Source organism: Vreelandella sp. V005 (assembly GCF_052645115.1).
In genome coordinates, this window is record NZ_JBQXYA010000010.1 from 57,672 (window position 1) to 115,342 (window position 57,671).

The window sequence follows — 57,671 nt, forward strand, 5'->3', positions numbered from 1 at the left end:
CCATTGGCCGTCTTCATGGGCCAGCTGACGCTAGGTCTTGTGAACGGCGCCTTTTACGCACTGCTTAGCCTGGGCCTGGCGGTCATCTTCGGCCTATTGAAGATCGTCAACTTCGCCCACGGGGCGCAATACATGCTGGGGGCCTTCGCCGCGCTGTTAGGCTTTCGATACCTGGGCATTAACTACTGGCTGGCGCTACTGCTGGTTCCCCTCGTGGTGGGTGCCTTCGGTGTGCTGCTTGAGCGCTTTCTGCTGCGCCGAATTGCCCATTTGGATCATCTCTATGGGCTGCTGCTGACCTTTGGTCTGGCGCTGATTTTTGAAGGCACGCTGATCAACTTCTTCGGGGTTTCCGGCGCGCGTTATGCAACGCCTGAGATATTGCAGGGCGGCTTGAACCTAGGCTTCATGTTCCTGCCCACTTACCGTGCCTGGGTATTGGTGGCGGCACTGGCGATGTGCCTGTTCACTTGGTTCATGATCGAACGCACGCGATTGGGGGCCTACCTGCGGGCAGGCACTGAAAACTCACAATTGATGCAGGCGTTTGGCGTCAATGTGCCGTTGCTGATAACGCTTACCTATGGCTTTGGTGTGGCCCTGGCCGCGTTTGCCGGAGTGCTTGCCGCGCCGCTGTATCCGGTTTCCCCCACCATGGGTTCCAGCCTCTTGATCGTGGTGTTTGCAGTGGTGGTGATTGGGGGCATGGGCTCAATCTTGGGCGCCATTATTACGGGCCTGGCGATGGGCATCATCGAAGGCCTGACCAAGGTGTACTACCCGGAGGCCTCTAATACGGTGATATTCTTCGTCATGATCGTCGTGCTCATGTTGCGCCCAGTCGGGCTGTTCGGTAAGGAGGCATAAGCATGATGACGGAATCTCAACCAATGGCGGCGCCTTCGGCGGTGATAGAGCGTCAGAAGCGCGCCAAGTTTCGCCGTAATATGTTTTACCTGGCGCTGATCGTAGTGGGGCTGGTGGCACCCTTTCTCGCCTACCCCGTATTCTTGATGAAAGTGCTCTGTTTTGCGCTATTCGCCTGCGCGTTTAACCTGTTGCTTGGCTATGCGGGGTTGTTGTCCTTCGGGCATGCGGCGTTCTTGGCCACAGGCGGCTACGTAACCGGCTATTTGCTGGCGAGCTACCCGGGGCTAACGCCAGAGTTGGGTATTATCGCCGGTACCTTAATGGCGACCCTGCTGGGTGTGCTGTTCGGAGTGCTCTCCATTCGTCGCCAGGGCATCTATTTTGCCATGGTGACCCTGGCCATCGCCCAGCTGGTGTATTTCATGTTTGTGCAGGCGCCGTTTACCGGCGGTGAAGATGGGCTGCACGGCGTACCGCGTGGCGAACTGTTTGGCTTTATCAGCCTGAGCAGCAACCTGGCGATGTACTACTTCGTGTTTGCGATCTTCATCTTCGGCTTCGCGCTGATTCAGCGCACGGTGCACTCGCCGTTTGGTCAGGTGTTAAAAGCGATTCGTGAAAACGAGCCCCGCGCAGTATCGCTGGGCTACAACGCTGATGCCTACAAGCTGGTAGCGTTCGTTATTTCGGCTGGTTTAGCGGGGCTGGCCGGTTCGACCAAAACCGTGGTGTTTCAGTTGGCCTCGCTTACCGATGCCCACTGGCATATGTCTGGCGAGGTCATTCTGATGACCCTGCTGGGTGGGGTAGGAACGCTGCTGGGCCCCTTAATGGGCGCGGGCATTGTGGTTAGCCTTCAGCATATCCTGGCGCAATCCCCGTTGGGGAATTGGGTGAGCGTGATCCTCGGTATTATCTTTGTGTTCTGCGTGCTTAGCTTCCGCAGCGGTATCGTCGGCGAGCTGGACAAAATGTACCGAAAAAACTTCAAGTAGCCCTTAGAGGCGGTACTGTCTCGTGCTTATTGTTTCTTCCCATTGGGCGCCGTTTGGCGCCCTTTTTTCTACTCCATTCCCTATACGACGCTCAAGTCTCTACACCTAAGGTCGCAAGCGCTTGCAGGTTGCTTGTGGTCAGGTAAATGGATAAGTTAACGTTAACGTCAATTACAACGACAACAGCAGTGTGCACGCGCATTTGCGGAGATACGCCATGAATTTTGAACTCAATGAAGACCAGGTCGCCTTTGCCGATATGGCGCGGGCGTTTGCCCAAAACGAACTTGAGCCCCATGCGGCCGAGTGGGATCAAACCTCTTTCTTTCCAGTGGATGTAATTCGTAAAGCGGGCGAGCTGGGCTTTTGCTCGCTGTATGCCCCAGAAAGCGTAGGCGGGTTAGGGCTTTCGCGGCTGGATGCAAGCATCATTTTCGAGCAGCTCGCCATGGGCTGCACCTCGACCACGGCGTATTTGACTATTCATAACATGGTGACCTGGATGCTGGCCGATTTCGGCACACCAGATGCAGTCGAGCAGTGGGGCGCAAGGCTGGCTACGGGCGAGCTGCTGGGTTCCTACTGCCTGACCGAACCTAACTCAGGCTCCGATGCCGCCTCCCTAAAAACCACTGCCAAGCGCGATGGTGATCACTACGTGCTGACCGGCAGCAAGATGTTTATTTCCGGCGCGGGTAGTACCGATTTCCTGGTGGTGATGGCGCGCACCGGTGGTGAGGGGGCTAGCGGCGTCTCAGCGTTTGCGGTGGATGCCAAGAGCGAAGGCATTAGCTACGGGCGCAAGGAAGAGAAGATGGGCTGGAACAGCCAGCCCACTCGCATGATTACCTTTGAAGAAGTGCGGGTGCCCGCCAATCACCTATTGGGCAATGAAGGTGACGGTTTCAAAATCGCCATGAAAGGCCTTGATGGGGGGCGGATCAACATTGCTACCTGCTCGATCGGCACTGCCCAGCAGGCGATCAATAAAGCGCGGGAATACATGCTCGAGCGCAAGCAGTTCGGTAAACGGCTCGCCGAGTTTCAGGCGCTTCAGTTCCGCCTGGCCGATATGGTCACCGAGCTGGTCGCTGCACGCCAACTGGTGCGTATGGCCGCCACCAAGCTGGACGCCGGCCACGCCGATGCACCGACTTACTGTGCCATGGCTAAACGCTTTGCCACCGATGTGGGCTTCAAGGTGTGCGACGAAGCGCTGCAAATGTACGGCGGCAACGGCTATATCAAGGAGTACCCCATGGAGCGCTACGTGCGCGATACCCGGGTGCACCGGATTCTCGAAGGCACCAACGAAATCATGCGCCTGATCATCTCCCGCCGGGTACTGGCAGACGGCGCCACCGAGCTGTAAAAGGATAAGGAATGCCCATGAGCAGTGTACTGTTTACCGAACACCCCGCCCAAGACGGCCACGTCATCGCCGAAATAAAGCTGGATGCCGAGCGCTCGCTGAACGCGTTAACGCTCGAAATGTGCGAAGCGATGTTGCCGCGCCTGCGCGAATGGGCCACCGACGAGCGTGTGGTGGCGATACTGCTGGATAGCGCCGGCGAAAAGGCGTTTTGTGCCGGTGGTGATGTCGTCAATCTGTACAAAACGATTATGGGCGAGGGCGACCCCAGTTTCCCCGAGCGCTTTTTCGAAACCGAATACCGGCTCGACTACCTGCTGCACACCTACCCCAAACCGGTGATCTGCTGGGGGAGCGGTATTGTGATGGGCGGCGGCATGGGGCTATTGAGTGCCAGCAGCCACCGCGTGGTGACCGAAACCTCCCGCCTGGCCATGCCGGAAGTCACTATCGGCCTTTACCCGGATGTTGGCGCCAGCTGGTTTTTGAATCGTCTGCCCAACGGCACAGGCCGCTTTTTAGCCATGACCGGCTGTCAGGTCAGTGCGCCGGATGCCGTTCACCTTGGCCTGGCCGACCGCTGTATTGCCAGCCACCACCGGGATGCATTGCTGCAGCAACTGATTGATGCACGTTGGGGGAAAGGCGCCGACACTGACGCACATGGCGTGGTCAACCGCATTATGCGCGAGCTAGAGCAAACCTCGCAGCCGGTCTTTGCCGAGCTGGAAGCTCCCGTTTATCAGCACGCCACGCTGATTCGCGAATTGATGGATCACGACAGCGTTGAGCAGATGGTTGCCGCCATTGCCGCGGTAAAAAGCGACAACAAGTGGTTCAACAAAGCGCAGAAAACGCTGGCCCACGGCAGCCCGGTGTCTATCAAACTGATCGATGAACAGCTGAAGCGCGCCAAACACATGTCACTGGCGGAAGTGTTTCAGTTTGAAATGGCGCTTTCCGTTCAGTGCTGCCGCCACCGCGAATTTCCCGAGGGTGTGCGTGCGCTGCTGGTCGATAAAGATGGCCAGCCCGCGTGGACTTACCCGGACGTCGCTTCGGTCGAGCAGGGCTTTATTGATGAGCTGTTAGCCTCGCCATGGGAGACCAACCCGCTCGTCGAACTAAAATAGTTAGCAGCCTTAACGTCACTACTCATCAACGAATAATAAGGACAATACGCATGACTACCGTCGCGTTTATCGGTTTAGGCAATATGGGTGGCCCGATGGCCGCTAACCTCTCAAAGGCGGGGTTTGACGTTCGCGCTTTTGATCTTTCTGAAGCAACACTGGAGACCGCCAAAGCCAACGGCTGCGAAGTCGCGTTTTCAGCCCAAGAAGCTGCCACCGGTGCAGATTTCGTCATTTCCATGCTGCCCGCAGGTAAGCACGTGCGCGACCTCTATGTAGAGGGCGATGCGCCGCTGTTCGAGGTGATCAAGCAGAGCGCGCTGGTGATCGACTGTTCCACCATCGATGCCGACACCGCCCGCAGCGTGGCCGCCGAAGGCGAAAAACTGGGCATTGGTTTTGTCGACGCGCCTGTGTCCGGCGGGGTAGGCGGCGCGCAAGCGGGCACGCTGACCTTTATCGTGGGTGGCTCGGAGGCTCAGTTTGAACAGGCCAAACGGGTGCTGGACGTGATGGGCAAAAACATCTTCCACGCCGGGGACCATGGTGCAGGGCAGGTGGCCAAAGTATGCAACAACATGCTGCTCTCCATCCTAATGGCGGGCACCTGTGAAGCGATCAATATGGGCGTCAAAAACGGCCTCGACCCAGCGGTGCTTTCAGAAATCATGAAGCAGAGTTCCGGCGGCAATTGGGCGCTCAACGTTTACAACCCCTACCCAGGCGTCATGGATAACGCCCCCGCCTCCAAAGATTATCAGGGCGGCTTCCAAGTCGACCTGATGATCAAGGATCTGGGCCTCGCCATGGATGTCAGCCAGCAAAGCGCCTCCGCGGTACCCATGGGCTCCGCCGCCCGCTCACTATTCACGCTCCATAAAGCCAAAGGCAACGGCAAACTCGACTTCTCAAGTCTAATGCAGTTTTATCAAGATAAATCCTAAAGTGTGAGGCGAGAGGAGTAATAGGTGAGGGAGTGTAGCGCGGGGTAACAAGTGTCGAGTGTAGCGAGAAACGAGGCACCCGCGAAGGGCGGCAATGCCGCCCCTGCATTCCCTCCAAACCCAACCAACTTGCCACCCACCGCCGCGCGCGGCAAACTCAGATCCTTTCTCACCAACAATAAAGGACGACCATGGTCACACTTTGGGGCCGCAACAACTCCACCAACGTCAAAAAAGTGCTGTGGGTGCTAGAAGAACTGGTACTGCCTTTCGAGCAAATCCAAGCCGGTCTTCATCACGGTGTCAACAACACCCCAGAATACCTAGCCATGAACCCCTCCGGGCTTGTGCCGCTACTCAAGGACGACGCCACCAATAGCGTGCTGTGGGAATCCAACGCCATTATTCGCTATCTGGCTGCCCAGTACGGCCAGAACAAGCTTTGGATAGAAGCGCCCGCCGAGCGCGCCCAAATGGAAAAGTGGATGGAGTGGGCCAACAGCACGTTGACGCCAGCTCACCGCAAGATCCTGATGGGATATGTAAGAACACCACCCGAAAAACGCGATAACGCCGCCATTGAAGCAGCGATGAAAGAGTGCGAAGCGCTATTTGCCATCATGGATAACGCACTGGCAAATCAGTCCTGGTTTTCCGGCGACGCTTTTGGCTTGGGCGATATCGCCATCGCGCCCTTTGTTTACAACATGCTCAACAGCGGCCTTACCTGGAAGACGCAACCCCACATTGAGCGTTGGTATCAACAGCTCACTGAGCTGCCCAGCTTCCAAAAAGTCGTGATGATTCCGGTGACGTAATGCTTGAGCTTGATGGTTCCGCCTATTTGTCATCCGCCATAGCAACTCATCATCCGCTCGATTTGGTTGTGATCATGCTTGGCACGAATGATGTTAAGGCAATGTTTGAGCGCTCACCTTTTCGAATTGCAATCGGTATGGGAAAGCTGATCGACATAGTGGAACAGACAGGCGGTGGGGTTGGAACCTCTTATCCAGCGCCAAAGGTGTTGGTGCTCTCTCCGCCTCCACTCGGAAATGTGGCTCCTGAGGGGCGCGCCGAAAGATTTGCTGGCGGCGTAGAGAAAACGGAAGCACTTCCACCCTTGTACGAGGCAATTGCTGAGGCGGCTGGCGCGGAGTTTTATGATGTCGGCACGCTGGCAACCACGGATGGAGTAAACGGCGTTCATTTCTCTCCAGAAACGCATAATGCGATTGGCGTCGGCGTCGCTGAAAAGGTCATGTCAATTCTGGAGTAGTTGGGTTCGGTAGTGCCTAACATGCCTCCTTAATGGTGAAGCGTTCATCAATAAATCGCTTCTAACAGCCCTATATCATCATTGAGCGCCTGTAGTTTATGACACGCCAATCCATGCCGCTCGGCGCTCTCAATCAACGGCCCTAAAATCGCCCCCCGCTCGGTGGGGCGCTTGGCCTCGATATCCTGCAGCATCGAGGCTTTATTGTTCGCGGTGCTCTCAACCACCTGCCACACCAACGCTAACCACGCTGCCTCTCCTTGACCGTTATTGGGAGGCGCAATACCCTCGGCCAGCATAATTGCCGCGACTTCCTTAACCACCGCCACCACACGGTCTGAATAAGCTTCACCGCGTAACTCTCCATTACGCACACCGTTCAATGCCACCAACGGATTAATCGCCGCGTTCACCGCCAGCTTCTGCCACAAACGCTGGCGAATATCAGTCACCGCCGTGGCAGTAAGCCCCGCCTGGGTCAATAATTCCGCCAATGTTTTCGCCAACTCACCGTGCTGATTGTTTAAGTCCCCCACAAAAGTATGCCCGCGCCCCGCATGCACCACGCCATCATCACCGGTTAAATAAGCCCCTTCAGTAGTGGTCGCACAAAGCACCGGTCCCGGCCACGCCTGGGTAATACGCGGCTGAGACAAAAATCCGTTTTGCCACAGTACCAGCGGGGTAGAGGGGGGAATTAAACTGGCAAGGCTTTCAAGTGCCGCTTCAGCGCTCATGGCTTTGGTAGTGATATGCACAAACGCAGGCGGCTCAGGTGCATCAACCGCAAAATGCACAACGGTAAACGAGGTTAAGTGCTGCACACGCACTTCGCCTTCCGGCGTCGTCAGCCTCTGCTGCGCGGGCAAGTCACGGCGGCCGATTAGCGCTACCTCTGCAAAGGGGGCCAGCGAGTGAGCCAATAATCGGCCAATCGCGCCAGGGCCAAGAATCCAGTGGGTCGTCATTATCTAAATATCATCAGCAGTGGAAATGCTGCCAAGCTTACCGCGTTCAGTGGAGGGAGGCGAAGGTAGGGAAAAGCATTAGTCACGGGACTATTTGATAGTGACGCCGGTAAGCATAGTCTGCTAGCGTAAAGCTAAGAAGATTTTGAGGATGGGGTGTTGGTTGGGTAGTCGAGCTAGGTGTGTTTCTTTTAAAAAAGCGTTGAGGACTGACCGCTATCGACCCAAAGCGGACGTTCACTGAACCGTAATTTGCGGAAGCATTTGCCAACACTGCGCGTATTTCTGGTGACGGTTGCATTATGAGTGCGCATATTTCTGGAAAAGCATGCTGTAAGTTTAGGTAAAACAATGGTTTATAAGAATACGTTGTATGCTTATGCGCCATCTTGAAAAAATGGTCATAAAGTTAACGCGCATGCGCATTTTTCTAATGAGCCTTACGAGAAAAAAGCATGTACCTCTTTTCTATCAGTAAATTAGGCACCTGTTGGCAAGGTGGGGCTTCCCAGAAAAACGCGCATGCGCATGGATAAAACTATTATGTGTCCCAGGCCTCCAGCCTAGTAGATACCTTCAAAGCATGGACTAAACTATGGGAAAAGAAGAACAACAGATCGGTTATGTCAAGTATTCTGGAAAACTTGTTCAGGATGGTTACATGGATGCCCGAAAATCTGCGCAAGCACTACTGGGAGTTGATGAAGCTGTTAGGTTCTTCGTTCTCCAACAAGCGCCGGAGCTCAGAGAGATCGATTTCGAATTTCCCGTAAAAGTAAAGAAGGGATCTTGGGAGATAGTTATTGGCGGAATTTTACTTGCCTATGGGGTCAAGGCAGCTCAAAAAATGGCTGAGAATGACTTTAAAGATATTGGCATCAAGGATGTTTTTAAAAAGGCTATCAGCGCTATTCAATGGGTGATCCGAATTGGCAAACACATGGGTGATCTGGAAATCAAAAAATTCGAAAACGTTAAGTTTAAAGACAACAATAATCTGATAGGACTTAGAAACTCCCAAGGTGAGTATCTCTATGTTCCAAAGGAATTCCTAGAGTTTTACGTATCGACTAAGCCTGCGCTGCTTAAGAAAGTATCTGAAGTGGTTGAGGAGGAGCGATCATTGATCGTAGGCTTGTATCAAGGTGAAGAATTGGTTGAAGAGGTGCTGACGCGGAGGCACCGCCAAATTTTTACCCATGAAAAAGAAGAGGTCGAAAACCTCCTCTTTCCTGAGTTGGAACACGGCCAAGAAGTCGTTCTTGAGGGAGAGCTGTCCCGGGGGAATGAAATGACCAATACCATGGGACTTGGCTACCAAGGTCATGTCCTAACAGCAGTTCCAGAAGTCGGAAGCATTGTGCGCTATAAACCCAGTCTATTTCTACGATGTAAAATGCATGGCCGAGTAAGTCGTGAAGACGAAAAAGGACGATTAGACGCGCGGCGCCCCAAGATAATATTTAACAGGATTGAACCACTTGAATCCGAAGATGAAAATCAGTCACTGTTCACCAAAAATATATAATCAGGCCAGTCGCTTCGCTCGGCCTCTGCTGGCAGCGTTATGCACCGATTGGTATCTATTCAATGGCATCAAATAAGAATCAGCATTACGTCCCTCAATGTTACTTAAAGCGATTTTCATCTGTTGAGTCTGGGGTTGCGATTAACCTTTTTAATTTGGATAGAAAGAAACTCATTGAGAATGCCCCTATAAAAAAGCAGTGCTCAAAAGGGTATTTTTACGGTAAGGATTTGGTTATTGAAAAGGCATTACAGCCAATTGAAGGTGGATACTCATCGGTTATAAACCAAATTATCGAACCAGGGTACAGGTTTTCAGAAGAACACAAGACATTCCTTAAGCGTTTCTGGCTCTTGCAAAACATGAGGACAGATGCAGCCTCAAGGCGTAGTGTTGAAATGTCTGATGAAATGGGTGTGGTTGCCGGTATTGATTCATCTGAGTATCGACAAGAACTAGACGAAGCCGTTGCTCTATCAATGAAAATATTTTATGAGCATATGGATATAGTTGACGATTTGAAAGTATGCCTTATTAAAAATAAAACTGATGCTGAATTCATAACATCGGATGACCCTGCCGTTCTGTCCAATAAATGGCATATTTTTAAAAAGTCATCTTCAGGATTGTCGTTTGGGCTTGGTTCGGCAGGTAATATTATTCTGTTACCTTTAACTCCGAATATATTGTGTTTAGGCTATGACGGTGACGTTTATAGTATTAAGCATAAGAACGGTTGGGTTGACGTGAAAGATAAACGTGACATTCGATCCATAAACCAACATCAGTTTCTCAATTGTCGCGCAAACATATATTCGCATAAATCTGATATAGAGGCTGAACTAATATCTGATTATGAGGAAATAGCGCTTCGCAAGCCTATTCTTCGTCATAGTATAACTTACTCGGTGCTTGACCGTGTTGAGAATGGCTTTAAACTTTATAGGACAATAGATAGAAAAGACGCTGGTGAGCACGAAGAAGCTTTAATGCATTGTCAAATGAAATATCCTAAGTCGAGTTTATGGCCGAAACTAGTAGGATGGAGAAATAATGGATTCGTTTTTTCTAATGATTCTGGATTTGGGTATATCCGGAAGAGCAGGATTAGCGAAATGAAAGGTGAAAAGTTCAAAAAAATACGAGCGTAAATGCCTAACAAAAAGCTACTCTCTGACACATATTACTGAGCTCGTATTTGTGTCAGTCGCCGCGCTCCATTTTATACAAATACGCTCTCCGCAGTATGTGCAGTATGTGCAGTTGAGCTTGGCGTTAATAATAAAAGTCTAAAAGTCCGCTCTTGGCCGATCTCGGCCATAAACGGCAGGGCGGCACCGGGCCTGTGCATCGCCGCGAGAGTGGGAGATTCGCGTCACTCATAGAGGAATCGCGCCCTCCATCCAGACCTGCTGGATGAAAGCAAACGCCGATGCGGCATGCGTGCGGATGCTTCCCTTCATCGCGTCCACGTCGGAAAAGCCTGCACGGGCGAGACCCTAACTATACTGCCCGTGCTCAGGAACGGCTGCACGTGTTCGTCAATGCGTGTCTTTAAGTACAGCCTGATCGGCCCATCGATTGCCAACATCCACGCCGACCTGCTCCTGTTAGTATTCCTTACAGAGGGCCCAGATATTGAGGTCGTATAAGCCAAGGATCGCCTAGCTGTCGCCCTGGTTGATTATCACCAGCGCCAAGGGCTACCAGTTATGGCGGAACATGCTAGAGTTCAGATCAGTCAAGGTCGCCTCGATAGTATGAGGTTAGAAATAGGACGTAGCCCTGCGGTTGCGAGTGTCGAGACTAGTCTCAGGGTCTACTCCAGTGCGCGGAACGCCGCTGTTACCGAAGTGCCACCGTGTTTCTATAATTAGAATTACGCCGTATCGTCTTCCGTCCAGTCGACTGCCCTTCGGCCTGCGGTTGCGAGTGAGGTAAGGATGTGATCGACCACGATTTTCTTTCCGAAATGCTGCGCAGTGTCCGTCTATCCGGCGCGGTGTTCTTCGAGGTGGACGCGGCAGCGCCCTGGGTGGCGGCAGCGCCACCCAAAGAAAAAATTGCGCAGACAGTGGTGTCTGGCGCACAGCACGTGATCGAATACCACGTCGTTGTCGAAGGTAGCTGCTGGACTAGGCTGACCAATCCCGACAGCCAGCCGATCAAGCTGGGGCCAGGAAGCGTGGTGGTATTCCCGCACGGCGACACGCATGTGCTTGCCAGTGATCCGGGCCTTGATGCGGAGCCGAACCTCGCTGCATTCGACGAGGTCGCGCGCGGGCGCTCGCTGCCGTTCCACATTGACTTCCGGGACGGCGAAGTGGGTACAAATCGGCTCCTTTGTGGCTTCCTCGGCTGCGACGTGGCTCCCTTCAATCCGCTGATCGCGGCGCTCCCTCGGGTCATCCATGTACCTGATGGCTACGGTAACGGCGACGGATTCCTTAGCCATCTGATCGGCGCCGCTGTGCGAGAGACGGGAGCGACCGACGCTGGCAGCGATGGGGTTCTGGTAAAGTTGAGTGAGCTCATCTTCATCGAGGCAATCCGCAGGCACGCGGCTTCCTTGCCTTCGAACGCGGATGGTTGGCTCGCCGGTCTGCGCGATCCAGCGGTAGGCCGAGCGCTGCACCTGTTACACCGCGATTGCGCCCACCACTGGACGGTTGCAGAACTTGCGCGTGAGGCGGGTATGTCGCGAACCATTCTTTCTGAGCGATTCACAGCGCTTTTGGGCCTACCGCCCATGACCTATCTCACGAGTTGGCGGATGCAGCGAGCGGCAAGTCTGCTGAGTGCAGGTACGGTAACGCTCGCCCGGATCGCGGACGAGATCGGCTATGAATCCGAGGCCTCGTTTAGCCGTGCCTTCAAGCGGATGACGGGCCTATCGCCAGGGCACTGGCGGCAAAACGCGCAGCATCGCTGACTGCTCCGGAAAATCGCGCCGCCGAGGCTATCCCCAGCGACGCATTAGGAGCTTCACCCGGCCAGCTGTACCTCAGAGCCGGGTAAGATGTTCTGATTGAGACGGAACCGGTTATCCGGGTCGTAGCAGGCCTTGACTGCTGTGAGTCGGGCATAGTTTGCACCGTAGGCTTCAGCCACGCGGGCGCTCTCTTCGGCCGGCATGAAGTTGACGTAGACGCCCGCGGAGTAAGGGGAGAGCGCTTCGAAAAGGCCACGCGCCCAGCCGCGAGCTGCGTCGTCCTTTGCCGGATCCTGCCAGCGAGTGTGAATATTGACCACGTAATGGGGACGGCGCTGAACGAAGGCAGTCTCATGCGGGGCGATGCGAGACAATGCGCCGCCCACATGAGCGACAAAAATCTCCGTTTCCGCGTCGGGCAAGCGGTTGACGGCCTCGATAAGCGCTTCGACGGCGGTGTCGGGTAGTTCGAGTAAGTCGTGGGACTTCCAATAGTTGCGTGCACCGGGGATCAGGAGAGGATCGAAGATCTGCTGGAACTCGGCAAAAGGCTGAATGCCAGCCAGAAGCGCGAGCGGGTTGTTGATCGCACGAAGCGGGGCGATAACGGCCTCACCATCTTCGGGTTCGCCGGCGTAACAAAACGCCATCAAAGCGATACCGGTGCCGTGCGATTCCTCGGGCAGGAAAGGCATCGGTGGCGCATTGCGCACCACCATCCACGTCGTCAGCTCTTCCGAACCACCTTCCATCAGTTCCCGCTGAAGCGCGAAGAGCTCCCGCGCCCGTTCGAGCGGCAGGAAGAGTAGACCGCACAGCAGGTTGGGACGGACAACCCTTGCCTGGAACTCGAAACGAGTGATGACGCCGAAATTACCACCTCCACCGCGGAGCGCCCAGAAGAGGTCGGGATTCTCGTCCGCTGTAGCACACAGTCGCGCGCCATCAGCGGTGACAACATCGGCCGCAATCAGGCTATCGATCGTGAGGCCGTGCGCTCGCGTCAGCCAACCAAAGCCGCCGCCGAGAGTGAGGCCTGCAATACCGGTCGTCGAGTTTATGCCGACGGGTACCGCAAGTCCGTAGGGCGCGGTTGCGGCATCTAGCTCGGCCAGCGTGGCGCCGGGGCCCACCTGGACGCGGCGTGTCGTAGGGTTCACGTCGACATTGTTCATCACGGAGAGATCAATCATCAGGCCGCCCTCCGTAACCGCATTTCCCGCGATATTGTGCCCGCCGCCTTTGATGGAGATGAGCGCATCGGTCTGGCGTGCGAAGTTAACTACTGCGGCGACATCGTTGGCGTCGGCACAACACGCGATCAGTGCGGGCCGCTTGTCAATCATCGCATTCCATACGCTGCGGGCCGAGTCGTAGCCCTCATCGTCAGGCAGCAGCAGTAGGCCAGTCATATCGGCGCGCAGCGTCGAAATCATTTTGTCAGGAAGGCTTCGTGTCCCGCCTCCGAGCGTATTCAAAATAAAATCGGTCATGGTTTTGATCCTTTTGGGAGGACTGCCCCGGACGCCAAGCACCCGCCTTAAGAGCGAGCATATAGATCACGGCAGCCAGGAGAGTGGTCGTATAACGTTGCATGGACGTTCTCTTGTTGCGGTAAAGTGATGGGACAGCGCTCATTGCTCTTCTGCGCGAGGAGCTGTCATGACGGGGAACCGTCGTAAATCCCTTTTTGAGGGCACGCCACAAGCATACGAGTTAGCAGCATTACTAGGAATTGCCGTGCGTCCGAGTTAAATTGCCGTTCGTTCGGAATAGCAGGAATTGAGGGTCAACATAAGCAGGTTAGTCACTGTCAGAATGGCGCCGGAATGGTTGATCGCGCGCAGGTAGACGACCCAGCAGCTATGCAATCTTCAGTGTCGAGTTGCGCAGCACTTGCAATGGCAAAGTAGTCGCAGCCGAAGGGAAAGTGCTAGATCTTGATGTCACCAACGAGGAATCCGTCAACCAACTAGGTAACCTTGTCACCCTGCGCTGCGGCGCGTTGGAGATCGTTCTGCCTCAATGCGAAGGGGTAGTGTGGTAGTTATGGTGGGAGTTCAGGTATCTGTGGTCGACCGTATTGGCGAGGTCGGCAATCCGTCGCTTCGACCGAGCTTGACCTGCACATCCATGCGCAGAATTCGTATCCGAAGTCGAATCACCTATCTCGGGTGAAACGATGGCGATACGGATCAATACATCAGAATCATATGATCGTCTGCTCTTGGCCGATTCTTGCCTCCGATAGAGAAGTTTACAGACTGATGTAGCCATTCCTTTCAGAGCAGAATAAAGGTCAATTTTTCTAAAGGAAACCTCCTTCTACTTCACCTTGATCGGTAAAGCAGAGAGAAGGTCTGTGTTGCTTCTTTTACCTCTTCATGCGATCTAAGAAACTGTAATTGGAGGATAAGAGAGTCCGTTAAGCAGTGCTGATGGAAGTTCTCTTTAAGCTGCTTCAAGGGTGCCATTCTTGGAGCAGTTGCAATGTACTTACTGTTGTTCAATGTCAGAACAGATGGCTCGGGTCGCATCTTGCGTGGTCGCCGTACCTCCAAGATCCTTTGTTTGGAGGCCTGAGGCGGTCAATCGCTCTATGGCCGCCATAAGTCGTTCAGCTGCTGTCGTTTCCCCTAAGTGTTCCAGCATCATGGCAGCCGTCCAGAAGGCTCCCACGGGGTTGGCAATGCCTTGTCCAGCAATATCAAATGCTGATCCATGAATCGGCTCAAACATGGAGGGATAAGCCCTCTCAGGATTAAGGTTGGCGGTGGGCGCAATGCCTAAACTGCCTGACAGAGCGGCGGCCAAGTCTGACAAAATATCGGCATGCAGGTTAGTCGCGACAATGACATCCATTGTCTCGGGTTTAAGCACCATACGGGTAGTGGCTGCATCGACAAGCTCTCGATCAATCGTCACGTCAGGAAAGTCTTTTGCAACCTCGAAGAACACTTCATCCCATAGCACCATGCCGTATCGCTGAGCGTTGGATTTGGTGACCAATGTTAGTTTTTTACGGGGGCGGTCTTGGGCGAGTTTAAAAGCGAAACGGTGAATTCGCTCTATCCCTTTTCGAGTAAATATCGCCACCTCCGTGCCGACCTCCTCGGGATGCCCACGATGAGCACGGCCACCGTTGCCCGCATATTCACCTTCACTATTTTCTCTAACGATTACCCAATCAATTTTCTCGGCGCCTTTTAAACGGCTATTAACCCCAGGGAGCACACGGGCAGGGCGAACATTGGCGTATTGATCAAAGCCCTGACAGATAGCGAGCCGAAGCTCCCAAAGCGACACATGATCGGGAACCTCTTGGCTGCCCACTGCACCGAAGTAGATAGCATCAAATGTTGACAGCTTTTCTAGTCCACCTTCGGGGATGTATTCCCCCGTCTCAAGGTAGCGCTGAGAACTCCAATCAAAATCTTCGAATTCAAACTGAAAATCGTCACTTTTTTGCGACAACGTTTCCAGTACCTGCTTACCCGCCTCAATAACTTCAAGACCTATTCCATCACCTGGGATAACGGCTACACGATGATTGCGCATATCTTAAGCTCCAGCTTTGATAGACAATTTTGTTGTAAATTGTTGTGGCTGAGCGGCTAGGTAGTTCACCGCATGGCTCAGCGAAGATGTTTATCGAAGACTTTCATAAGTTCATGTTTGTCCTCAAAACCGATGCCGGGCATCGCCGGGATGGCAACATATCCTCTCTCAATGGGGGTCGAGTCGGCGAAGCCACCGAACGGCGCAAAGACCCTCGGGTAGGACTCGTTTCCTCCTAGCTTGAGGCCGGATGCAATGTTGAGAGCGAACTGATGACCACCATGCGGAATACATTGTCTCGGTGACCAGCCGTGTTGCTTCAACACCTTGAGCATGCGCAGGTATTCCACCAGGCCGTAGCTGAGCACTGGATCCATCTGCAAAATGTCGCGATCGGCTCGCATGCCACCGTAACGCAGCAGGTTGCGAGCATCCTGATGCGAAAATAAGTTTTCGCCGGTAGCCATGGGGGGTGCATAGTGTTCACCCAACTGCTGTTGCAAGGCGTAATCGAGCGGGTCACCAGCCTCCTCATACCAACGAACCCCATAGGGTGCCAGACCCTCGGCGAAGGCCAGCGCGGTCTTGAGCTCGAAGCGACCATTGGCATCGACGGCAAGGCACGAAGCGTTACCGACAACCTCGATCGCCGCCTCGACCCGTTCGAGGTCCTCGGCTAAGGGCACTCCGCCGATCTTCATCTTGGTGCAGGTGTAGCCAAGGTCGAGATAATCACGCATCTCGTCCTTGAGAGCACTGACCTGCTTACCTGGATAGTAGTAACCGCCTGCTGCATAAACCGATACTTTCGCATCGGCCGTTCCTTCACCATGACGCTCGGCCAGTAGCTGCGCCAGGGACTTGTTCTCCGCCTTGGCGACGATGTCCCACACAGCCATGTCGATGATGCCCACCGCCACCGAACGCTCACCGTGTCCACCGGGCTTTTCATTGGCCATCAACACGTCCCAGACCCGGAAAGGGTCGAGATTAGTACCGTTATCATCAAGCAGAGCTTGTGGGTCGGCTTCACGAAGGCGGGGCAGGAAGCGCTCGCGCAGTAGGCCGCTTTGCGCATAGCGGCCATTGGAATTAAAGCCGTAGCCCACTACCTGACGGCCATCGACCCAGACATCGGTATAGATCGCCAGTACCGATACATCCATCTTGGCGAAGGAGATGTAGGCGTTGGCAATGTCCGAGGCGATTGACACCCGTGCTTCACGAATATCAGTGATTTTCATGTATCACTCCTACTAAAAGAACATCCCCGACGGCAAGCGCACATTGAGCACCTCCGTGAAGGTCAGGTAAAAGACACCCACCAGTACCAGGATCATCGGAGTCCATTTCAACATGCGTTGCCAGGTAACCGCTGTCTCTACTCTGGCCAGATACCAGGTGAGCGCAAAGAAAGCGATCAGCGTCGTCAGCAGAAAGCCAAGGATCTCGACCACGGCCCACCAAACAAAAAAGCCGATCATGACGGTGGCTAGCCGCCGCGGACTGCCAGTGATCTCGATCTGGCGGCCGCTCGGATTGATGAATCCCTTGACGAGGAGGGCGATCGAGATCAACGCGAGGACCAACAGAATGGCGCGTGGAAAGATGATGCTCAGTCGCCCGATATCACCCCGTGGGAACCACAACACGGCGCCAAACACCAGGCCGAGAACACCCGAGGCGATATCGGTATTAAGACGCAGTATCATGACGAGCCTCCACTGTCAGTGGCATCAACCTTATCCAACAGCCCCTTGCGTGCCAGCCACATGGGCACCAGCGCAGTCGCCGCGCCTAGCACGACTAGACCAGCAAGGACCATCGAGAGCGGGTTGCTCACCAACCGTAGCCAGGGAATCGGATCGACGACTGCCGCCATCAGCGTTTGCACATAGCCCTGCTCAGCTATCCCACCGAGTATCAAGCCAAGTACGATGGGGGCGGCCTGAATACCGATCAGCCGTAGGAAATAGCCAGCCGTGCCTAGAAGCAGCATAATCCCGACGTCCAGCATGCTGTTACGTAACGCAAAGGTACCGAGAATAGTCACCATCGCGATGCTGGGTACTAGGAAATAATAAGGCGTGCGAATGACCACACGGTGAATCACGCGTCCGCCCAACAACCCGACCGGCAATAACATTAATGCCGCCAGGCCCATGGAAAGAATAAAGCCATTGGTCAGCACGCCCGACTGGGTGAAGAGATCGAGTCCTGGACGCAGGCCATGCATCAGCAACACCCCGAGGATGATGGCATCAGGCGGCGCGCCGGGTATGCCCAGCGTCAGCAGAGGCACCATGCTGCCGGCGACCATCACGTTGTTGCTCGATTCCGAGGCCACCACGCCATCGACGTTGCCCTTGCCAAAACTTTTGGGGTCCTTAGAGAAACGCCGCGCTTCGTTATAGGCCACCAGGCTGGTGACATTGCCCCCGGCGCCGGGGATGATAGCGATGACCTGACCGATCAAACAAGAGCGGATAAGATTGGCCGGTTTGCTGAAAATACGCCGCGCTATCTTGCCGATGGAGACTTCTTTTTTGCGCAGTTCGCCTCCGTCGGGCAAGGCCCCGCGTCCCTCTGCCGACATGGTCAGCAACTCGGGAATCACGAAGAGCCCGATCAGTGCCACGATCAGCTCGATGCCGCCTTGTAATGGCGGGTAGCCAAAAGTGAATCGACTCTCGCCGCCAACTGGCGACACCCCGATCGTACTCAGCAGAATGCCGATACAACCGCCCAGCAGGCCCTTAAGTAAGGAGTCGCTTGACAGGCTGGCGACTAATGTTAGCCCCAACATCGCCACCCAGAACATCTCCGATGGTCCGAAGGCGACCGCCAGACGCGCAAGCGGCGGCGCGAGGATCAACAGGAAAATGACCCCGACAATACCGCCCACTACCGAGGCGATGGTGGCCGCCGCTAGAGCCTCATAGGCGCGGCCCTGACGTGCCATGGGGTAGCCATCGAAAGTAGTGGCAATGGACGAGGGGGTCCCAGGGGTATTGATCAGTATGGCGGTGAACGCCCCGCCATAGATAGAGCCCATGTAGACTGCGCCTAAAGCGATCAACCCCTGCAAGGCCTCCATCGAGAACGTGAAGGGCAGCAACATGGCAAGTGCCATCGTCGCCGTGAGACCGGGCATGGCACCGATAAAAAGCCCCGCCGACACCCCGATCAGGACGGTCAACATGCTCTCGAAAGTCAGAAGGGAGGTCAGCGCCTCCAGTAACATATCCATGGGTCACCCTCCTTGTGGACACGCGTGCGCGGCCAGCATGGTGAAAAGAAAAATAGGGGCCCAATCAAGGACCCCGTGGAGGGAGGAGTGTTACTCGGCTTCTTCGAGGATAGGACCGTAGGCCTCACGTAGCATGGCCATTACTTCATCAACTTCGTCACCGGTGATGTACTCCATCACGAAGCCCAAGGGCTCCTGCTTCTCGGTGATCTGACGATTGGCTTCGGCAAAGGCTTCCTCTAGGGTAGCCACCACGTCATCGGGTGTGTCCTTGGGCACCGCGACACCGCGGTACGCACCACCGACGATGTCGTAGCCCTGTTCCTTGAAGGTGGGCGCATCAGGCAGTGCCTTGACGCGTTCCTCGGCGGCGACGGCCAGCACCTTAACGCTGTCGGCCATTTCAGTACCGAGCATGGTGTAATTAAAGATTCCGGCGACATGACCACCTTCCAGCGCACCTTTAAGGGGACCAGTGCCCGAGAAGGGGATGTAGGTTAGGTCTATATCAGCTTCTTTCTCGAAGCGAAGCATGTCCAGATGGTTGGCGCTGTAAGTACCACTACCCCCAAGAGTGATAGCTTCAGGGTTTTCTTTGGCGTCCTCAATCAAGTCTTCCAGGGTATCGTAGGGGCTGTCGTCAGAAACGATCAACGCATTGGGCGTTGAGTGGAAAAATGTCACGATTCGCCAATCGTCAGTCGTGTAACCAGCATCATTACGCTGTATTGGCTGGCCGATTATGTGCGGGATATTCACGCCGATGATCTCGTAGCCATCGGGCTCGGCGTTATTCTGAAACTCGCTCCACGCCACGGCGCCACCGCCACCCGGACGGTGGGTAACGTTGACCGAAACGCCAAGCACCTCTTCCAGGACCGGCTCCTGGAAGCGCGCTGTCACATCGGATTCGCCACCTGGGTCGAAGGGGATGATGTAGGTGATGTCGCCTTCCGGGTACTCGGCCTGGGCCAGACTAGCAATCCCCATGGCAGTGATAGCCGTTACGGACAACGCGAGCGTCTTGTAGGTAAATGTCATGGCATGCTCCGACTTAGTTGTATTATTTTATGTACGTTTCTTCGTCGTTAACGGTAGTTGCGCCAATGAGCGCCGTGGTTATTGTTTTTATTTTACTCGGCCTGCGTACTACCAGATCGTTACACACCACTGTTTTCCAGCGTGAACAACCTTACTGTTCAAGCTAGTCGAGTTGTAAAAGTTGTCAAATCTCTATCCTTCAAAGACGCGTCGACGCGAACTACTCAAGTGATGCTGCATACAAAAAGCGGCACGCTCGGCGTCTTCAGCGAGGATGGCATCGTGGATAGCACGGTGCTCGACTTGTACTTCGGGGACATGATGTTCAGGGCGTCGCAAGCCAAGACCACGTGCCATGTTCTGGCCATACGTGATGGCTGACTTAAGAGACAGAAGGGTATCGGAGAAAAATCGGTTATGTGTGGCGTGAGCGATAGATAGATGGAAGTTGAAATCGGCATCTACCCCCAGCGCATTGTCGCGGATACGCTGTTCAAGCAATGCCAGTGCTTGGGTCAGTGCCACGCGCTCTTCTTCTGTTGCCTTTATGGCCGCGAGTCGTGCGGCCTCGGTTTCCACGGCGATGCGGAACTCAAAGCAGCGTTGGATATCGGCTAGGCTTTCCAGCGGAGCGAACTCCAGCATGGCTCGATCAGGGCGCCGTTGTACGAAACTTCCTGCACCACGCTGCGAGCGAATCAGTGCATCATCACGCAGTCTAGCCAATGCTTCACGCACGATCGGACGAGACACGCCGTAATGAGATGCCAATTGCTCCTCTGATGGCAATCGCTCACCTTCACCGAATTCACGCTGAATAATTCGGTCGACGATATCGCCGTAAACACGATCACTAAGCTTCTGCCCCTTGCCATCCGGTCTCTCGTTGGAGGGTGTCACCTGCGAGACTTTTCCCATGGATAAAGGCATGCACGTTCCCCAAGACTGTTAGTCGTCACTGTTAATGCAACAACAGCATACGCCAGTAGAGTGTTATGCCTCCATCCCCAGCGCTACTCAATTGTTGTTTAATGTAGAAGAGTTCGTGCACCAGATTTTTTCTCAGTTGAATAGGTGTCTTTTGCTTAACCAACTTTCCTTTATTCCAAGGTATAAAGGAGAGGTCAGTCGAAATGTTTGGAACATGATCCCCTCGGGTTGAGATCAAAGTATGGCTCAACTCAAGCTCTTCATGAGCTAAGGTTAATTATTAGTTGATGTTCTACCCAAAGCGTTTATCAATGAAATTACATATTCACGGAGCCTTAGTCCACAATGCGCGTTTTTCTGGTAAGGCCTGTAATATGGATGCACATATTTCTGAGGAACATTGAAAATAAATAAAAAGTCCGCTTTTGGCCGATAGCGACGCTCCAGCCAGGGCAGGTGGTTTCCCTATCAAACTGCTGCCAGTTTTGTCATTTTAAAGCGACATCTAATTCTATCCCATGGTATCTGAGAGTGCTTTCCAGCTTCCATATCGTTCGTGACTCAGGCCATCGCACCGGAATGCGACGTGGTAGAGCGTAGTTTGTTCATTGACTCCGCTGCAGCAGGCGGAAACGTAATTCTGCTGGCAACGGCTGGGTAGACTTGCCAGCCCTTATGGGCCGGCTTCGTGGGGAAGGCTCCTAAGATTAGCGAGTGATGCGGGTACTGGCGTCGGTAAAGCCGATCAGCGAAATATCGACATCCATGCGCTCACCGCGAGGACTGATCATGCTCAGGGTTGCCGTATTGCCACTGCGGAGTTGCTGCAGCATCGCTGGTTCAATAGGGGCATCAGCACGGCAGCCTTGTTCCTGGCAGACCTGATAGGGGAACTGAATTGGCTCACCATTATCCACGACCAATTGCAAACCAGGGGCTAGGCGTACCCCCAGCGGTACGAAGAAGCTCATCACTGGGTCATCGATCTGGGGCGGATAGTCGAGCACTACCTGCATCAAGGGCTGGTTGCTGTCAGGTTGCGTGACCAATTGCGACATCGCACACGGAGTCGGGCCCTCGGCATTTCGCTGGCAGCGGACTTCCCAATCCTGGAACGACTCGGTGGTAACATCATTGCCGGCCGCCCCCGGTTGTTGGCTGAAGGCGCTGGTAGACAGCGCCAAGAGCGATAATAGCCCCATCTTGCATAGGTTTTTAGACAGGTTTTGAGTCAGATTGTGCGGCATTGGCGTACCCTCCTGTTGGTTCGCTGATGGTGAATAATCATACTCACCATGCCTGCTTGTTCGCTTGAGGTCGAGCCCTTTGGTTTATCAGATCGTGGTTAGGCGGTTTACCTCTCTTTCAATAAATTAAAATTAAATTCAAATAAATCATTAATTTATGAAAACATTCGGTCTTCATTTCTCGAATAACCTGCTGGCACGTTTATCCATTTATAAAATGGACAAGCTAATACCTGTTTATGTTTTGTAGTTCTAGCATGAAGCAGATTTTATGAAGGTGTAAAGCTCTGCGACCGTTTCCGGCGCCACGTTTTGGGTGATGAAGACAAATCGTGAAACACGGTCGTGAACGCTGTCCGCTGGCAGTGGCGCCGGTGGGTGACAAATATGCTGCACGCCATGTAGCGCCAGTGGCGTTTCTTGATTGGTAAGGTGGTAATAAGCGAGCTGCTGTATCAGCGACTAGGCCGGATCAATGCTCATCAAGAACCGTTTGCTACCATGTTCCAACGCAGGGCTTCTATGCACCAAGCCGCGCTCTTCGCAACCCTCCCAGCCGCTTCCTTTGAGTAACGCTATGTCACCCGGTGAAAGGCGTTTAATAGCGCTGGCATCGGTTGGGATGTCGGGTCGGTTGATATGTGGCGCGCCCAAACCTTCACGGTTTATCGCGTGCTCCGGCAACCATTCGCTGCCGGGACCGAAATAGGTGGTCACCATGCGCGCGGGAAGGTTGTCGCAATGAAAGCGCGGACACATGGCACTGTTTAGCAGGCGCACCCGGATGCCGACGGTCTGAGTATCGAATAAAAAAGCGATCGCTTCAGCGAGGGTCGCCATATCGTCGATTAGCGGGGCAGCAGCTTCCGGCGCAGGAAGCCGTCGTCGTAAGTCGGCAATGAACGTTTCATCGGGATGACCGAGCCAGCTATATTGCCAGGCGCGGTCTGTTTGGCATTGTGCCTGCGCGCTAAAGGCGATATCGGCGGGAAGAGGGCGCTGAAAGATCGCGATATTAATGACGTCTTCAAAGATACGCGGTAACACGCTGATGTCGTTATCGATGGCTGCATGCTCTGGCAGCACTAAGTGAGTAGCGGGTAGCGAAGACATAACTGGCTCCATAAGCGATGGTAAATACGAGATATCAGTGTTCAAGCGGTAAACCTACGCAGCTCGGTCAGCCACCGCGTTTGCATAAAAAACGCCAACTCTGGGTCGCGAGCATGGCAAGAATAAACAGCATTGCGGCCAGAGAGACGATGGTCGGGCCTGTCGGTGTGTCAAACATGTAAGCGGCGCGAAGCCCGCCAGTCGTGGCTGCCATCGCCATCATGGCGGCAATAAGCGCCATCTGTTCCGGCGTGCGGCTGAAAGGTCGCGCCGTGGCGGCAGGGATAATCAATAGCGCAGCAATCAAGAGTGCGCCGACCACCTTGAGGGCGACGGCCACCACAATGGCGAGCGCCACCGTCAATACCAGCTGTTCACGACGCGGGTTGATGTGGCTGGCATAGGCGAGCTCTTCGTTGAGTGTTGCGGTTAGAAGTGCCTGCCAACGCCATACCATCAGACTGATCACCAGAACGGCACCCGTCCAGATAATCGCAAGGTCAATTTTGCCCACGGCCAGAATGTCGCCAAACAGGTAAGCATGCAGATCAATACGCACGCCGGAAACAAATGAAACGGCCACCAGCCCAATGGCCAGGGCAGAATGCGCTACCACCCCTAGCAAGGTGTCCATGGCATAGCCTTTGCCGCTTAACGTCGACACACAAAATGCCATCAGCAGAGCAACCCCCATCACACCGGCGAAAATGGAGAGATTCCATAGCAGCGCCAAAGCCACCCCCAGAATAGCCGCATGGGCTGTGGCATCACCGAAATAGGCCATTCGCCGCCAAACAACGAAGCATCCCAGCGGCGCTGCTGCTATACCCACACCGAGCCCTGCCAATGCAGCACGCCACAAGAAGTCATCCAGCATGACGCAGTGTCTCCTTATCTTGCGGGTTCGCATGTCGGTGATGATAAAAAGCCAATGTGCTAGCCGCTTGGTCACCGAAAAGTGCATGGTATTGAGGCGATGCAGCGACTTTCTCGGGTTGGCCTTCACAGCAGACATGCCTGTTGAGGCAGATCACGTGATCTGCCGTGCGCATGACCACATGTAAGTCGTGGCTGACCATCAGCACCGCACATTGGGAGCGTTGGCGGATCTGTTCAATGCGCTGGTAGAACTCGGCAACGCCGCGGTGATCTAGCCCCTGTGTAGCTTCATCCAGCAACAACAAAGAGGGGCGTGATAGTAGCGCGCGAGCCAAGAGCACCCTTTGCAGCTGGCCTCCGGAAAGGTGATTCATGGCCACATTCAGCAGATGTTCGACTCCCGCCTGTTCTAGTGCTTCGGCAATGTCACGGCTGGCATGCCGTTTGGGGAGATTGATAAAGCGATGCACTGTCATTGGAAGAGTAGGATCGAGATATAGGCGTTGGGGCACATACCCGATCTTAAGGTCACGAGAGCGGTTAATGTGGCCAGCGGAAGGTTTAATAGCGCCTATTAGCGCCTTGACCAGCGTGGATTTACCAGAGCCATTGGGGCCAATGAGGGTGACAATCTGACTAGGTTTTAGCGACAGATTGATGTTTTCCAGCACCGGCTGCTGGCCAAATTTAACCGTCAACTGGTCGGTTCTCAGCAACGCATTGTCTGTCAACGAAGTGCAGGATTCTGGTATGCCTTTTGTTGATAGACGAGAAAACATAACAAGCTCCGAGTTGATTTATTGTTATGTTATAACATAAATTATGCAGGTGCCAGAGGTTAACGAATCAGCAAACGAAACAACTTAAAAGGAGCGCATGTAATGAAAAAACCACTTGCCCGTATGGCGTTACCGGTACTGCTGGGATTTCCATTAGCTGCCATGGCCGATGTGCCAAAAGTCGCAGTAGACATACCGCCGGTGCATTCGTTGGTCAGTAAGGTGATGGGGGAGTTAGGGAAGCCTACGCTGTTTATGCAGCAGGGTGCCTCGCCCCACGGGTACTCGCTGCGCCCTTCAGAAGCACAAACGCTGGATGACGCTAAGTTAGTGGTCTGGGTCAGCAATAACTTAACACCGTGGCTTGCCAGCCCACTGACGTCATTAGCGTCAGATGCCGAGCATATGCAACTGATGGCGTTAGATGAAACGCAGGTACTGAATTATCGCGATCGATCGATTGTTCTGATGGGCGTTCGTGACGATCATGATGGTCATGATCATCACGACCACGACCACGACCACGACCACGACCACGACCACCATCATGATGGGGAAGACCCGCACGGTTGGTTAGACCCGCAAAATGCTCGTCTCTGGTTAGATGCCATTGCCGGTCGTTTAAGCGCGATGGATCCTGAAAACGCCGAGACCTACCAGAGCAACGCCGCCCAGGCCAAAGCCGATGTGCTGGCGTTGCAAATGGCGTTGGAAAGTCAGTTTGCTGAGCAACCAGCACCGCGCTTTGTGGTTTTCCACGATGCCTATCAGTATTTTGAGCAGCGTTTTGACGTACGTTCGGAAGGCGCTATTTCGCTTGGTGATGCCTCTGATCCCAGCCCTGCGCGCATTGAAGCCTTGCAGCAGCATGTGCGGGAGCATGATATCCATTGCGTATTCAGTGAGCCTCAATTCAACGCTACGATGGTAGAAAACGTCTTTGGCGATACACCGGCTGTGATGGGCGTGATCGACCCGTTGGGCGTTGAATTGTCGCTCGGGTCAACGCTGTACGACCAGTTACTGCGTCAGTTGGCCGGTGCCCTTGAGAAATGCAGCGTGCACAAGGAGGCATAGCGATCGTTGCTATAAAGCAGTAAAACGTCATAGGGCGGCACTTAACGGTGCCGCCCTGTTGTTTTATGCTACCAGTGGTAAAGAGAGGGCATGTTAGTAACGGTGTTCGGCGTGGCCACCAAAAGCCGCATTGAAGTGTAGTATCCCCACCCAGCTATTTTCTTCGTCGAGATGACTTCTTAACCTCAAATGTACTCACGATACAGGGCATGATATGCCAAGAATTCCATTACTCATCATTTCCTTGTTTTTCTTTATTGGTGGACTTGCTCATTTTGCTTTTACTGATTTTTTTGTAATGGCAATGCCGGATTATCTGAGGTATCACAAAGAGTTGGTGCTGATTAGCGGTATTTTTGAACTAGCCGGAGCTATTGGTATTTTGGTACCCAAAACTCGTTTTTGGGCCGCATGTGGTTTAATCGCCTTAATTGTTGCTGTCTACCCTGCCAATATCAATATGGCGTTACATCCTGAGCAATATCCAGAGTTGCCCAAGCTATTATTACATACTCGCTTACCTTTACAGTTTTTCCTTGTTTGGTTTGTTTGGTGGTCAATTAAACCGGAAAGATTAGCGCGTAAGTTATCTGTTTAAATTATGAAAGCAGCAAGAGGACTGACAGACTGAACCTGGTTCCGCTGCAGGCTTATTCTTTGTTTCTAAAGCGTTAGGCTTATTTGTCAGCTTTGAAATACAGTTATGTTTTTTATCGGATAGACGAGCCGTGTCATTTTCTAAGCTAGCTTTTAAGTGGCTATTTGCCTTTTAGAACGTCCCAAAAGGGCGCCGATTTTGCGATTAGTGAACCTTCATTGCTGGTTAGGCTAGATGTCATTAGCTTCTGTTATTGGTTTAAAGCTGAATATTCATTCTCGCAGATGGCTGAACAACATCCACTGTGTTGCCCAGCTCTGCTTGAGCCAACTTATTCCATGCCCGACCCGCTAACTTCGGTCTCTACCTGCCCGCGCCGCTGCATCCAGCGCATCACGATCCAGCACAGCGCGGCCCAGCTTGCCCCGGCTGTCCAGCCGGCAAGCACATCGGTGGGCCAATGGACACCAAGGTAGACGCGGCTTATACCCACCAGGAGGGTTAGCAATATCGCCAGAATCAATAGGTAAGCCTTCAGCCTCAGCGCGGGCTGAACGCGGGTGAGTAGCGCTGCCAGGGTGAGATAGGTCACGGCAGACATCATTGAGTGCCCGCTGGGAAAGCTCGCCGTGTAAACCATCGCTTCATGAGGCACTAGATCCGGGCGAGGGCGATCAAAGCCCATCTTCATCACGGTGCTGAGGAGTATGCCGCCAGGCACTGCGATCGAGGCAAAGAGGGCCGCGCGGTAGCGTCCGGCAAGTAACAGGTAGCCCAGGGCGCCCAGCGTGATGAGTACCAGCACGCCGACACCCCCAAGCGCGGTAAAGTCACGGCCCATTTCCTCGACCCAGCCCGGCCCAATTGGGTCGCTAAGGTCGGCGGGGTTGCGAAGGGCGAGCAGCAGGCTCTCATCGACGGTCTGGGTGTCCCCCTCGGTGACTTCGTCGGCCAGCGCGACGAACCCCCAAACCCCGCCGGAAAGTACCGCGACGCATAACAACATGGCGAGTTCATAGCGGCCAAGCCGAGCCAGCAGGGACAAGCTATGGCGCCCAACGTGTCCAAGTCTTTCATAGTGTTTCATTTGCAACTCCTTTGCTTTGATCCTGAATTCAACTCATAAATGATACGCTACGTCGATTCAGGCGATCCTATCGTGCCTATGTTATCAATCGTGAGAAAAACTGCTTACTTATATAGCGGGATGACGTTCTTTTAAGGGCGTTTAGCAGGGTAGTTAGGCGTTGTCGCCAAAGGTTCTGCGCCAGTTACGAGGGCTGACCTGATGGCGCTGCCTAAAATGTTGCCGGAACGAGGTTGCCGTATGAAAGCCGCTCTTTGCTGCAATGGCTTCTACCGACAATGATGTGGTTTCTAATAGCTCGCGACCACGCCGTAAACGCTCGTTAACCAGCCACTCCACGACCGTCATACCGGTGGCCTTGTGGAAATGGCGCGTAAAGGTACGTCGGCTCATGGCCGTTCGGGCAGCGAGCTCATCAATGGTGTGCGATATCATCAGGTGTTCGCGCAGGTAGTCGAGCAGGCGATTGATATGGGCATCCTGGGTGGAGACGGCAACCGGTTGTTCAATAAACTGCGCCTGGCCACCCTCACGATGCGGTGGAACTACCATCATACGAGCAATCTTGTTGGCAATCTGTGCGCCGTAATACTCGCGCACCATGAATAAGCAGCAATCCAGGCCAGCAGCCGTGCCCGCCGACGTCACCAGCCGATCCTCCTCTACGTAAAGCGCATTCGTGTCCAGCTTGATCTTTGGGAAGCGGATACTGAAGTCTTGCTCGGCCATCCAGTGCGTCGATGCACGCCTGCCATCAAGCAGCCCGGCATAAGCCAGGGCATAGGTGCCGTAGCAGAGCCCCACCACATGGGCCCCCCGTGCATGACAGCGGACAAGCGCCTCAATCATCTCGGGGGGCGGGGGTTCGTTCAGGTCATGCCAGCCAGGCACAACCGCAATATCAATGCTATCCAGAAGTTCCAGGCCGCCGTCGGGTTTTACTGTCATCACCTGCTCGCTCCCCGACTCCTCCGGCATGGCTACGATATAGAGATCGAACAAAGGATGCTCGGTTAAGGCGATGCCGAATACCGTATAGGGCACCGAAAAATGGAAGGGGCTGATATGGGGGTGGAGGATCACTCCAACACGAGGCAGGGACAAGGCTAGGCTCCTAACGTTTTATTCAATCAATAATACGATGCTGGCCCAATATTGTCGATCAATGGCTGTCAGGCCAATTTTTAAGTTATTTGAAGCCCTCTACACTGCTTTCCATCAACCCAACACTCTAATGAAGGAAGTAGGTAGATGTTTTTTAAAACCTTAGCCAGTTCACTCACCCTTGCCACGGCACTGACTGCCGGTAGTGCATTTGCGGCCTCGGGCGCTCAAGAAGTCACGCATCAGGTGCAGCAGATTCGTAATGCTACGGTGAAGATCACCTATGGCGACACCACCTTTCTGATTGATCCTATGCTGGCCGAACAGGGGGCCTATCCGGGCTTCGAAGGTACCTACCGCAGTGAGTTACGTAATCCGCTGGTGGGGTTGCCAATGTCGGCAGAGGAGGTGATCGAAGGCACAGACGCCGTCATCGTCACCCACACTCACCTTGATCACTGGGACGATGCTGCTCAAGCGCTGCTGCCGAAGAACATCCCACTATTTGCTCAGAATGCCGCCGATGCCGAGCTGATTCGCTCACAGGGCTTTAGCGATGTGCGCGTTCTGGAGGGCAGCGCCGAGTTCGGCGGCGTGCAGCTTCACAAGACAGGCGGTCAGCACGGCTCCGATACCCTCTACGCTGTTCCTGAACTGGCGCAATCACTCGGTGAGGTGATGGGCGTTGTCTTTGAGGCGCCAGGAAAGAAGACCACCTATGTGGTAGGCGATAGCGTGTGGCGTGACGAGGTCGAGCGGGCACTGGCGCAATATAACCCGCAGGTGGTCGTGTTGAATACTGGCGCTGCCGAGGTAACCGGCTTTGAAGGTGACCCGATTATTATGGGGAAGGAAGACACGCTGCGAACCTATCGTGCCGTCCCTGATGCCACCATCATCGCGGTGCATATGGATGCTGTGAACCATATGACGCTAAGCCGTGATGAGCTTAACGACTATGTGCGCGAAGAGGGTATTGAGGATCACGTATTCGCACCCGCTGACGGCGAAGTCGTTTCCTTCTGATCCAAATGGCTGCCACCTTCTTTAGGGCGGCCGTTTCTGGCAGCCCACAAGTTTGGAAGGTCTTGTTCGTCTCCGCATTACTCTTAACTGGAGCCAGAGCACGCTGTTATGTGAGTCGAGCGGGACCAAGCTATCTATTAAACACTAACGAAAAAGGCTTAGCACATGAGTAAACGCGCAATCATTGTCGTCGATATACAGAACGAATATTTCTCCGGCGGCAAGCTTTTACTGGAGGGGATTGAGAAGGCAGCAACGAATGCTGCCAAAGTCATTGAACACGCTCGATCAGCCAACGAGCTTGTCGTCTATGTTCAGCATGAGTCTACTGACCCAGAGATCCCTTTTTTCATTCCCGGTTCGCATGAAATTGACATCCATCCCACGGTTGCACCGCTGGAGCAGGAAACAGTATTGGTGAAGCATTTCCCTAACTCGTTTCATGAGACCGGTTTGAAAGCGCTATTGGATCAGCAAAATATTGATGAGGTGGTCATCATAGGCGCTATGAGCCATATGTGCATCGATGCAACCAGCCGTGCGGCGTCGGACTTCGGTTATAAGACGATGGTTATCCACGATGCCTGCGCCACGATGGATCTTGAATTCGAAGGCGTAACAGTGACTGCGTCTCAGGTTCACGCAACGATAATGGCAGCCCTGGCGTTTGCTTACGGTAAGGTAACGACAACGGAGCACTATATCGGGTAATAGAGTTGCAAAAGTTCTAACAGGAGACCGGTAAGGTTTATTAATAGTGTTTTTTAACTGGCACGATGCTCTTCCATTTTGGACGCACCTGAAGGGGGCGGCGACAAACGGCGTAAATGAGAAACTTATAGCGCAGCGTTAAAGAAAAAAACGTTATTGCCGATTAAAAGTTCAGTAAGCCAGCTTCGCCCCATCGCTGCCGTCAATGAGGGGAATATAACTCCGCCAACAGTCGGCGATCGAGAAAACATCAATGCCCCAAGACCCTGCTCCAATATTATCCAATGACGCAGCGTCATACACTGCTATTGCACGCTTAGCATCACGTAACTTCATCTATGTCATTTGCGCCTTATTTATTATGGCGGGGCTCTCGATTATCTATCTCAGCCACTCACTTAATGAACAGCAAATTCAGCATAGCGAAGCCGATGCAGCCATTGGAATGAGTAGTAGACAGAACAAAGTCAGTACGGCGTTGGCTGACTATGCCTTTTGGGGTGACGCTTACAACAATACGCAAGGCTTCGTCGATAAGGCATGGGCTTTCGAGCGCGACAACATCGGGCCCTCTCTCTTTTCAACCTACGGCCTGGAGGGCGTATTCATCCTCGGTCCGACAGAGGCAACCCGCTATGGCATCATCGACGGTAAGCTCAGTAATATTGCTGCAAATGAGTGGATTTCCGGTGATCTTCCCGCCCTACTTGCCCTAGCACGCATTAGATCCGTAGAAGATGAAATCGCGTATGCGTATTTTTCGGTAAAAGGTAAGCCCGCCTTCGTCTCCGCCGCGATAATCCGGCCGGACAGTTCTTATGTTCAATACGATCAGCTCTCGTATTTACTCTACGTCGACATACTTACCGATGCCGAGCTTAAAATGATTGAAGTAGCCTTTGAACTCCCCAACCTTAAAGCGAGTCTAGGAACCTCTCCCGTCTCCCAAAGACCCCAACTCAGGTTGCAAGAGGACATCGGCAATGCGGTGACATTGCAATGGAAAGGCCAAGCATTGGGACGGAAGATACTAAGCAATTTTCTGCCGATACTAATCTTGTTCGGCGTGCTAGTGGCCATGCTGGTTAAAAACCTCCGTAGAAGAGTTATCCATTCAAGCATGATGCTCGATAAGGCGCAGCGTGACTTACGAATCAGTGAGCAGCGTTTCAAGAATATTGCGGAAGCGTCATCTGACTGGATCTGGGAGACAGATCCTGATCAGATCCTAACTTATCTGTCCGAGCGCTTTACTCAACTAACGGGGCTACTTCACCACGAATGGATCGGACGACCATTGCAGGAATTCCTAGCTTACGACACATCGCAGTTGGTAGATATGGCCAAGCATGGCAATGCAATTGGACGGAAGCCAATTGTTTGTGACCTGCGTGATCGCAACAATAAACTTCACTACTGCCAACTGTTCGCTCGTGAAGTGCGAGTGGGTAATCAATTGGTAGGCTATCAGGGCACAGTCTGTGATATTACCCAAGAAATTGAAGATAAGGCACGCATTGAGCATATCAGCCATCATGATTCGCTGACCGGGCTGGCAAACCGTCGCCGCCTCATCCATTACCTCAATGATCACCTGAACGAGGAGAGCAACATTGATTGTCCTTTGTTCCTCCTAGCCCTGGACCTAGACCGCTTTAAACCTATCAACGACACCTTCGGGCATGCCGCTGGTGATTTGGTACTCAGACAGGTTGCTGATGCTATCACGCGTTGCACTCGAGAGAGTGACTTGGTGGCAAGGCTGGGCGGGGACGAATTTATCGTGGTAACGACAGGTTGCCGCACTTATGAGCAGGTAGAGCACCTGTGCCAACGCTTGATTGAACAAATCAAGGCACCGATTCAAATTGACGGGAATGACGTCAACGTAGGTACCAGCATTGGCATTGCCGCAGCGCCCCATCATGGATTAAATGCTATGGATGTTTTGCGCTTCGCGGATATTGCGCTTTACGAAGCCAAAGCTAGTGGACGCAATCTTTACCGCTTCTATGAACCAGCAATGAATCAGCGCATCCTGGAGCGGCGTCAGTTGGAAATGGATATGCGCCTTGCTTTGCATCGGCATGAGTTCCGCCTTGATTTCCAGCCACGATACAGTATGTCGTTACAGACAATTATTGGGGCCGAGGCGCTCGTCCGGTGGCAGCATCCGGCCCGAGGTCTGCTGAACCCCGATGACTTTATCCCGCTCGCTGAAGAAACAGGCCTGATAGTCGAGCTCAGTGATTGGGTGCTGCGCGAGGCTTGCCTCAACGCCCTTAGCTGGAACGATAATTTGATGATATCGGTAAATCTGTCATCCGTGGAGTTTCAGCGTAACGATTTAGTTGATCGTGTTAAAGCCGTACTAGAACACACTAGCATCAAGCCACAGCGGCTGGAGCTAGAAATTACCGAAAGCGTTATGCTCGAAGACGCTGCGTCAGCGCTGACGACGATGAGTAAGCTGAAAGCGCTAGGGGTACGCTTATCAATAGATGATTTCGGAACAGGCTATTCGTCGCTCAGCTATTTGCGTAGCTATCCTTTCGATGGAATCAAGATTGACCGCAGCTTCATCATGGGCCTAGATCAGTCACGGAGCAGTGAAGCATTGGTCGATGCCATCATTAGCATGGGCCATGCTCTCGCTTTAACCGTTACCGCCGAGGGGATCGAAACTGAGGATCAACTTGGCAAATTGAACGAGCTGACTTGCGATCAGGCACAGGGGTTCTACCTGAGCCGCCCCGTGTCGTCCACATTGTTCAGGCAAATCGTTGAGGAAGTAGAGTTGAACTGATCATGTCTGGGTAAATGCAATGGCATCGGATTCAGATGTTACCAGCCAGCCGAACTTATTTAACAGGACGATACAGCTTTTCCTGGCGGCGTCCTCCCATTCTCAGTAGCAGTATCAAGACTTAAAAATTAAAAACCTCTGGTGCTTAACTAATTGGGCATGTGTTGAATAACCGTTTCTAGCCGAACCAAGAACTTTCCTTCATATTAACAACAGGGTCAGATCACGATCCGCTAACGACCACACGTTAGCCACCAATGTACCGAAGGCACTTTAGCGAGAGGATTGCACCAATGACAGGGACTTATAAGCCATCAACGTTAACATTGTTGCGCGATAACCGCGTCAGAGTGGTCTTGGTCATCGCGGTTATTGCTTTAGTTTGGGCGATGGTGGCGCACACCATCGCCGGGACGCGCCAAGATAATTTGCAAGAACTGGAAACACAGCTGGCTGAAACCGAGCGCAAGCATCAGCAAATTCAGGCGCAGATGTCGGAAGTTGAAGCTGCAGAGCTGGATTTGGCAACACTGCAGCAGAGGATGAGCGCCCTTGAGGTTGAGCAAACGGAAGCTGAGGCTGAGCTTGCTTCAACGCGCGCCGAGATTGCCAATGCCCAAGAAGATTTGACTGCTTTACGGGGTGAGCGTGAAACCCGCGAAGAAGAAATAGAGAGCCTCAACGAGCAGGTAGAGGAAAGGCAAAATAGCCTTGAAGGGCTAAATGAAGAATATGCTGAGGTAGCGGCTGAAAAAGAAGAGGCTGAAGCCGCCCGCGATGCCGCTCAGCAGGCGCAGCAAGAAGCAGAAGAGGCCCGTAGCCAAGCTGAAGCTGACCTTGAAGCGCTAAACACTGAAATCGAAGAGGCCGAAGCTGCCCGCGATGCCGCTCAACAAGCGCGTCAAGAAGCAGAAGAAGCCCTTAACCAGGTTGAAGCAGAGCTTGAAGCATTAAACACCGAGGTTGAAGAGGCCGAAGCCGCCCGCGATACCGCGCAACAAGCGCGTCAAGAAGCAGAAGAGGCTCTTAGCCAAATAGAAGGGGAGCTTGAAGCGTTAAATGCCGATATCGAAGAGGCCAATACCCAACTGGATGCGGTCGGTGATCAGGTAAGCGAATTAGAAGAAACGCGTGATGCGCTCAGCGTAGAAATCACTTCGCTCAGAGTGACGCGCGACGCAGCGCAAACGCCAGAATGATCGCCACGCCTTAACAAACGATATCTCGTATCACCGCAAGCTAGACGTATCTCCCCAGGCGTTAAAGCGGGGAGATCGTCTATGGCCTCTGTCGCTGTGGTTGTCGAGAGTTACTCGCCCGAATGAATAAACCTGCTGAGATGGCTGTTTGATTGACCGATGGCTTTAAGCAGTGAGTTATAGCCCATGGCCGGTTCCTTCGATGCAACACACTGTCTGCGTAAGGCTACACTGACTAACTCGATTCAATGCTAAAGGTGGGTATTCATGCCTGAGGTTTTATTCTGGGTGCTTGTCGCGATAGTAGCGACAGGAGTTGTATGGCGGGGCAGTGGCTTATTGGAGCGCTCCAGCGAGCGGCTGGCGGCTTATTACCGGTTGCCCGATATCGTGCAGGGAGCGGTCGTGGCAGCAGTGGGATCGAGCTTTCCAGAGCTCTCGACCACCGTGATTTCTACGCTTATCCACGGTGAATTCGAACTCGGTGTAGCCGCTATCGTTGGTTCTGCACTTTTCAATATATTAGTGATTCCTGCGTTAGCCGGGTTGGTAAGCCGTGAACCGCTTCAGGCCAACCGAGATTTAGTTTATAAAGAAGCGCAGTTTTATATGATTGCGGTGGCGGTTCTTACGCTGACTTTTTCTTTTGCAGTGATCTACCAACCGTTGCCCAGTAGTACCGAAGGCGTTATCCGCGGTGAGATGACGCGCTGGTTGGCACTCTTGCCGGTGGCGCTCTATGGGCTTTACCTGTTTGTTCAATACCAGGATAGCCTCGACAATAAGACAGACACGGATGCTCGCAACATCCGCCCAGGCCGGGAATGGTGCTTATTGGCGGTCTCATTAGTCGTGATTGTGATCGGTGTAGAAGGGTTGGTAAGGGCTGCTATCAACTTCGGCACCCTCTTTGGCACGCCAAGCTTTCTCTGGGGCATCACCGTAGTAGCCGCAGGCACCTCGATCCCGGATGCCTTCGTGTCCATCCGCGCTGCACGCAGTGGGCGGGGCATTGTCAGTATTGCGAATGTGTTGGGCAGCAATACGTTCGATCTGTTGGTATGCATTCCTGCCGGTGTGTTGATCGCTGGCACCGCGGCTATCAACTTTTCCATCACGGCCCCGATGATGGCGGCACTCACGGCGGCGACAGTGCTGCTATTTCTGATGATGCGAACAAAAATGATCCTCTCTCGGTGGGAGTGTGCAGTACTGCTAGTGGTTTACGCGGCTTTTGTTGTATGGATAAGCGCTGAGACATTCGGCGTTCTCGATTGGGTACCACACTTGCCGCCCGCCACGTGAAATGTGGTGGATCACAATAGGCGTATTGAGGTAGCAGCTTTGACTGCTTCTAGTCTTTATTGTTAGGGGGTTGGGCGGGCCCGTTTACCTACTATGTGTGTACGCCTTGCATGCTGTTTACTGAGATTGCGCCTACGGAGTCGAGGGAGAGTAACGCAACAAAATTGTAGAACCCACTCACCACGCCTGCTGTCAACGTTTCAATCCATTGCCCCAAAAGCAGGTAACCATTCTTTATGCAGCCAGTACTGCTTCTCCTGCTCGCTGACATTATCCTTATTTTCCACGTGCTGTTCGTAGCCTTCGTAGTGGTGGGTTTATTGGCAGTGTATGCAGGTTATTTTCTCAACTGGCGGTGGGTGCGCAATCGCGTTTTCCGCATCGTTCACCTGTGCGCGATTGGTTATGTGGTGATCCAAGCCTGGTTGGGCGTGGTTTGCCCGTTAACCAATTGGGAAATGGCGCTAAGGGCAGAGGCGGGTGCCGCTACCTATTCGGGCTCGTTTATTCAGTACTGGCTGCATAGCCTCCTCTATTTCACTTTGCCCGCGTGGGTGTTTGTGGTGGTTTATACACTTTTCGGTAGTTTGGTGCTGGCGAGCTGGTTTGTGGTGAAGCCTCATCAACGTGGTAGCTTAACGTAATAGGCTAGCCTTGCTGCCAGCACATACCCAATATATGATCCGTATATGTATTATGTCCATTCCATATATTAGGTGCTGTGATGGGTATCGTAAAAATCAGTGATCAGTTGCATGAAGATATTCGCAAAGCGAGCTCGGTGATGGTGCGTTCTATCAATGCCCAGGCGGAGTACTGGATAAAGGTGGGTATGCTTGCTGAGGCCAACCCGGGCATGACCTTCTCTGACATTAGGCGCGAGCAAATGAAGCAAGCCGATGTTGAGGTAAGGAAGGTGGTCGGTGAGTGAGGTAAAGCTGAAAAGCGAGGAAGAGTTGCGCTTAATGCGAGAAGCTGGCCGGTTACTCGGATTGGTCTTCGGCCATCTTGACCAACGCATTGCGCCTGGGGTCTCCACCATGGCGATTAACGATTGGGCCGAGCGTTACATCATCGATCAACTGAAGGCTCGCCCGGCCAGCAAGGGCCAATACGATTACCAGTTCGTATTGAATGCCTCCGTGAATAATGTGGTATGCCACGGCATTCCCTCCGACACACAAATCCTCAAGTCGGGCGATATCGTTAATGTCGATGTTACCTTGGAGAAAGACGGCTTTATTGCCGACGCCAGCAAGATGTACTTGATTGGCGATGTCACTCCCTATGCAAAGCGGCTGGTCGATAAAACCTATGAGGCGCTGTGGCAAGGAATACAAGTGGTCAAGCCAGGTGCCACGTTGGGTGATGTAGGCTATGCAATTCAGCAACATGCCGAATCGCATGGCTACTCCGTGGTACGTGAATATTGCGGCCATGGCATAGGCCGGGAGATGCATGAAGAGCCCCAGGTGCTGCATTACGGAAAGAAAAGCAGAGGCCTGGCATTAAAAGAGGGCATGGTGTTCACCATCGAACCCATGATCAATCAGGGCAGCGCCAAGATAAAAACCAAGCGGGATGGCTGGACGGTCGTGACCAGCGACAAAACATTGTCAGCCCAGTGGGAGCACACGGTGGCGGTTACTGCTTCCGGATTTGAGGTGCTCACGCTTCGGGATGACGAGCGTATCCCCGCTGACTTCAACCAATCTGGCGAAGATCCTTAGGTGCGTTAAGCTGAAAGCACGAGTGGCTCTATAGCGAGGCTGTGCCTTTGGGAGGCAAGCTATGAGCAGCCACGCATGAAAGCCAGGCGAAATGGAGGTCAACAATGGCGAAAAAACCGACAGGCCGCGGAAACGGCAACATCCCTTCAGGCGTCAATCCTTCGCTTGCCACCATTTCTTGTAGCACTGAAAAGCTTCTGTTGTCAGCACTGGAACGGGGTGGCAGTTGCCTGGAAACAGGCCGTTTTCTTATCAGCTTTCGTGAAGGGTGGGTGGAAGAGGGCCTCAAATCGTTAAAAGCCCAGAATTTTCGGGTGGCCGATGCCCGTGACTTTACCGATCAAGCCGTCAGCCTGGAAGACGCCGGGGATGCCGAAGCGATGGTGTTTCCAGAGCTGGGCGTGGCGCTGGTGGGCGGTGATGCCTTAGAGCACCACGGTATGAACGTATTAGATAAGCTGTCGGTGGATAGCCCCATCGAAATCATCGAGCCAGAGTACTTTGTGTTTTCCGAGAGCGCTGATTCTAAAAACTCAGAGTATCTGCGTGGCTTCTTGCGGGCAGCGAGCACCATCGCACGTGACCTGGGGGTCGAACTTGATGTAGATGAAACCGTAGAGGAGGCCAATGCCCAGCAGCCGACTTGGGGGCTAACCCGCTGCAAAGTGCCGCAGAGCAACTGGAGCGGCGCAGGCATTAAAGTGGCCGTGCTGGATACCGGGATGGATCTTGGTCACCCGGATTTCGTTGGGCGCGAGCTCGTCACCCGCTCATTTGTTGGGGAGCCCGTGCAAGACATGAATGGGCACGGGACGCACTGCATCGGCACGGCTTGTGGGCCTCAAACGCCCGGCGAAAACACGCAGCGTTACGGGATCGCGTATGAAGCGCAGGTATTCGTTGGCAAGGTGCTGAACAACTCGGGCAACAGTACCGGCGCGGGTGTGCTCGCTGGACTGAATTGGGCCATCGCCAACCGGTGTGAAGTGATCTCAATGTCGCTTGGCAGCCAGAGCCCTGTGCAGGCTGCCTACACCCATGCCGGTGAAGCAGCGCTGCGTAACGGTTGTCTAATTATTGCCGCGGCGGGAAATTCCGCGACCAACACCGGCGCGCCTGCCAATTCACCTTCCGTGATGTCGGTGGCATCTCTTGATCCTAGCCTTAAGCCCTCCAATTTCTCAAATTATGGCAAGATAGAGATTGCTGCGCCTGGGCGCGATATCTTTTCCGCATGGCCCCGACCCACTCGCCATAAGGCGATCAGTGGTACCAGCATGGCGGCGCCGCACGTGGCAGGCTGCGCGGCACTGTGGGCACAGTCTGATGCCTCATTGCGGGGAAACAAGCTATGGCAACGACTGCTGGCTTCCGCGCAAGAATTGCCGTTGACGGAATCTCAAGTCGGGGCAGGCTTAGTACAAGCTCCTTAACGGTTGATGAATGTAAAGCTACTGCCGCTTCGAACCCGCCGGATGAACTGGCAGTGGCGCTGACTGGAGGGATAGCATCAATGCCGACTATTGCGCTATGGATCATCACGATTTCCAACGATCAACCAATCACAGACATGGCCGTGCGGCTCAGCGAGGAGGGGTTAAGCATCAAAGACATCCTTGAGGAGATTGGCTGCATTACCGGCTCAGCCGATGACGCCACGGCTGAACGGCTAAAGCATGTGCAAGGGGTGGTGGATATTGCGCCCGATATGCCGATGGGCATCGGCCCACCGGGTGCTGATGAAACTTGGTAGGAACGAGTTTTATCAACTTGATAACCATATCAATTACCTATGGCTGGATGGTGATACGGCTAGTTTACTGGTATTGAAGGGTATGCCGTTGTCGTTTAACCCTCGCTAAGCGAGTAAAGCCTTACCATGTCAGCGATCTCAAAAGATGTTCAGTTTTCCGAACTGATGAACCAGCTTCGCCATTTAGGAGCAATCCGCTTTGTGATGATGGGTGTTTGTGCTGCCTTAACGGTAGGTGTGCTGACAGCCCACTATTCGCTGCTAGGATTGAGTGTTGAGAAAGCCGCTTACACTCGTTTAATTGGTACGGCAGTGGTCGTGTTGTTTGCATGGTTTGAGCTATATGCAAGCTGCCACTATAAGCGGTTTGCTGATCGTGCCATTAAACTCGAGGGAAGCGATGGTGCCGTTTTTAACAATAGGAAAGTGCGCGTTTTGGGGCCGGTGACGCTTATCTCTCTTGCGATTTATACGCTTATTTTGTTGGTTTGGTGGGGCATCTAAAAAATTTAAATTGACGTTAAGTAGAGCCAATGAATAGCTAGTTGACTGAAACGTATATTTATACGGTCATAAACTCAATTCAGAACATCAATCTTGAGCGGCGTACTAAGCGAATTAATGGCTGTGATTAAATCAACGACATAGAGGAAGTCATGAGGGCATGAGGCTGCGAATATTCTAACGAAGCAATAGCCGCTCCTCATGGCCCATCTATTGTAAATAAATAGCCCACCTACTTTCTTTAAGCTGGTTGTGGTGATGACGCGTTCGCCAACGTTACCTGCAATTCTTCAACGAGCGTTTCGACTTTCTTTATCGCGTCAGCAACCGATTTGGCCAATACCTCCCCACCCGCTTCCTGACCTTCGATCGCGATGTAGTGAACGCGAGAGATGCCAATAAACGTCAACGCGGTGGCTAGGTGTGGTTCCAGGTGGTTCATATGGGCCATTTCTTCGCCTGGCGCCATATTTACGCCGCCTCTAGCGGTGAGTACAACGGCATGTCTTTCCCGGTCTGTGAGCTTGGGTACGTAAGGGTCTAGCGGGTTGGAGTCATCGAACTCCACTGTTCTGCCAGCCCGCACCACTTGATCAATCCATGCTTTAAGGGTGGCTGGCATGCCAAAGTTATATAGTGGCGTGCCGATTACCACAATATCAGCGGCAATCAACTCATCAACCAATTGATCGCTTTCTGCTAGCGCCTCCTTCATCCAGGGTTCTAGCCGTTCTTCGGGGGTGAAGGCAGACGCAATCCAGTCGTGGCTAATAATCGATGGCGGGTTTTGTCCTATGTCGCGATAGGTGACCGTATCTTGCGGGCGGCTTGATTGCCACTGACTGACAAACTGGTAGGTCAGATGGCGACTATGTGAGCCGTGGTTATCTGTTCCAGCAATACCGGGGCGGGCACTAGCGTCTATATGAAGGATATGAGTCATGGTGGCCTCCTAAACTGAGCTGAACTTATCTATGATTAACAATAGGCTTAGCTTAGGCGCTGCCTTTCAGCTTGAACAAACGATCTTTTCTTACATCAATAGATGAGTTAGATTCATTCATGAGTCATCGCCGATTACCCTCTCTTTCGTCACTTCGCGCTTTTGAAGCGGCCGCACGCCATGAAAGCGCTAAGCAGGCCGCACAAGAGCTGTCGGTGACTGCCACTGCTATTAGCCATCAAGTCCGCGGGCTTGAAGAGGCGCTGGGTGTTTCCCTGTTTTTGCGTAAACCCCGCCAATTGGAGCTAACACCCCAGGGCCGGGAGCTGCAGCAGGTGTTGGAAACAGCCTTTAATAGCATCAGCAGTGTCGTCGAGCGGCTAAGCGCTGCACCTGCTCGCCAAACCGTAACGCTTTCTACAACGCCAGCTGTTGCAGTGCGCTGGTTGCTGCCCTGGGTATGCATGCTGCGCGACTCTCATCCGGGTATTGATCTACGTATTCATGCTTCTCATGAGCCGGTAGCGCTGGGCGGGGTAATGGCAGACATTGCCATTCGTTATGGCGATGGTCGTTGGCCAGGGTTAATAGCGGAAAAGCTATTTGATAATACCTTTATCCCAACCTGTAGCCCGCGTCTTGGTTTGCATGAGGTAACGCAGCTACCATCACACTCATTGATCCACTTCAGCAGTCAGGGGGCCATATCTTCACCGCTGGATTGGGTAGCATGGCAGAAAGAGGCAAAAGTGCCTGGGCTGGATGTTAGTGCCGGGCTGGTCTTTTCTGATGAGACCCACGCTATCTCGGCTGCCGTTGGGGAGCAGGGCGTAGCGCTGATGAGCCGCCAGTTGATTGCAGACGAATTGAAAGAAGGTCGTCTAATACAGCCTTTCGGCCCAGTGTTGGAAGGTAAGCCGTTCTTTCTGGTGTATCCAGAAAGCCGCCGGAACGATCCGACCATTCTAGCTATCCGGGAGTGGGTGATGGCGGTGCCGGGTGTGCAATCAAAGCAGTAAACGTATATTCGAGACCAACTTTATACCGTTATCTTTTTGGGTTGCATTCTAAGATTTCTTTCTAGCTCACGAGTGTGTATCGATTGAATAGCAGGTAATTCATCCGAAATTTTTAACTTATTTTTTTTCTGCTGCCGGTATTTCTCTTTTTGGTATAACGCTTGCTTGCCTTACCCGTGCGCTTAGCTGGTGTGCCAGCCTCACCCTGTGCGCTCTGTAAACTCTGCCTGAGTTTTGCCGCGTCACTGTGGGTGAGCAGGCCGCGTAGATCATCCATCAGCGCTTGCTGAAACGCGCCGGGGTCGTCTTGCTGTTCGGAAATCGCCCGTAGGCGCTGTTCCCCAGGAGCGGTGAGCAGGGGTACAACGGTTTAGTGAACAACCTTCAAAAGAATGACCATGGGCTTGGACCCAAGTTGATAGCCGTTTTGGGTACGATACTGGATCGGGTAGTGCTATATATTGTGCTTTGCTTGTCGCGACCCATCAACAAGAAGAAAGCGGTACGCTCAGAAAACAATGGCGTTTATCACGATGCTTGATGTGGCTTAAGCGACCCATTTGCGTCCACTCGCCGCGAATTCAACTACCAGTTCGAACACGTTATCGCATTTTTCTTTAAACACCATCCGGTCGTAGCTCTCTGGTAAATCATTGTGGAGTACTTCTTCAATTGCTGCTTTTACTGTTCGTTGTGTTTGGCCGTCCTTCCACCAGTCCTGAACCAAGACTTTGGGTGAGCCCTCAATCAGTCGAATGATTAAACCTTTGGCTGCTAGCTTGACTTTCTGCTCCTCAGCTTTGGTCAGTTTGTCTTTCTTTAGGAGGTCATAAAGCTCTAATTCTTCCTCCGATAGCCCTTCACGTCTGTGGCGTTCGGCTTTCTCTGTCAAGTTACTGACGTACTTTACTAAGTCTTCATAATAAGCATCTGCTGAAGAACTACCGGCGTTGTATTGGTCTATGATCTCCTGAAGACGCTGAGCAAAGTCTATTCGAGTGTGGTTTTGCTCCAGAAGCTGCTGCAATTTGTCTTCAATAAAGGCCCGAAGTTCTGCAATCTCAATATGCTTGTATTCAGCCTTTTTGAAATCTTCCCGAAGCTTGTCGTAGTTAATCTTGCTCAGATCCCAACCCTGGCCCTTCTGGACGATTTCGTACTCAGCCCGGTGCTCCTTGATGTTGAACGCTTCTGCATTATCAACCACCACACTCTCATCTAGTAGCTCGGAAATCTTATGGCTGATCTCATCAATATCCGCCTTTTCGACCAAAGCATCAATGACACCACGAAGATACTGAATGGCGGCAATCTGATGATTATCGTGCTGCTGGAAAATTTCCGGTTTGCACGCCTCATACAGCGCGGTCACCGTGTTCTCATAGACATTGAACTGCTTACGCCACTCTTCATTGCTCAGCAACGTATCTGCCGCTTGATAGAAGGCGCTTATATTTTTAAAGGTATCCTGTTTTTCGAACACTGAGTTCAACTCAATATCACGCCCCCGCAAGAATTCCAGCGTTTGGCCAACGGCATCATCTAGCAATTCAAAAAGCTTTGACTTTTCCTGAACCGGCTGCTCATCGCCATCTGCTCCCTGTGCATAGTCTTTCAAAGCTTTGCGCATGTTGCGGAAAACATTGTAATAATCGACGATTTCGCCGCCTTTCTTTTCTACCAGATCACCGCTGTGGCCTTTAATTCGGTAGGATGCCACACGGTTGGCCCGGGCAATCGTCTGCATCAGACTGTGCCCCTTCATGGGTTTATCCAGGTAGAGTGTTGAGACGGTAGGTGCGTCGAATCCGGTTAGCCACATGGCACAAACAAACGCCAGTTGAAGGGGGTGTTCCGGATCTTTGAAGTTGTACTCCACATCGTGCATATTTGCATCAAGCTGAGCTAGCCGCTTTATGTGAGGATTGATATTCAGTCCCTGTTTCTCGAATTTTTCTTCGTCAGCTTTTGGGTCACTGATTATCACGGCCATTTCGACCGTTTTCATATAATCCCGTATCTTTTTGAAGCGGGCTTTCTCCACTTCGTTGGTCGACTCTTTGATTAGCTTCAGCAGGCGTTTCTGTTCATCTTTCCAGTACTGCTGTACTTTGTCGTACATACGCACGGCGGTGAATTTGTCTAGAGTGACCACCATACCTTTGCCGAGATAACCACGGCGGGGGAAGTGGTACACAATATCCTTAGCGATTGTATCTAGACGATCGTTCCGTTTGATGACTTCCAGTTCGCGGGCATACTTTTTCTCCAGCTTTTCCTGCTGGGCTTCATCCAGATGTTCGTCTTCCAGTAATTCATAGAACTCATCACCTAGATCATCGTTCTGGATGAGTACCTTCGGCACGCGTTTCTCGTAGAACAACGGCACCGTGGCGTTATCTTCCATAGCCTGCTGGAAGTTGTACTCAGATACATAATCGCCGAACCAGCTATTGGTTTTGCGATCACGGCCCAGGAGAGGCGTGCCGGTGAAAGCAAGGAAGTGAGCACCCGCAAGACCTGCCCGCATGTTCTCTGCCAAGTTCTTGTATTGGGTGCGGTGGGCTTCATCCACCATCACGATGATTTCCCGATTTTCCTTTTCCGGGTCGAACAGCGGGGGATACTTACGCCCCTTGTCGTACCTGAACTTCTGAATCAGGGTGAAAACCACCTTCTTGTTCTGCCCCAGAAACTTACGCATTTCTTCAGCATCGGCCGGTTGCGCGGCATCCTCTTTTCGAACCGTTTCAGTATTAAGGAAATTCCGGTAGATCTGCCTGTCCAAATCCTGTCGATCGGTAACTACCACAAAACTAAAATTACCCGTGGCCTTCCGGAAAATCTTGCGCGCGTAGAAAATCATCGAAAAGCTCTTGCCCGAGCCCTGGGTATGCCAAAACACCCCCAGTTTGCCATCATGCTCCCGGCGGTTTTGGAACCGCTTAAAGGCGTTATTGACGCCCAAAAACTGATGGTTTTGGGCGATAATCTTGGTTTCGCCCTTATAGAACAAGATGAAGTTCTCGATATAGTCCAACATTCGCGAAGGCTCGCAAAGACCGTTTGCCGCTTGTTCCAGGCTAGTGGCCTGCTCGGTAATTTTCTTGCGATCTATCGCTTCATTTTCGCTTTTGACCCGGAACCAGTTGAAAAAGTGCTCCCATCCAGCCGTAAAGCTACCTATCCGAGTTTCCAACGCGTTGGAAAGCATACAAAAAGCGTTGCAGTGAAAGAGCTGAGGAATGTCATGGCGATAGCTGCGAAGGTTATCTTCGAAAGCATTGCGTAGCTTTACATTAGAGTTTTTCAGCTCAACAAACACCAACGGCAGGCCATTGATATACAGAATTACGTCCGGACGACGGTAGGTAGCTTTTGGTGCTTGGCCTATCGATTTAATCCATAGCTGGGAGACCGCCAACCAGTGGTTTTGTTTTGGGTCATCAAAGTGAACAAGGCGAACCTTTTCGTACTGCTTAATACCTTGCACATCATCAAACTGGACGGGTACGCCATCTCGAATCAAGTCGTATAATTCACGCTTGGCGGCAATTGGTGACATGGCCGTGCGCCGATTCATCACCCGTTCAATGACGTCATCAATATTGCGTTCGGGAATGGTTGGGTTCAGTGCCACGCAGGCTTCTTTCAGCTGCAGTGGGAGTATTACATCTCGTTTATCAGTGCGCTGGGAGCCATCGTTCAAATTTTCCGGCTTTGCGGTATAGCAATCCAGCACATCAAAGCTATGGATATGCTGAAGGCGCTGTAATAACGCTTGTTCAAGATTATCTTCTGATATAAAGCTAGCCATCGACTTGCCGACTCCATGGTCCGGGTGGGTGCCAGATTTTCTGCACGGGGTCGGCGGCTGTTTTCTCTATCACGGGAGCAAGAAATTCCAACACCGCTGCGACAACCTCCGAAAACGCCTCCGGCATATGGGGTTGGCCAAGACGCTTACGGAAAGCCTGCCATTGTGGCTGCTTGCTGTCCACAAAAGCGGTAGAAAAAGGATTGGTTTCAGGGAGTTCCGTATGGCGGTTGGCAAAGGTTCTGGTTATTGCGCCAGCTAGGTTAGAGAGTGTGAAAGAGTGCTGCCGAGAGAGTGACCAAATATCGTAAAAGTCTTTCATGCGGCTGTTTAGTTCGCCCAGCTTAATCATCGCCTGAAATTTCTCAGCAATGGATGATTCTGGTGAGTAACAAAGAATTCTGTCGGTGGGGAAGTCCAGCAAGGCAGGAAACGTCTGCCAGGAAGGCAGCGGGAAAATAATGTCGCCAAAGCCAATGTCCAATTGCATGGGAATTTTGGCGTTGCCGAGCAACCCTGTAAACGTCACCCTAATCCCTTGATAGTCGGCGTCTTCGGTAATGGCTTCGGCTTTCAACGTGTTTGAATCAAACGATAAACCATCATCCACAACGCCCGTGGTCAGCACATCGCTCACTTGGGCCAGAATAGCCTCTGGGCGATTGCTGGTTTGGCCCAGCATATCGATATCACGCGTCGGTCGAATATCCGGCCCCTGCATAACCCATAGCAGCAGGGCGCCCTTAAGGGTAAAACTGCGTTTATGAGTCGATTGGCTAAGCCGGTAAAGAAAACGCTCCATGGCGTAGTACTGTAGTAACTCCTGAAAGGGACGTTTTTCTTCCCGGGACTTATTCAGCAGTTTTTGGCGAACAGACGCGGTGATGTTTTGGGCCACGATCATCTCCTTTCACTTTCCGTGGGCTTTCTTCACAGCTTGGCTTCCACATAAGGCGCCATGACCTTGGCGACGCGACATATATTGGCGTATTTCATCAGTTTCCCAGGCATGAAGATTTTGCGGGTGCGGTAAAGCTCCAGAGCCTCCAGCACCACATCCATGCCGATGCGATTACGGAACTTGAAACAGTCCGCCAGGGTTTTCTCCGGGTTGTAGACCTTTAGCGTGATGCCATCTACCTCGACCGGCTCGATACCGTCACTGAAGGCCTGCCCGGAGAACCGGTAACCGGCCACCGGCGGATAATCCAGCACCGGCAGGCGGGCATCCCGCTCTACCGCCAGATGTACCTGATGGGGAATCTGTGTAGTTATGCCGTGCCAGTCCAGCGCGGAAATCAAGCAAAGCACCGCATTAGGGAAACGGGTAGCGGCGGCCACCAGATCCGGATTTTCGATGGGCGGCAGATCCGCCAGCCGATACAGGCCACGGCTGACAGGCTCAATCAGCCCTTCATCCCGGAGCTGATAGAACTGGTACCGACTAAAGCCCCGGGCCAGTGCTTCGTTCAGACGAAGCTGCCCGCCGTGCTGACAGAACAGGGTTTGAAGTTGCCCCCGGGAGGATCGGGCGGAGCCAGAGTCAGACAAGCTGTCACCACTTATTGATATTTGGTGACAGCTTGTCTGATTAGCATTGAGAGTTCAAGCGGCGGCTTCGTCGGCGTTGTGCGACTGGTCGCTCTGCATGGAAGGCGGAAACTGGATATCCAGGTTGTCCACGGAAAGTTTGCCGGAGATCAGGCGGGGGAGGAGCTGACTCTTCGTCTGTTCTAGCTGCAAATTGGCCAGCGCCAAATAATCTAGCTGTGCAATAATCGGCTCAACTAGCGCATCAAAATGCTCAAGAATCGACTCCTCAGGAACAAGTACATGCTGGTTATCAAGGAAACTCTCAAACTGATAATTACTGATTCCAGTCGACTGGACCTGATAGATGCCAACCAAGTCCTGCTCATAGAAGAGTTTCAAGAAGTACTTCATGAAAAGAGGCGAAACTTTCTCTTTATCGAATCGAATGTGCTTGCAAAAACTGGCACACATTACCTCGTTGCCAAACACAGACAGCATTCCACTGGTTAGCATCAAGTTGCGACCGAGCAACTGATCTTTACTTCCTCCCGAAGCCTCAAAAGCGAAATCGTGTTCCTGCATTCTGCGGCTTTTCAGATTTGAGGGTTTGTGATACCGAAAAATTTTTGGACTGAAATCACCAGAAGTGAGTTTAGGTATATCCGTCCCTCGAACGACGTAAGCGCCCTCCGAAAAGACAGCGCTTTGCTCATCCTCTCCCCAGCCTCCACCAATGTAATGGGTAACCAAATCTCGAAACTTTCGATACTCCCAACCCTTTGGACTTCCCTTCTCAAACTCGGCGTCTTGCCACCCCGGAAACCGGAACCGCACAAACCACTCGCGGTAGATTTCCTCAGCCATTTTTTCTAGCAGGGCGATGCGGCGCTTGTTGTTTTCAATCAGGTCGTCGTAGGAGGAGAGGATAGCAGCGATTTTCTGTTGTCCCTTCAGTTCTGGGCACTTCACTGGAATTGATTCGAATACCGACTTAGGAACGATAGGTGTGTCTATTCCTGAGTTATATGAAAAAATTATGGGTCGATACTGTTGAAGTAAATAAAAGACAAACTTCGCGTCGTGCTGCTCATTAGTGACAACCGAGTTAATCTGCTGGTTGGTTAGGCAGCTCTTGGATGCCAAGGCTAATTTACCAAATCCAAAGCTCAAGCTAGTGAACATCACCGCGTCTTTTGGTATGACTTGGTTTTTAAACTTCTGAATGGCGGCTTCAGTTACTCTGGTTTCAGTTTGATGGACATAGTATTGACCCCAAGAAATATCTCTTGGAGAGACAAAACAGTATTCGCCATCATTAAAGAAGCTCGAATCAGCTTTGGGAGGCGTTTTACCAGTGATCACCTTTCCTAGAGATCTGATCGGCTTTTCTTGCCATGTGCTCATTGGTCACCCACAAGTTGCTTCAGATTTTTTCTATTTGTTTTTGGAGGTGAGAGGCGGCGAGGCTCATTTCGGAAAGCTCGTCACCCATACTTATCAGCTCATCAATAAACTCTTCTTCTGTCTTCCCGTCTTCTTCAATCACAACCCCCACATACCGTCCCGGATTCAGGGAATAATCCTGCTCTTTCACTTCCTTCGGTGTCGCCAGCTTGCAAAGGCCGGTGACATCTTCGTACTCGGCCTTCGGGAAGCGCTCTTGGAGCCAGTGAATATACTGATAATAGGCTTCCGCACTGCGAACTTCCTTGTGCAGCTCTTCCAGCGCTTCCTTCAGACGGCGGGCGTTGCGGTCGGTGGTGGTTCGCTTACCAGCTTGTCTGGCTTCTTCGGCTCTGGCCTTTTCATGCTGACGCACCACTTTGTCGAGTTGCTTGAGACCGGTATGCAGTTGCTGAAAGAAGGGGTCAAACGTCGCTCTCAGTGCATGTTGCGCGCGGTTGGTGGCTTCAATATCTCGCGCCGTAATCAACTGCAAATTGGTCGATTGGGTATAAACCTCACTGGCCTGCTGCAGAGTTTTTAGGCCCTGCCACTGGCTGATCAGTTCGCCCACGGCCTGTTTGCCCTGAGCGTCATCCAGTACATTGAGCAGTTGTCCACAAACCGGCTCAACCTTTTCTTGGTTGGCTTTAAGCTGTTTCATGCCATCGAGGAAATAGCCGTGCACTAGGCGGATAAAATCGACCCGCTTGCCCTTGTGCAGTTTACTGATGATGGCGATGTTCTGGACCTGCTCCTTACTGAACTCCCTGTGGGCGCGGTCGATCTGGGTAAAGATATTGCGAGCATCAATGAACAGGATGCGGTCATCCTGCTTATTCTTATCGAAGAACCAGAGAGTGGCAGGCAGGGTGACCGTGTAGAACATATTGGACGGCAGGGTGAGCATACCGTAGATCAGGTTTTTCTCGATCAAGGTTTGGCGGATGTCCGCTTCACTGTGGCGGGCATCGGAGGCGGAGTTGGCCATGACCAGTGCCGCCCGGCCGCTGTCCTGGGTGTTGTTCTTCAGGGAGGTGGCGAAAAGGTTAATCCATAAATAGTTAGCGTTAGGGACAGTTTCCTTACCCTTCTCGCTGGCTTTGATCTTGGTTTTCTTGCGCGGCAGGCCATAGCTGTTGAAGCGTGAATTATCTTCTATCGTGGCAAGAGGCACGTCGTCCACATTGAACGGTGGATTGGCCATCACAAAATCAAACTTGCCGAAGCCACCAAAGGGGTCTTCCGAATAACTGTTAGCTTGGCGGATCTCGCCGCGCAGGCCGTTGACTGCCAAGTTCATCTTGGCCAGCTTGACGGTATCCAGGGTCTTTTCCTGACCGTAAACATAGAGCTGGTCTTCGTCGTGAGCCTCGCCCAGCTCATCTAGTTTCTTACGGTGGCGTTCGACAAATAGCTGGGACTGCACAAACATCCCGGCCGACCCGCAGGCCGGATCGTAAACGGTGCCATGGTGGGGCTCGATAATTTCGACCATTAGTTTGACCACTTAGGTGGGCGTGAAAAACTCCCCGCCTTTCTGGCCTTCACTTAAAGCAAACTTGCTCAGGAAAAACTCGTAGATTTTGCCGAAAATATCGCCGCTGGCGTCCCGGGGTATATCTGAAAAACTTTTCAGCAGCTCCCCTAGTAAGCTATTGCTGGTACGGGTAAGAGCGACGTATTCATCTTTAGGCAGAATGCCATCCAACTCCGGCTTATATTCTTCGATTGCCTCCATTGCCTGTTTGATCTTTCTGGCAAGATCTTCGCTCTCAGGAAGATCAAGCAAATAGCTGTACCGGGCATGATCCGGTAGGTAAAAACCGCATTTTTGAATCGCAATATCAGAAATCGGTTTTTCACGACGGGTACCCAAGAGCGCCGCATGCTCTTGGGTAATGGCCTTTATAGCTTGTTCGTATTTGTTATCGGCAAATTTCAGAAAGATCAACCCGAGCACCGGGGTGGCATATTCGCTCGACTTGAGATCCGAGTTGGCACGTAAGTTGTCAGCGGCGGACCAAAGGTCATCTTCAAGCTGTTTGAGTTGGTCAGCATTCATGGTGTGCGCGAACTTCCTATACGGGCGATGACAAAATTGGGGCCTGACTCTAATAAAAAAAACAGAGGGATGACAGGCTTTATTGAAAGAAGGCCTCTTGCCAGTGTGATGCGGACAGCGCTTGGCTTATGTCCAGTCGTTACGGTAGCCACAAGCACCATCAGTATTGTTTGGCAGGTTTACGTTTTGCATAGCTGGTGCGTTTGGTTTTAGTGCTTTTTCTCGTTTTCGCCGGGCTTCCGGTTTCCCCCTGGGCGTACTGCAGGCTCTGCCTTAACTTTGCAGCGTCGCTGTGGGTCAGTAAGCCACGTAGATCATCCAGTAGCGCCTGCTGAAACGCGCCAGGGTCGTCTTGCTGTTCGGATATCGCTCGCAGGCGTTGTTCCCATAGCGCAGTGCGTTCAGGCGTGCTGACGGCGCTGGGCAGGGCGGCAATCAAGGCGGTGCCGAGTTTGGTGGCGCGCAACGCTTTTTGCTGGCGCACTAGGTAGCCGCGCTGTACCAGGGTTTCGATAATGCCCGCCCGGGTGGCTTCGGTGCCTAGGCCGTCGGTGTCGCGCAGGGTGCGGCGTACTTCTGGATCTTCTACATAGCGGCCAATGTTCATCATGGCCTTGATTAGGCTGGCATCGGTGAATGGTTCCGGTGGGCGGGTTTCCTTCTCTTCAACGCCTGCGCCGAGTGCTTGGCAGGGCTCCCCCTGGGTGAGCGGCGGCAGCGGCGGGGTTTCATCGCGGGTGGTGAAGAGCGGGTTCCAGCCGGGGTCGAGAATGCTTTGGCCCCGGGCGCGGAAGGCCTCGTTTAGCAGTGTAAACTCCGCTTTGACCTCAAAGGTGCGCAGCGGGCGATAAAATTGCGCCATGACGTTGCGCACGATTAAGCGGAACACATGGCCTTCGGTCTCGGAAAGCTGGCTGAAATCCGCCGGTTTGCCGGTGGGTGCGATCGCATGGTGCGCGCCCACCTGCTTGTCGTTCCACGCTTTGGAGCGCAGCGTAAAGTCTGCCCCATTGAGCCACTGCTGTAGCGCTGAATCGTTTTGGCAGGCGCTAGTCAGGCTGCGCTGGGCTAACTGGAGGTGCTCCTCGGGCAGGTAGCGACAGTCGGAACGCGGGTAAGTGATCAACTTATGGCGCTCGTAGAGCCTCTGGCAAATATCCAACACCATCTGTGCGGATAGCCCATGGCGGCGGGCGGCGTCTACCTGCAGGGCCGATAGCGAGTAGGGTAGCGGCGGCGCCTGGCGTTTCTCCTGCTGGTCGAGCTTGGTCAGGTGCCCTGAGGCGCCGGGCAATTGAGCCGCTAGAGCGTCGGCAGGGGTGCGATCAATCAAGCGGCCTTGATCATCGAGGGGTTGGTGCTCTTTGGGCGCCCACCAAGCGCGCAGTTGGGCTTGGGCAACCTTGAGATCTACCCACAGCGGGTAGAATGGATGGGGCTTGAAATCACGGATGGCGTTATCGCGGCGTACGATCAGTCCCAGCACTGGGGTTTGCACGCGGCCTACGGAAAGCACGCCATCGTGCCCTGCCTGGCGGCCGGTGAGCGTCCAGGCGCGGGTCAGATTAATGCCATACAGCCAGTCGGCACGGGAACGCGCCTGAGCCGCCTGAAAAAGCGGCTGGTATTCGGTGTTGGGGTGTAGCTTGGCGAGGGCGCGGCTAACGGCAGGCTTATTGAGGTCGCTGATCAGGAGCCGCTGTACCGGGCCACGGTATTTCATGTACTCAATGACTTCTTGAACCAGCAGTTGGCCTTCTCTATTACTATTACAAGTGCTAATGTGTGAAAAAGTGTAATCATCTAATTCTATTGACATTTTTATAATTTCATACATTTCATACATTTCATAAAATATGCTTTTTTGAGACTGTTCTAGTCTGTGTCAGAGCTTAGCTAGTGATACCATATGATCTTATATCAGCCTACTGCTGCCTATAGTTATTGACCTTGCGAGCTTTCAACTCTACTGAACAGAGGCGCTAATTAGCGTATAAATCTGCATTTGCAGGTTGGTTCCGCCCGGCTTCTTTGGCCTTATGGAGTTTTTAATACTTTTACTGCTCGTCTAACGCACGTATCCAAGTTATAGCAGACGTGATTGAGGGGAAAGAAATAGCTTCATATGCGATAGCTTTATTATACCGACATGGTTGCTATTTTTCGAGCACGCACTCTGTTTTATTGTAAAAGTAGAGCATTTAATCCATAATAATTGCTATGAAAAAACGAGATAATCAATATTTGGATCAACTGCGAGATTACTACGCCGAAAATGGCGTATTGCCGTCCTTCGCAGGCATCGCCTCTTTAGTAGGCCTCAAAGCCACCTCAGCAGTCTCCGTCATGGTAGGACGGCTCAAAGAAGCAGGTTTTCTTGTCTCTATGCCTGATAAGCGGCTCGCCCCAGGCCCGCGTTTCCATGAGCGTTTAGAGATTGCTGAGTCTGTCCGAGCGGGTATTCCTGAAGCCATGGTTGACGTCGGGAACGACCCAGTCCTGATTGATCGCCTGTTGGTTGAAGAGCCTTCATGTACTGTAATCGTGACCATTCAGGGCGATTCCATGATCGACGCGGGCTTGCTTGATGGCGATAAGATCGTTGTTAAACGCGGAGTGCCCTCTAAGGTCGGTGATATCGTGGTGGCTATCGTAGATGGCGAATTTACTGTGAAGTACCTCGCAAAAGACGCCCGAAGCTTTTACTTGAAGCCCGGTAACGAGGCCTTTGATGACATTCGCCCGCAAGAAGAACTGAAATTGTTTGGACGGGTGACGGGGTGTTTTCGAATTTATTAATGAAGCTAAAGCGCCAAAACATACGAGCCACTTAGCTATTAGAAGGACATCCCATATGGACGACATCACTAAATTAGAGTCACTGCCCGTCGAGCAGCTCATTAAGATGATTCGTGAGAAGACCGGGGCTGGGGTAAACCTCTCATTCCCCGGCAAGGTTCTTGCGCGTCAAATTGGTCGTCGCGTGCGTCCCCGTAACCAGCGCACGGTGAATGCCCGGAGCGCAGGCGATGAGCGCGGCCGTTCGCGGAACTTGCTCATTGAAGGAGATAACCTACAGGCGCTGGCGTCTTTGTATCGCGAACGAGGTCAGGTTGATATGATCCTGACTGATCCACCCTACAACACCGGCGATGACTTCCGGTACAACGATAAGTGGGACACCGATCCGAACGACCCGGACATGGGTGAGTTCGTCGGGAGCGATGATCCAGCGAAGCATACCAAATGGATGAAGTTCATGTATCCGCGTCTTCAGATGATGCGGGCCATGCTCAAGCCCTCTGGCGTACTCGCAATATGCATTGATAGCCGTGAGCTGTTCCATCTCGGCCAGATGCTCGATGAACTTTTCGGCGAGGAGAACCGACTTGCCATCATCAACTGGCAGAAGACGGCTGCCCCTCGTTCCGACAAGGACGGCATCACGGCTACAACCGAGTATGTCTTGGTTTACGCTCGAGATTATCCTCGCGTTAAGACATCGTCCCTGGAGCGTACTGAAGCGGATAATCGACGTTATGGTAATCCTGATTCGGATTCAGGAGGTTTATGGCGCGAAGGTAACCTCACGGCACGTACGTGGTCTGAGAACAGTGACTATGCAATCCAGTCCCCGTTCACAGGAGAGTTCCACTATCCAGCAGGCGAGGGAGCTTGGCGGCATCCCAAGAGGAATATCAAGGAGTGGGTGGAGCAGTGGGGGTCTACATACTGCGAGAAGCTCATTGATGATGGTAAGGTCAAAGCGCTCGTCCTGAAAGAGGGTTTCGGCCCAGAGGTTGTGAAGCGCGCGAAGAAGCGGCTCAGTGAACGCGAGTGGCCATTTATTTGGTTCGGAAGAGACGGGTTGGGTCGGCCGAGGACAAAGACTTTTCTTGAGAAGATCAAAAAGGGAAAGGTTCCGGTCACCTATTGGGCGGATGAAGAGTTGGATTTTCCCGTCGAGCTCGGCTCGACGTCATGGGACTTTGAGGAATCAGGGCGGAGTAGCGACGGATCGAGCGAGCTCACGTCGGTGGTTGGCAAAGGTCATGGGTTTACGACAGTTAAGCCGTTGAAGCTAATGATGAAGCTGATACAGTTGTGGGCTCCGGATCAGGGAACTGTCCTTGATCCGTTTGCCGGTTCAGGTACAACTGGGCACGCGGTGCTCGCGTTGAACCATATGTCTGGTAGTGACCGTAGATTCATTCTCGTAGAGCAAGGTCGTCCCGAACGAGGCGACCCCTATGCTCGTGCACTTACGGCAGAACGCCTTCAGAAGGTAGTTAATGGGAATTGGTTCAACGGCAAGGGTCATGCCCTTGGCGGCGGCTTTACTTTCAAAGTATTAGAAAAAAAGGTCGATTCGAAAACACTCCTGCTGATGGAGCGTGACGAGATGATCGACACCGTAATCGCATCGCACTCAAGTACTGGTAACCGAAGGTCTGCGGCTCTCATCACCGTTTGTGACGAGAACGAACCTTATGTCTACCTTGTCGCGAAGAACGCGAGCAACGAAGGCATCTACTTGGTTTGGTCTGGCCCGGGCTCCAATACCGACTTCACTGAGGAGGTGTACGAGGCGATCACCGAGGAAGCCGAAGCAGCCGGGTTGACAGCCGTCTTCCACGTTTATAGCAGGCGCAACCTGATCGTCACCGATGATGTAGTCTGGTACCAGATACCTGATCGCATCTTGTCTGACTTCGGTTTGGATGTGCGTACCGAGTCTTTCACCGAGGAGAGGTAAGAATGGGGCTTGAGCTCTTTCAGTTTCAGCAAGATGCGGCGTCGCAGATGGCCGACCGCTATGTCGAGTATGTTGCAGACCCAATCAAATTCGGACGAGGCTCGATGCGGCGCGAGGTGCCTTTCTATCAGGCGCTTTCTTCAATAACGGGTTCAGGGAAAACACCTATTCTTGCCCAGGCTGTCAGTGAGATCGTCGCCTTATCTAAGATTCCTCCAGTGATCTTATGGTTGTCCAAAGGGAAAGTCGTCGTCCAGCAAAGTTATGCAAACCTTGCTGAAGGCGGAAAGTACGATCACCTACTCTCAGACATCACAGTGCGGTTGCTCAGCGATTACGACCCTGAGGACGTTGCCAATTCGAAAGAAGCGCTGCTTTACTTCGCAACCGTTGGTACCTTCAACCAAAAGGATCGCGAGAAAAGCAATCTCAAGATATTCTCAATTGATACAGACAACATAGAGTCGACTCGGTGGGATGCGCTTAAGGTTCGAGAGACAGTGGACGGTCAGAAACGTCCACTGGTTGTTGTCTATGACGAGGCGCAAAATCTTAGTGATCAGCAGACCACGCTGCTTCTTGAGCAACAGCCTTCTGTCTTCTTGCTTGCAAGCGCGACTCTCCGGTTCCCTGCTCAGTTTGATATGGAGGTTATACAGCAACTAAGGACGCAGGGTAGCTACACCGACGATGATTTGATTACCTCGGTGAAGTCCTCGACCGTTGTCTCGTCGGGCCTTGTCAAAGGAATAATCTCGCTCAACGGCCTGAATGTACCGATGCAAGAGACCATTTCCGAGATGCTTTCAGACATGCGCGAGGCCGAAGCGGCGGCACAAGCGGAAAAGCTGACCTTCTTGCCGAAAGCGATCTACGTCTGCAATACGAATATCCTCGCTGACGACGCCAGCCAGACCGATGATCCGAAGCAGCCATTCGGTCAGCGTCAAGCTCCACCGATTCTTATTTGGCGCTACCTCACTGAGCAGTGCAGGGTGCCGCCCGAAGAGATCGCCGTGTACGCAGATCTCAAGACGGACCGCAATTTCCCTCTACCCTCGGACTTCGTACTATTCAGCGGTGGTGAGAGTAACTACGAAGATTTCGTAGCAGGGGACTACCGACACATCATATTCAACCAGACCCTTCAGGAGGGCTGGGACGATCCTAGTGTCTACTTTGCTTACGTTGACAAGACGATGGAGTCCTCGGTACAGATCACTCAGGTGATTGGCCGCGTGCTCAGGCAGCCGAATGCAACACATTTTGAATCGGATCGCCTAAACACTGCGCACTTTTATGTGCGTGTGGATCGAAATGAGGTGTTCGCACAGGTCGTCGAAGATGTGCGTAAGGGCCTGGGTGGGGATGCGCCGGAGGTGCGTATTCTGACATCGCCTCCAGGCACAGATGAACCGGAGAGCCTTGTGCCGAAGGAGTTGAGGTCGGTGCCGCGGACGGCCATCGATAACAAAGCGACTGTAAAGCCCGTTGAGAAGGTTTTGGCAAAGATTCACGACTACTCACAGGATATGATTAACACACGTGGTGTGGGCCGCCGTAGGACGGTGCAGCAAGCGATCGGCGTGAATGAGTCAATAGACTCGGAATGGGTCGCTTTCGAACAATCGAACCGTGTCAATGCTCGTTGGGTTTTCCGACGTGAGGTAGCTCGCCGATATCGGCCAGCGCTGATGGTTATGAACACCGACACTGAGAAGTTCGACTCCAAGGTGGGTGTAGGCAGCAGTGCATATGCCAGTTTGACTGATAACGCCGCCGAGGCTGTGGATGAATACCTTCGCCATGCTGTTATCAAGCAACTTAAACCAAGGCCATATGAGATTGGTAGTACTCTTGTGCGTCGTGGGGCAATGGAAAGCTTCAGTAACGCGCTCCACGAGGGGTATGACGGACTCAATTTTTTCGAGCTAAACTTCGCCCGCGCGCTCGATAAGACGGGGCTTACTTGGACGAGAAATCGTTCTCAGACGGGCTATAAAATTCCTCTGGTGACGCTTGGTCAGACTGTATGGTTCTTCCCAGACTTTCTGGTTTGGGCAGGGGATACTGTGCTTTGCATTGACACGAAAGGTAATCACCTCGTTGAAGCTGATGCGCGTCGTAAACTGCTTTCCATCCAGCCTCATACGGCCATACCGACGATAGTGAAGGTGAAGTTTGTAGTCGAGGGAACATGGAAGTCTGATGGGACGCCAGACGGTAAGGACGGCTTCTCTGTTTGGGAACTCGGTAGTGGACGAGAACTGCGCACTATCCCGTATGAAGATATGGAGTCTCTCGTGAAAGCGTTCGTCCCGCCACAAGAAGATTAAACGATTTTCTTCGCGCTTGGCACCAATGCTAGTGCCGAGCG

48 protein-coding genes and 1 pseudogene (1 of these 49 only partly in view) are annotated in these 57,671 nt (G+C 52.8%); 27 read left to right on the forward strand and 22 right to left on the reverse strand.

Annotation, left to right across the window (positions count from 1 at the left end):
* The 7 genes from ACUN8H_RS17270 to ACUN8H_RS17300 all read left to right on the forward strand — a co-directional run.
* Window positions 1–867: the 3' portion of a branched-chain amino acid ABC transporter permease gene (locus ACUN8H_RS17270; RefSeq protein WP_445533280.1), read on the forward strand. 21 nt of this gene lie to the left of the window's left edge; the window shows 867 of its 888 coding nt (coding positions 22–888); its start codon lies beyond the left edge, outside the window; it ends in the stop codon at window positions 865–867.
* 5 nt (window positions 868–872) lie between these two features.
* Window positions 873–1,865, forward strand: coding sequence for a branched-chain amino acid ABC transporter permease (locus ACUN8H_RS17275; protein ID WP_445533334.1), 993 nt, complete (start codon window positions 873–875; stop codon window positions 1,863–1,865).
* A gap of 217 nt (window positions 1,866–2,082) precedes the next feature.
* On the forward strand, window positions 2,083–3,237 hold the full coding sequence (locus ACUN8H_RS17280) for an acyl-CoA dehydrogenase family protein (RefSeq protein ID WP_445533281.1): 1,155 nt from the start codon (window positions 2,083–2,085) through the stop codon (window positions 3,235–3,237).
* Window positions 3,238–3,254: 17 nt separating this feature from the next.
* Window positions 3,255–4,370: an enoyl-CoA hydratase/isomerase family protein gene (locus tag ACUN8H_RS17285; RefSeq protein WP_445533282.1), complete on the forward strand. Its 1,116-nt coding sequence runs from the start codon at window positions 3,255–3,257 to the stop codon at window positions 4,368–4,370.
* Entirely contained in the window at window positions 4,337–5,314 is a 978-nt protein-coding gene (mmsB, locus tag ACUN8H_RS17290; protein ID WP_445533283.1) for a 3-hydroxyisobutyrate dehydrogenase, read from the forward strand. Before ACUN8H_RS17285 ends, mmsB begins: the two co-directional genes overlap by 34 nt.
* A 191-nt stretch (window positions 5,315–5,505) precedes the next feature.
* A complete protein-coding gene (locus ACUN8H_RS17295; RefSeq protein WP_445533284.1) occupies window positions 5,506–6,132 on the forward strand; it encodes a glutathione S-transferase family protein in 627 nt (208 codons plus the stop codon).
* Window positions 6,132–6,593, forward strand: coding sequence for a GDSL-type esterase/lipase family protein (locus ACUN8H_RS17300; RefSeq protein WP_445533285.1), 462 nt, complete (start codon window positions 6,132–6,134; stop codon window positions 6,591–6,593). The genes ACUN8H_RS17295 and ACUN8H_RS17300 overlap by 1 nt, the downstream gene beginning before the upstream one ends.
* A gap of 47 nt (window positions 6,594–6,640) precedes the next feature.
* Here the strand turns inward: ACUN8H_RS17300 and ACUN8H_RS17305 are convergent, their stop codons facing one another.
* Entirely contained in the window at window positions 6,641–7,561 is a 921-nt protein-coding gene (locus ACUN8H_RS17305; RefSeq protein ID WP_445533286.1) for a ketopantoate reductase family protein, read from the reverse strand.
* A gap of 595 nt (window positions 7,562–8,156) precedes the next feature.
* Here ACUN8H_RS17305 and ACUN8H_RS17310 point away from each other — a divergent pair.
* The 3 genes from ACUN8H_RS17310 (at window position 8,157) to ACUN8H_RS17320 (ending at window position 12,021) form a co-directional block, all read left to right on the forward strand.
* Window positions 8,157–9,089 carry a hypothetical protein gene (locus tag ACUN8H_RS17310; RefSeq protein ID WP_445533287.1) on the forward strand — a complete coding sequence of 311 codons (933 nt, stop codon included), beginning with the start codon at window positions 8,157–8,159 and terminating at the stop codon, window positions 9,087–9,089.
* Between the two features lie 62 nt (window positions 9,090–9,151).
* Entirely contained in the window at window positions 9,152–10,240 is a 1,089-nt protein-coding gene (locus ACUN8H_RS17315) for a DUF4238 domain-containing protein (RefSeq protein WP_445533288.1), read from the forward strand.
* A gap of 794 nt (window positions 10,241–11,034) precedes the next feature.
* Window positions 11,035–12,021 carry an AraC family transcriptional regulator gene (locus tag ACUN8H_RS17320; RefSeq protein WP_445533289.1) on the forward strand — a complete coding sequence of 329 codons (987 nt, stop codon included), beginning with the start codon at window positions 11,035–11,037 and terminating at the stop codon, window positions 12,019–12,021.
* A gap of 53 nt (window positions 12,022–12,074) precedes the next feature.
* Here the strand turns inward: ACUN8H_RS17320 and ACUN8H_RS17325 are convergent, their stop codons facing one another.
* The 12 genes from ACUN8H_RS17325 to ACUN8H_RS17380 all read right to left on the reverse strand — a co-directional run bounded on the left by ACUN8H_RS17325 (window position 12,075) and on the right by ACUN8H_RS17380 (window position 24,818).
* Complete coding sequence (locus ACUN8H_RS17325; RefSeq protein WP_445533290.1) at window positions 12,075–13,514, reverse strand: FAD-binding oxidoreductase; 1,440 nt, start codon at window positions 13,512–13,514, stop codon at window positions 12,075–12,077.
* Between the two features lie 1,003 nt (window positions 13,515–14,517).
* On the reverse strand, window positions 14,518–15,579 hold the full coding sequence (locus tag ACUN8H_RS17330; protein ID WP_445533291.1) for a tartrate dehydrogenase: 1,062 nt from the start codon (window positions 15,577–15,579) through the stop codon (window positions 14,518–14,520).
* Between the two features lie 77 nt (window positions 15,580–15,656).
* A complete protein-coding gene (locus ACUN8H_RS17335) occupies window positions 15,657–16,823 on the reverse strand; it encodes a mandelate racemase/muconate lactonizing enzyme family protein (RefSeq protein WP_445533292.1) in 1,167 nt (388 codons plus the stop codon).
* A gap of 12 nt (window positions 16,824–16,835) precedes the next feature.
* Complete coding sequence (locus tag ACUN8H_RS17340) at window positions 16,836–17,291, reverse strand: tripartite tricarboxylate transporter TctB family protein (protein ID WP_445533293.1); 456 nt, start codon at window positions 17,289–17,291, stop codon at window positions 16,836–16,838.
* A complete protein-coding gene (locus ACUN8H_RS17345) occupies window positions 17,288–18,829 on the reverse strand; it encodes a tripartite tricarboxylate transporter permease (protein ID WP_445533294.1) in 1,542 nt (513 codons plus the stop codon). Before ACUN8H_RS17345 ends, ACUN8H_RS17340 begins: the two co-directional genes overlap by 4 nt.
* Before the next feature lie 90 nt (window positions 18,830–18,919).
* The gene (locus tag ACUN8H_RS17350) at window positions 18,920–19,870 is read right to left on the reverse strand and encodes a Bug family tripartite tricarboxylate transporter substrate binding protein (protein WP_445533295.1); all 951 of its coding nucleotides are present in this window, start codon (window positions 19,868–19,870) and stop codon (window positions 18,920–18,922) included.
* Between the two features lie 192 nt (window positions 19,871–20,062).
* Window positions 20,063–20,800 (reverse strand): FadR/GntR family transcriptional regulator, encoded by a 738-nt coding sequence (locus ACUN8H_RS17355; RefSeq protein WP_445533296.1) that lies wholly within the window; start codon window positions 20,798–20,800, stop codon window positions 20,063–20,065.
* A gap of 707 nt (window positions 20,801–21,507) precedes the next feature.
* Entirely contained in the window at window positions 21,508–22,047 is a 540-nt protein-coding gene (locus tag ACUN8H_RS17360; RefSeq protein WP_445533297.1) for an invasion associated locus B family protein, read from the reverse strand.
* Between the two features lie 252 nt (window positions 22,048–22,299).
* Window positions 22,300–22,443 (reverse strand): hypothetical protein, encoded by a 144-nt coding sequence (locus ACUN8H_RS17365; protein ID WP_445533298.1) that lies wholly within the window; start codon window positions 22,441–22,443, stop codon window positions 22,300–22,302.
* A 66-nt stretch (window positions 22,444–22,509) separates the two neighbouring features.
* The gene (locus tag ACUN8H_RS17370) at window positions 22,510–23,160 is read right to left on the reverse strand and encodes a DUF1826 domain-containing protein (RefSeq protein ID WP_445533299.1); all 651 of its coding nucleotides are present in this window, start codon (window positions 23,158–23,160) and stop codon (window positions 22,510–22,512) included.
* Window positions 23,161–23,227: 67 nt separating this feature from the next.
* On the reverse strand, window positions 23,228–24,037 hold the full coding sequence (locus ACUN8H_RS17375) for a metal ABC transporter permease (RefSeq protein ID WP_445533300.1): 810 nt from the start codon (window positions 24,035–24,037) through the stop codon (window positions 23,228–23,230).
* The gene (locus ACUN8H_RS17380) at window positions 24,027–24,818 is read right to left on the reverse strand and encodes an ATP-binding cassette domain-containing protein (RefSeq protein ID WP_445533301.1); all 792 of its coding nucleotides are present in this window, start codon (window positions 24,816–24,818) and stop codon (window positions 24,027–24,029) included. Before ACUN8H_RS17380 ends, ACUN8H_RS17375 begins: the two co-directional genes overlap by 11 nt.
* 102 nt (window positions 24,819–24,920) lie before the next feature.
* On the opposite strand from ACUN8H_RS17380, the gene ACUN8H_RS17385 reads away from it, so the two are divergent.
* Window positions 24,921–25,895 (forward strand): zinc ABC transporter substrate-binding protein, encoded by a 975-nt coding sequence (locus ACUN8H_RS17385; protein WP_445533302.1) that lies wholly within the window; start codon window positions 24,921–24,923, stop codon window positions 25,893–25,895.
* A gap of 214 nt (window positions 25,896–26,109) precedes the next feature.
* Entirely contained in the window at window positions 26,110–26,493 is a 384-nt protein-coding gene (locus tag ACUN8H_RS17390) for a DoxX family protein (RefSeq protein WP_445533303.1), read from the forward strand.
* A gap of 331 nt (window positions 26,494–26,824) precedes the next feature.
* Here the strand turns inward: ACUN8H_RS17390 and ACUN8H_RS17395 are convergent, their stop codons facing one another.
* Both ACUN8H_RS17395 and ACUN8H_RS17400 read right to left on the reverse strand, forming a co-directional pair.
* The gene (locus tag ACUN8H_RS17395; RefSeq protein WP_445533304.1) at window positions 26,825–27,580 is read right to left on the reverse strand and encodes a phosphatase PAP2 family protein; all 756 of its coding nucleotides are present in this window, start codon (window positions 27,578–27,580) and stop codon (window positions 26,825–26,827) included.
* 153 nt (window positions 27,581–27,733) lie between these two features.
* Complete coding sequence (locus ACUN8H_RS17400; protein ID WP_445533305.1) at window positions 27,734–28,684, reverse strand: GlxA family transcriptional regulator; 951 nt, start codon at window positions 28,682–28,684, stop codon at window positions 27,734–27,736.
* Window positions 28,685–28,831: 147 nt separating this feature from the next.
* Between ACUN8H_RS17400 and ACUN8H_RS17405 the strand changes: the two genes are divergently transcribed.
* The 11 genes from ACUN8H_RS17405 (at window position 28,832) to ACUN8H_RS17455 (ending at window position 39,718) form a co-directional block, all read left to right on the forward strand.
* Window positions 28,832–29,710 carry an MBL fold metallo-hydrolase gene (locus ACUN8H_RS17405; RefSeq protein ID WP_445533306.1) on the forward strand — a complete coding sequence of 293 codons (879 nt, stop codon included), beginning with the start codon at window positions 28,832–28,834 and terminating at the stop codon, window positions 29,708–29,710.
* Between the two features lie 165 nt (window positions 29,711–29,875).
* Window positions 29,876–30,421, forward strand: coding sequence for a cysteine hydrolase family protein (locus ACUN8H_RS17410; RefSeq protein WP_445533307.1), 546 nt, complete (start codon window positions 29,876–29,878; stop codon window positions 30,419–30,421).
* 253 nt (window positions 30,422–30,674) lie between these two features.
* On the forward strand, window positions 30,675–33,227 hold the full coding sequence (locus ACUN8H_RS17415; RefSeq protein WP_445533308.1) for a bifunctional diguanylate cyclase/phosphodiesterase: 2,553 nt from the start codon (window positions 30,675–30,677) through the stop codon (window positions 33,225–33,227).
* Between the two features lie 293 nt (window positions 33,228–33,520).
* Window positions 33,521–34,426 (forward strand): hypothetical protein, encoded by a 906-nt coding sequence (locus ACUN8H_RS17420; RefSeq protein ID WP_445533309.1) that lies wholly within the window; start codon window positions 33,521–33,523, stop codon window positions 34,424–34,426.
* 267 nt (window positions 34,427–34,693) lie between these two features.
* Window positions 34,694–35,731 carry a sodium:calcium antiporter gene (locus tag ACUN8H_RS17425; protein WP_445533310.1) on the forward strand — a complete coding sequence of 346 codons (1,038 nt, stop codon included), beginning with the start codon at window positions 34,694–34,696 and terminating at the stop codon, window positions 35,729–35,731.
* A 236-nt stretch (window positions 35,732–35,967) separates the two neighbouring features.
* Complete coding sequence (locus ACUN8H_RS17430; protein WP_445533311.1) at window positions 35,968–36,375, forward strand: DUF2784 domain-containing protein; 408 nt, start codon at window positions 35,968–35,970, stop codon at window positions 36,373–36,375.
* 80 nt (window positions 36,376–36,455) lie between these two features.
* On the forward strand, window positions 36,456–36,662 hold the full coding sequence (locus ACUN8H_RS17435) for a ParD-like family protein (protein WP_445533312.1): 207 nt from the start codon (window positions 36,456–36,458) through the stop codon (window positions 36,660–36,662).
* On the forward strand, window positions 36,655–37,461 hold the full coding sequence (gene map / locus ACUN8H_RS17440; protein WP_445533313.1) for a type I methionyl aminopeptidase: 807 nt from the start codon (window positions 36,655–36,657) through the stop codon (window positions 37,459–37,461). Before ACUN8H_RS17435 ends, map begins: the two co-directional genes overlap by 8 nt.
* Window positions 37,462–37,565: 104 nt before the next feature.
* A complete protein-coding gene (locus tag ACUN8H_RS17445; RefSeq protein WP_445533314.1) occupies window positions 37,566–38,894 on the forward strand; it encodes a S8 family serine peptidase in 1,329 nt (442 codons plus the stop codon).
* 80 nt (window positions 38,895–38,974) lie between these two features.
* Window positions 38,975–39,214 carry a hypothetical protein gene (locus tag ACUN8H_RS17450; RefSeq protein WP_445533315.1) on the forward strand — a complete coding sequence of 80 codons (240 nt, stop codon included), beginning with the start codon at window positions 38,975–38,977 and terminating at the stop codon, window positions 39,212–39,214.
* A 126-nt stretch (window positions 39,215–39,340) separates the two neighbouring features.
* Window positions 39,341–39,718, forward strand: a complete 378-nt coding sequence (locus tag ACUN8H_RS17455) for a hypothetical protein (protein ID WP_445533316.1) — start codon at window positions 39,341–39,343, stop codon at window positions 39,716–39,718.
* Between the two features lie 241 nt (window positions 39,719–39,959).
* Here the strand turns inward: ACUN8H_RS17455 and ACUN8H_RS17460 are convergent, their stop codons facing one another.
* Entirely contained in the window at window positions 39,960–40,661 is a 702-nt protein-coding gene (locus tag ACUN8H_RS17460; protein ID WP_445533317.1) for an FMN-dependent NADH-azoreductase, read from the reverse strand.
* A 119-nt stretch (window positions 40,662–40,780) separates the two neighbouring features.
* On the opposite strand from ACUN8H_RS17460, the gene ACUN8H_RS17465 reads away from it, so the two are divergent.
* Entirely contained in the window at window positions 40,781–41,680 is a 900-nt protein-coding gene (locus tag ACUN8H_RS17465) for a LysR substrate-binding domain-containing protein (protein WP_445533318.1), read from the forward strand.
* 547 nt (window positions 41,681–42,227) lie between these two features.
* Here the strand turns inward: ACUN8H_RS17465 and ACUN8H_RS17470 are convergent.
* The 6 genes and pseudogenes from ACUN8H_RS17470 to ACUN8H_RS17495 all read right to left on the reverse strand — a co-directional run bounded on the left by ACUN8H_RS17470 (window position 42,228) and on the right by ACUN8H_RS17495 (window position 52,357).
* On the reverse strand, window positions 42,228–45,497 hold the full coding sequence (locus tag ACUN8H_RS17470; protein WP_445533319.1) for a type I restriction endonuclease subunit R: 3,270 nt from the start codon (window positions 45,495–45,497) through the stop codon (window positions 42,228–42,230).
* Window positions 45,490–46,395 carry a nucleotidyl transferase AbiEii/AbiGii toxin family protein gene (locus ACUN8H_RS17475; RefSeq protein ID WP_445533320.1) on the reverse strand — a complete coding sequence of 302 codons (906 nt, stop codon included), beginning with the start codon at window positions 46,393–46,395 and terminating at the stop codon, window positions 45,490–45,492. Before ACUN8H_RS17475 ends, ACUN8H_RS17470 begins: the two co-directional genes overlap by 8 nt.
* A 32-nt stretch (window positions 46,396–46,427) precedes the next feature.
* Window positions 46,428–47,048, reverse strand: a complete 621-nt coding sequence (locus tag ACUN8H_RS17480) for a type IV toxin-antitoxin system AbiEi family antitoxin domain-containing protein (protein ID WP_445533321.1) — start codon at window positions 47,046–47,048, stop codon at window positions 46,428–46,430.
* 54 nt (window positions 47,049–47,102) lie between these two features.
* Entirely contained in the window at window positions 47,103–48,434 is a 1,332-nt protein-coding gene (locus tag ACUN8H_RS17485) for a restriction endonuclease subunit S (RefSeq protein ID WP_445533322.1), read from the reverse strand.
* A gap of 19 nt (window positions 48,435–48,453) precedes the next feature.
* A pseudogene (locus ACUN8H_RS17490) lies at window positions 48,454–50,538 on the reverse strand (type I restriction-modification system subunit M).
* 160 nt (window positions 50,539–50,698) lie between these two features.
* Entirely contained in the window at window positions 50,699–52,357 is a 1,659-nt protein-coding gene (locus ACUN8H_RS17495; RefSeq protein ID WP_445533323.1) for a DNA topoisomerase 3, read from the reverse strand.
* Between the two features lie 425 nt (window positions 52,358–52,782).
* Here ACUN8H_RS17495 and ACUN8H_RS17500 point away from each other — a divergent pair, with 425 nt between their 5' ends.
* Genes ACUN8H_RS17500 through ACUN8H_RS17510 form a run of 3 tightly spaced genes read left to right on the forward strand, consistent with a single transcriptional unit; the run spans window position 52,783 to window position 57,630 of the window.
* Complete coding sequence (locus ACUN8H_RS17500; protein WP_445533324.1) at window positions 52,783–53,337, forward strand: LexA family protein; 555 nt, start codon at window positions 52,783–52,785, stop codon at window positions 53,335–53,337.
* A gap of 55 nt (window positions 53,338–53,392) precedes the next feature.
* Complete coding sequence (locus tag ACUN8H_RS17505) at window positions 53,393–55,294, forward strand: site-specific DNA-methyltransferase (RefSeq protein ID WP_445533325.1); 1,902 nt, start codon at window positions 53,393–53,395, stop codon at window positions 55,292–55,294.
* Window positions 55,295–55,296: 2 nt separating this feature from the next.
* Window positions 55,297–57,630, forward strand: a complete 2,334-nt coding sequence (locus ACUN8H_RS17510) for a hypothetical protein (protein ID WP_445533326.1) — start codon at window positions 55,297–55,299, stop codon at window positions 57,628–57,630.
* The last annotated feature ends 41 nt before the right edge of the window (window positions 57,631–57,671 follow it).

What these genes read in the sequence shown, in the direction of transcription:
- ACUN8H_RS17275 (WP_445533334.1), top strand. Translation starts at nt 873, where the DNA reads ATGACGGAATCTCAACCAATGGCGGCGCCTTCGGCGGTGATAGAGCGT.
- ACUN8H_RS17280 (WP_445533281.1), top strand. Translation starts at nt 2,083, where the DNA reads ATGAATTTTGAACTCAATGAAGACCAGGTCGCCTTTGCCGATATGGCG.
- ACUN8H_RS17285 (WP_445533282.1), top strand. Translation starts at nt 3,255, where the DNA reads ATGAGCAGTGTACTGTTTACCGAACACCCCGCCCAAGACGGCCACGTC.
- mmsB (WP_445533283.1), top strand. Translation starts at nt 4,337, where the DNA reads ATGGGAGACCAACCCGCTCGTCGAACTAAAATAGTTAGCAGCCTTAAC.
- ACUN8H_RS17295 (WP_445533284.1), top strand. Translation starts at nt 5,506, where the DNA reads ATGGTCACACTTTGGGGCCGCAACAACTCCACCAACGTCAAAAAAGTG.
- ACUN8H_RS17300 (WP_445533285.1), top strand. Translation starts at nt 6,132, where the DNA reads ATGCTTGAGCTTGATGGTTCCGCCTATTTGTCATCCGCCATAGCAACT.
- ACUN8H_RS17305 (WP_445533286.1), bottom strand. Translation starts at nt 7,561, where the DNA reads ATGACGACCCACTGGATTCTTGGCCCTGGCGCGATTGGCCGATTATTG.
- ACUN8H_RS17310 (WP_445533287.1), top strand. Translation starts at nt 8,157, where the DNA reads ATGGGAAAAGAAGAACAACAGATCGGTTATGTCAAGTATTCTGGAAAA.
- ACUN8H_RS17315 (WP_445533288.1), top strand. Translation starts at nt 9,152, where the DNA reads ATGGCATCAAATAAGAATCAGCATTACGTCCCTCAATGTTACTTAAAG.
- ACUN8H_RS17325 (WP_445533290.1), bottom strand. Translation starts at nt 13,514, where the DNA reads ATGACCGATTTTATTTTGAATACGCTCGGAGGCGGGACACGAAGCCTT.
- ACUN8H_RS17330 (WP_445533291.1), bottom strand. Translation starts at nt 15,579, where the DNA reads ATGCGCAATCATCGTGTAGCCGTTATCCCAGGTGATGGAATAGGTCTT.
- ACUN8H_RS17335 (WP_445533292.1), bottom strand. Translation starts at nt 16,823, where the DNA reads ATGAAAATCACTGATATTCGTGAAGCACGGGTGTCAATCGCCTCGGAC.
- ACUN8H_RS17340 (WP_445533293.1), bottom strand. Translation starts at nt 17,291, where the DNA reads ATGATACTGCGTCTTAATACCGATATCGCCTCGGGTGTTCTCGGCCTG.
- ACUN8H_RS17345 (WP_445533294.1), bottom strand. Translation starts at nt 18,829, where the DNA reads ATGGATATGTTACTGGAGGCGCTGACCTCCCTTCTGACTTTCGAGAGC.
- ACUN8H_RS17350 (WP_445533295.1), bottom strand. Translation starts at nt 19,870, where the DNA reads ATGACATTTACCTACAAGACGCTCGCGTTGTCCGTAACGGCTATCACT.
- ACUN8H_RS17355 (WP_445533296.1), bottom strand. Translation starts at nt 20,800, where the DNA reads ATGCCTTTATCCATGGGAAAAGTCTCGCAGGTGACACCCTCCAACGAG.
- ACUN8H_RS17360 (WP_445533297.1), bottom strand. Translation starts at nt 22,047, where the DNA reads ATGCCGCACAATCTGACTCAAAACCTGTCTAAAAACCTATGCAAGATG.
- ACUN8H_RS17370 (WP_445533299.1), bottom strand. Translation starts at nt 23,160, where the DNA reads ATGTCTTCGCTACCCGCTACTCACTTAGTGCTGCCAGAGCATGCAGCC.
- ACUN8H_RS17375 (WP_445533300.1), bottom strand. Translation starts at nt 24,037, where the DNA reads ATGCTGGATGACTTCTTGTGGCGTGCTGCATTGGCAGGGCTCGGTGTG.
- ACUN8H_RS17380 (WP_445533301.1), bottom strand. Translation starts at nt 24,818, where the DNA reads ATGTTTTCTCGTCTATCAACAAAAGGCATACCAGAATCCTGCACTTCG.
- ACUN8H_RS17385 (WP_445533302.1), top strand. Translation starts at nt 24,921, where the DNA reads ATGAAAAAACCACTTGCCCGTATGGCGTTACCGGTACTGCTGGGATTT.
- ACUN8H_RS17390 (WP_445533303.1), top strand. Translation starts at nt 26,110, where the DNA reads ATGCCAAGAATTCCATTACTCATCATTTCCTTGTTTTTCTTTATTGGT.
- ACUN8H_RS17395 (WP_445533304.1), bottom strand. Translation starts at nt 27,580, where the DNA reads ATGAAACACTATGAAAGACTTGGACACGTTGGGCGCCATAGCTTGTCC.
- ACUN8H_RS17405 (WP_445533306.1), top strand. Translation starts at nt 28,832, where the DNA reads ATGTTTTTTAAAACCTTAGCCAGTTCACTCACCCTTGCCACGGCACTG.
- ACUN8H_RS17410 (WP_445533307.1), top strand. Translation starts at nt 29,876, where the DNA reads ATGAGTAAACGCGCAATCATTGTCGTCGATATACAGAACGAATATTTC.
- ACUN8H_RS17415 (WP_445533308.1), top strand. Translation starts at nt 30,675, where the DNA reads ATGCCCCAAGACCCTGCTCCAATATTATCCAATGACGCAGCGTCATAC.
- ACUN8H_RS17420 (WP_445533309.1), top strand. Translation starts at nt 33,521, where the DNA reads ATGACAGGGACTTATAAGCCATCAACGTTAACATTGTTGCGCGATAAC.
- ACUN8H_RS17425 (WP_445533310.1), top strand. Translation starts at nt 34,694, where the DNA reads ATGCCTGAGGTTTTATTCTGGGTGCTTGTCGCGATAGTAGCGACAGGA.
- ACUN8H_RS17430 (WP_445533311.1), top strand. Translation starts at nt 35,968, where the DNA reads ATGCAGCCAGTACTGCTTCTCCTGCTCGCTGACATTATCCTTATTTTC.
- ACUN8H_RS17435 (WP_445533312.1), top strand. Translation starts at nt 36,456, where the DNA reads ATGGGTATCGTAAAAATCAGTGATCAGTTGCATGAAGATATTCGCAAA.
- ACUN8H_RS17445 (WP_445533314.1), top strand. Translation starts at nt 37,566, where the DNA reads ATGGCGAAAAAACCGACAGGCCGCGGAAACGGCAACATCCCTTCAGGC.
- ACUN8H_RS17450 (WP_445533315.1), top strand. Translation starts at nt 38,975, where the DNA reads ATGCCGACTATTGCGCTATGGATCATCACGATTTCCAACGATCAACCA.
- ACUN8H_RS17455 (WP_445533316.1), top strand. Translation starts at nt 39,341, where the DNA reads ATGTCAGCGATCTCAAAAGATGTTCAGTTTTCCGAACTGATGAACCAG.
- ACUN8H_RS17460 (WP_445533317.1), bottom strand. Translation starts at nt 40,661, where the DNA reads ATGACTCATATCCTTCATATAGACGCTAGTGCCCGCCCCGGTATTGCT.
- ACUN8H_RS17465 (WP_445533318.1), top strand. Translation starts at nt 40,781, where the DNA reads ATGAGTCATCGCCGATTACCCTCTCTTTCGTCACTTCGCGCTTTTGAA.
- ACUN8H_RS17470 (WP_445533319.1), bottom strand. Translation starts at nt 45,497, where the DNA reads ATGGCTAGCTTTATATCAGAAGATAATCTTGAACAAGCGTTATTACAG.
- ACUN8H_RS17485 (WP_445533322.1), bottom strand. Translation starts at nt 48,434, where the DNA reads ATGAGCACATGGCAAGAAAAGCCGATCAGATCTCTAGGAAAGGTGATC.
- ACUN8H_RS17495 (WP_445533323.1), bottom strand. Translation starts at nt 52,357, where the DNA reads ATGTCAATAGAATTAGATGATTACACTTTTTCACACATTAGCACTTGT.
- ACUN8H_RS17505 (WP_445533325.1), top strand. Translation starts at nt 53,393, where the DNA reads ATGGACGACATCACTAAATTAGAGTCACTGCCCGTCGAGCAGCTCATT.
- ACUN8H_RS17510 (WP_445533326.1), top strand. Translation starts at nt 55,297, where the DNA reads ATGGGGCTTGAGCTCTTTCAGTTTCAGCAAGATGCGGCGTCGCAGATG.